Source organism: Pseudomonas sp. YJ42 (genome assembly GCF_047225135.1).
Lineage (GTDB): Bacteria > Pseudomonadota > Gammaproteobacteria > Pseudomonadales > Pseudomonadaceae > Stutzerimonas > Stutzerimonas stutzeri_E.
In genome coordinates, this window is sequence record NZ_CP178378.1 from 2823121 (window position 1) to 2878709 (window position 55589).

At 62.9% G+C, this 55589-nt stretch carries 54 protein-coding genes (2 of these 54 only partly in view); 22 read left to right on the top strand and 32 right to left on the bottom strand.

Going from position 1 to position 55589, the window contains the following annotated elements; translation table 11 throughout:
• Positions 1-602, top strand: partial view of a zinc ABC transporter permease subunit ZnuB gene (gene znuB / locus ACL0K2_RS12970; protein ID WP_045160076.1) — the 3' portion only. Its footprint begins 187 nt before the window's first position; the window shows 602 of its 789 coding nt (coding positions 188-789); its start codon lies beyond the left edge, outside the window; it ends in the stop codon at positions 600-602.
• A gap of 77 nt (positions 603-679) precedes the next feature.
• Positions 680-1180 (top strand): YgjP-like metallopeptidase domain-containing protein, encoded by a 501-nt coding sequence (locus ACL0K2_RS12975; RefSeq protein ID WP_413042786.1) that lies wholly within the window; start codon positions 680-682, stop codon positions 1178-1180.
• Positions 1181-1273: 93 nt separating this feature from the next.
• Here ACL0K2_RS12975 and katE read toward each other — a convergent pair whose 3' ends face one another.
• Positions 1274-3469 carry a catalase HPII gene (gene katE / locus ACL0K2_RS12980; protein ID WP_413042787.1) on the bottom strand — a complete coding sequence of 732 codons (2196 nt, stop codon included), beginning with the start codon at positions 3467-3469 and terminating at the stop codon, positions 1274-1276.
• 78 nt (positions 3470-3547) lie between these two features.
• On the opposite strand from katE, the gene ACL0K2_RS12985 reads away from it, so the two are divergent.
• From ACL0K2_RS12985 to ACL0K2_RS13015, 7 genes are all read left to right on the top strand, one after another.
• Positions 3548-3694, top strand: coding sequence for a hypothetical protein (locus tag ACL0K2_RS12985; RefSeq protein ID WP_413042788.1), 147 nt, complete (start codon positions 3548-3550; stop codon positions 3692-3694).
• Positions 3691-4713, top strand: a complete 1023-nt coding sequence (locus ACL0K2_RS12990) for a methionine ABC transporter ATP-binding protein (RefSeq protein ID WP_045160073.1) — start codon at positions 3691-3693, stop codon at positions 4711-4713. Before ACL0K2_RS12985 ends, ACL0K2_RS12990 begins: the two co-directional genes overlap by 4 nt.
• Complete coding sequence (locus tag ACL0K2_RS12995) at positions 4713-5378, top strand: methionine ABC transporter permease (protein WP_045160072.1); 666 nt, start codon at positions 4713-4715, stop codon at positions 5376-5378. Before ACL0K2_RS12990 ends, ACL0K2_RS12995 begins: the two co-directional genes overlap by 1 nt.
• Positions 5379-5447: 69 nt before the next feature.
• Positions 5448-6221 (top strand): MetQ/NlpA family ABC transporter substrate-binding protein, encoded by a 774-nt coding sequence (locus ACL0K2_RS13000; RefSeq protein WP_413042789.1) that lies wholly within the window; start codon positions 5448-5450, stop codon positions 6219-6221.
• Between the two features lie 295 nt (positions 6222-6516).
• Positions 6517-7242 carry a hypothetical protein gene (locus ACL0K2_RS13005; RefSeq protein WP_413042790.1) on the top strand — a complete coding sequence of 242 codons (726 nt, stop codon included), beginning with the start codon at positions 6517-6519 and terminating at the stop codon, positions 7240-7242.
• Positions 7243-7248: 6 nt separating this feature from the next.
• Positions 7249-7983, top strand: a complete 735-nt coding sequence (locus tag ACL0K2_RS13010) for a hypothetical protein (protein WP_413042791.1) — start codon at positions 7249-7251, stop codon at positions 7981-7983.
• Positions 7984-7989: 6 nt separating this feature from the next.
• Complete coding sequence (locus tag ACL0K2_RS13015) at positions 7990-10158, top strand: lipase family protein (RefSeq protein ID WP_413042792.1); 2169 nt, start codon at positions 7990-7992, stop codon at positions 10156-10158.
• A gap of 399 nt (positions 10159-10557) precedes the next feature.
• Here ACL0K2_RS13015 and ACL0K2_RS13020 read toward each other — a convergent pair whose 3' ends face one another.
• Genes ACL0K2_RS13020 through ACL0K2_RS13040 form a run of 5 tightly spaced genes read right to left on the bottom strand, consistent with a single transcriptional unit; the run spans position 10558 to position 14582 of the window.
• Positions 10558-11193 carry an SCO family protein gene (locus tag ACL0K2_RS13020; protein WP_045164429.1) on the bottom strand — a complete coding sequence of 212 codons (636 nt, stop codon included), beginning with the start codon at positions 11191-11193 and terminating at the stop codon, positions 10558-10560.
• A 51-nt stretch (positions 11194-11244) separates the two neighbouring features.
• On the bottom strand, positions 11245-12144 hold the full coding sequence (gene cyoE / locus ACL0K2_RS13025) for a heme o synthase (RefSeq protein ID WP_413042793.1): 900 nt from the start codon (positions 12142-12144) through the stop codon (positions 11245-11247).
• Positions 12145-12160: 16 nt separating this feature from the next.
• Positions 12161-13231 carry a COX15/CtaA family protein gene (locus tag ACL0K2_RS13030; RefSeq protein ID WP_413042794.1) on the bottom strand — a complete coding sequence of 357 codons (1071 nt, stop codon included), beginning with the start codon at positions 13229-13231 and terminating at the stop codon, positions 12161-12163.
• Between the two features lie 56 nt (positions 13232-13287).
• A complete protein-coding gene (locus tag ACL0K2_RS13035; protein ID WP_413044467.1) occupies positions 13288-13869 on the bottom strand; it encodes a hypothetical protein in 582 nt (193 codons plus the stop codon).
• 5 nt (positions 13870-13874) lie between these two features.
• Entirely contained in the window at positions 13875-14582 is a 708-nt protein-coding gene (locus ACL0K2_RS13040; RefSeq protein WP_239612252.1) for an SURF1 family protein, read from the bottom strand.
• A gap of 70 nt (positions 14583-14652) precedes the next feature.
• Between ACL0K2_RS13040 and ACL0K2_RS13045 the strand changes: the two genes are divergently transcribed.
• Positions 14653-14853, top strand: coding sequence for a twin transmembrane helix small protein (locus ACL0K2_RS13045; protein WP_045164425.1), 201 nt, complete (start codon positions 14653-14655; stop codon positions 14851-14853).
• A 57-nt stretch (positions 14854-14910) separates the two neighbouring features.
• Here ACL0K2_RS13045 and ACL0K2_RS13050 read toward each other — a convergent pair whose 3' ends face one another.
• The 8 genes from ACL0K2_RS13050 to ACL0K2_RS13085 all read right to left on the bottom strand — a co-directional run bounded on the left by ACL0K2_RS13050 (position 14911) and on the right by ACL0K2_RS13085 (position 23608).
• Entirely contained in the window at positions 14911-15810 is a 900-nt protein-coding gene (locus ACL0K2_RS13050) for a cytochrome c oxidase subunit 3 (protein WP_413042795.1), read from the bottom strand.
• Complete coding sequence (locus ACL0K2_RS13055; protein WP_045164423.1) at positions 15807-16388, bottom strand: cytochrome c oxidase assembly protein; 582 nt, start codon at positions 16386-16388, stop codon at positions 15807-15809. The genes ACL0K2_RS13050 and ACL0K2_RS13055 overlap by 4 nt, the downstream gene beginning before the upstream one ends.
• Positions 16389-16619: 231 nt before the next feature.
• On the bottom strand, positions 16620-18248 hold the full coding sequence (ctaD, locus tag ACL0K2_RS13060; protein ID WP_045164422.1) for a cytochrome c oxidase subunit I: 1629 nt from the start codon (positions 18246-18248) through the stop codon (positions 16620-16622).
• A gap of 12 nt (positions 18249-18260) precedes the next feature.
• The gene (gene coxB / locus ACL0K2_RS13065) at positions 18261-19394 is read right to left on the bottom strand and encodes a cytochrome c oxidase subunit II (protein ID WP_045164421.1); all 1134 of its coding nucleotides are present in this window, start codon (positions 19392-19394) and stop codon (positions 18261-18263) included.
• Between the two features lie 209 nt (positions 19395-19603).
• Entirely contained in the window at positions 19604-19867 is a 264-nt protein-coding gene (locus ACL0K2_RS13070) for a hypothetical protein (protein ID WP_080890681.1), read from the bottom strand.
• Between the two features lie 109 nt (positions 19868-19976).
• Positions 19977-21515: a SulP family inorganic anion transporter gene (locus ACL0K2_RS13075; RefSeq protein WP_413042796.1), complete on the bottom strand. Its 1539-nt coding sequence runs from the start codon at positions 21513-21515 to the stop codon at positions 19977-19979.
• An 89-nt stretch (positions 21516-21604) separates the two neighbouring features.
• Positions 21605-22336 (bottom strand): carbonic anhydrase, encoded by a 732-nt coding sequence (locus ACL0K2_RS13080; RefSeq protein ID WP_045164418.1) that lies wholly within the window; start codon positions 22334-22336, stop codon positions 21605-21607.
• A 207-nt stretch (positions 22337-22543) separates the two neighbouring features.
• A complete protein-coding gene (locus ACL0K2_RS13085; protein ID WP_045164417.1) occupies positions 22544-23608 on the bottom strand; it encodes a PA0069 family radical SAM protein in 1065 nt (354 codons plus the stop codon).
• 168 nt (positions 23609-23776) lie between these two features.
• Between ACL0K2_RS13085 and ACL0K2_RS13090 the strand changes: the two genes are divergently transcribed.
• Positions 23777-24856: an acyltransferase family protein gene (locus ACL0K2_RS13090; RefSeq protein ID WP_045164416.1), complete on the top strand. Its 1080-nt coding sequence runs from the start codon at positions 23777-23779 to the stop codon at positions 24854-24856.
• A gap of 74 nt (positions 24857-24930) precedes the next feature.
• Here the strand turns inward: ACL0K2_RS13090 and ACL0K2_RS13095 are convergent, their stop codons facing one another.
• The 4 genes from ACL0K2_RS13095 to ACL0K2_RS13110 form a co-directional block, all read right to left on the bottom strand.
• Complete coding sequence (locus ACL0K2_RS13095; protein ID WP_413042797.1) at positions 24931-25695, bottom strand: DUF3658 domain-containing protein; 765 nt, start codon at positions 25693-25695, stop codon at positions 24931-24933.
• A 17-nt stretch (positions 25696-25712) separates the two neighbouring features.
• Entirely contained in the window at positions 25713-25991 is a 279-nt protein-coding gene (locus ACL0K2_RS13100; protein WP_045164414.1) for a YheV family putative zinc ribbon protein, read from the bottom strand.
• Complete coding sequence (gene prlC / locus ACL0K2_RS13105; protein WP_413042798.1) at positions 25988-28066, bottom strand: oligopeptidase A; 2079 nt, start codon at positions 28064-28066, stop codon at positions 25988-25990. Before prlC ends, ACL0K2_RS13100 begins: the two co-directional genes overlap by 4 nt.
• 102 nt (positions 28067-28168) lie before the next feature.
• Entirely contained in the window at positions 28169-29158 is a 990-nt protein-coding gene (locus tag ACL0K2_RS13110) for a bile acid:sodium symporter family protein (RefSeq protein WP_045164413.1), read from the bottom strand.
• Between the two features lie 84 nt (positions 29159-29242).
• Here ACL0K2_RS13110 and ACL0K2_RS13115 point away from each other — a divergent pair, with 84 nt between their 5' ends.
• Both ACL0K2_RS13115 and ACL0K2_RS13120 read left to right on the top strand, forming a co-directional pair.
• Positions 29243-30067 (top strand): helix-turn-helix domain-containing protein, encoded by an 825-nt coding sequence (locus ACL0K2_RS13115; protein WP_413042799.1) that lies wholly within the window; start codon positions 29243-29245, stop codon positions 30065-30067.
• Between the two features lie 37 nt (positions 30068-30104).
• Positions 30105-30647 carry a gamma carbonic anhydrase family protein gene (locus ACL0K2_RS13120; protein ID WP_239612193.1) on the top strand — a complete coding sequence of 181 codons (543 nt, stop codon included), beginning with the start codon at positions 30105-30107 and terminating at the stop codon, positions 30645-30647.
• A gap of 41 nt (positions 30648-30688) precedes the next feature.
• Here the strand turns inward: ACL0K2_RS13120 and ACL0K2_RS13125 are convergent, their stop codons facing one another.
• The gene (locus ACL0K2_RS13125) at positions 30689-31447 is read right to left on the bottom strand and encodes an SDR family NAD(P)-dependent oxidoreductase (protein ID WP_045164410.1); all 759 of its coding nucleotides are present in this window, start codon (positions 31445-31447) and stop codon (positions 30689-30691) included.
• Between the two features lie 115 nt (positions 31448-31562).
• Between ACL0K2_RS13125 and ACL0K2_RS13130 the strand changes: the two genes are divergently transcribed.
• Together ACL0K2_RS13130 and ACL0K2_RS13135 are read left to right on the top strand one after the other, a co-directional pair.
• On the top strand, positions 31563-32501 hold the full coding sequence (locus ACL0K2_RS13130) for a LysR family transcriptional regulator (RefSeq protein ID WP_413042800.1): 939 nt from the start codon (positions 31563-31565) through the stop codon (positions 32499-32501).
• Positions 32502-32574: 73 nt separating this feature from the next.
• A complete protein-coding gene (locus ACL0K2_RS13135; protein WP_239612190.1) occupies positions 32575-33219 on the top strand; it encodes an HAD family hydrolase in 645 nt (214 codons plus the stop codon).
• On the opposite strand, the gene ACL0K2_RS13140 is transcribed toward ACL0K2_RS13135, so the two are convergent.
• Positions 33216-35159, bottom strand: a complete 1944-nt coding sequence (locus ACL0K2_RS13140) for an alkaline phosphatase D family protein (protein ID WP_413042801.1) — start codon at positions 35157-35159, stop codon at positions 33216-33218. The two genes, ACL0K2_RS13135 and ACL0K2_RS13140, sit on opposite strands and share 4 nt — an antisense overlap.
• 410 nt (positions 35160-35569) lie before the next feature.
• Between ACL0K2_RS13140 and ACL0K2_RS13145 the strand changes: the two genes are divergently transcribed.
• Positions 35570-36013 carry an REP-associated tyrosine transposase gene (locus ACL0K2_RS13145; protein WP_239612188.1) on the top strand — a complete coding sequence of 148 codons (444 nt, stop codon included), beginning with the start codon at positions 35570-35572 and terminating at the stop codon, positions 36011-36013.
• A 236-nt stretch (positions 36014-36249) separates the two neighbouring features.
• Here the strand turns inward: ACL0K2_RS13145 and ACL0K2_RS13150 are convergent, their stop codons facing one another.
• The 3 genes from ACL0K2_RS13150 to ACL0K2_RS13160 all read right to left on the bottom strand — a co-directional run bounded on the left by ACL0K2_RS13150 (position 36250) and on the right by ACL0K2_RS13160 (position 39470).
• Positions 36250-36972 carry a ferritin-like domain-containing protein gene (locus ACL0K2_RS13150; protein ID WP_045164405.1) on the bottom strand — a complete coding sequence of 241 codons (723 nt, stop codon included), beginning with the start codon at positions 36970-36972 and terminating at the stop codon, positions 36250-36252.
• Positions 36973-36983: 11 nt separating this feature from the next.
• Entirely contained in the window at positions 36984-38159 is a 1176-nt protein-coding gene (locus ACL0K2_RS13155; RefSeq protein WP_045164404.1) for a hypothetical protein, read from the bottom strand.
• A 252-nt stretch (positions 38160-38411) separates the two neighbouring features.
• A complete protein-coding gene (locus ACL0K2_RS13160) occupies positions 38412-39470 on the bottom strand; it encodes an aminopeptidase (protein WP_413044468.1) in 1059 nt (352 codons plus the stop codon).
• A gap of 136 nt (positions 39471-39606) precedes the next feature.
• On the opposite strand from ACL0K2_RS13160, the gene ACL0K2_RS13165 reads away from it, so the two are divergent.
• The 4 genes from ACL0K2_RS13165 to ACL0K2_RS13180 all read left to right on the top strand — a co-directional run bounded on the left by ACL0K2_RS13165 (position 39607) and on the right by ACL0K2_RS13180 (position 43786).
• On the top strand, positions 39607-40032 hold the full coding sequence (locus ACL0K2_RS13165) for a hypothetical protein (protein ID WP_413042802.1): 426 nt from the start codon (positions 39607-39609) through the stop codon (positions 40030-40032).
• A 111-nt stretch (positions 40033-40143) separates the two neighbouring features.
• The gene (locus ACL0K2_RS13170) at positions 40144-40554 is read left to right on the top strand and encodes a hypothetical protein (RefSeq protein WP_045164402.1); all 411 of its coding nucleotides are present in this window, start codon (positions 40144-40146) and stop codon (positions 40552-40554) included.
• Positions 40555-40592: 38 nt separating this feature from the next.
• Positions 40593-41588: an LLM class flavin-dependent oxidoreductase gene (locus ACL0K2_RS13175; protein WP_045164401.1), complete on the top strand. Its 996-nt coding sequence runs from the start codon at positions 40593-40595 to the stop codon at positions 41586-41588.
• A gap of 836 nt (positions 41589-42424) precedes the next feature.
• Positions 42425-43786, top strand: a complete 1362-nt coding sequence (locus ACL0K2_RS13180) for a cation:proton antiporter (protein ID WP_045160031.1) — start codon at positions 42425-42427, stop codon at positions 43784-43786.
• A 59-nt stretch (positions 43787-43845) separates the two neighbouring features.
• Here the strand turns inward: ACL0K2_RS13180 and ACL0K2_RS13185 are convergent, their stop codons facing one another.
• The 6 genes from ACL0K2_RS13185 to ACL0K2_RS13210 all read right to left on the bottom strand — a co-directional run bounded on the left by ACL0K2_RS13185 (position 43846) and on the right by ACL0K2_RS13210 (position 50010).
• Entirely contained in the window at positions 43846-44061 is a 216-nt protein-coding gene (locus ACL0K2_RS13185) for a dodecin (protein ID WP_045160030.1), read from the bottom strand.
• A 350-nt stretch (positions 44062-44411) separates the two neighbouring features.
• Positions 44412-44630 carry a KTSC domain-containing protein gene (locus ACL0K2_RS13190; RefSeq protein ID WP_045160029.1) on the bottom strand — a complete coding sequence of 73 codons (219 nt, stop codon included), beginning with the start codon at positions 44628-44630 and terminating at the stop codon, positions 44412-44414.
• Positions 44627-46432, bottom strand: coding sequence for an ABC transporter ATP-binding protein (locus tag ACL0K2_RS13195; RefSeq protein ID WP_045160028.1), 1806 nt, complete (start codon positions 46430-46432; stop codon positions 44627-44629). Before ACL0K2_RS13195 ends, ACL0K2_RS13190 begins: the two co-directional genes overlap by 4 nt.
• The gene (locus ACL0K2_RS13200; RefSeq protein WP_045160027.1) at positions 46429-47583 is read right to left on the bottom strand and encodes a beta-glucosidase; all 1155 of its coding nucleotides are present in this window, start codon (positions 47581-47583) and stop codon (positions 46429-46431) included. Before ACL0K2_RS13200 ends, ACL0K2_RS13195 begins: the two co-directional genes overlap by 4 nt.
• A gap of 13 nt (positions 47584-47596) precedes the next feature.
• A complete protein-coding gene (glf, locus tag ACL0K2_RS13205) occupies positions 47597-48838 on the bottom strand; it encodes a UDP-galactopyranose mutase (RefSeq protein WP_045160026.1) in 1242 nt (413 codons plus the stop codon).
• Positions 48826-50010 (bottom strand): glycosyltransferase family 1 protein, encoded by a 1185-nt coding sequence (locus tag ACL0K2_RS13210; protein WP_045160025.1) that lies wholly within the window; start codon positions 50008-50010, stop codon positions 48826-48828. The genes glf and ACL0K2_RS13210 overlap by 13 nt, the downstream gene beginning before the upstream one ends.
• Before the next feature lie 416 nt (positions 50011-50426).
• Between ACL0K2_RS13210 and galE the strand changes: the two genes are divergently transcribed.
• On the top strand, positions 50427-51491 hold the full coding sequence (galE, locus tag ACL0K2_RS13215; RefSeq protein WP_045160024.1) for a UDP-glucose 4-epimerase GalE: 1065 nt from the start codon (positions 50427-50429) through the stop codon (positions 51489-51491).
• Between the two features lie 27 nt (positions 51492-51518).
• Here the strand turns inward: galE and ACL0K2_RS13220 are convergent, their stop codons facing one another.
• From ACL0K2_RS13220 to ACL0K2_RS13230, 3 genes are all read right to left on the bottom strand, one after another.
• Positions 51519-52910, bottom strand: a complete 1392-nt coding sequence (locus ACL0K2_RS13220) for a S8 family peptidase (protein ID WP_045160023.1) — start codon at positions 52908-52910, stop codon at positions 51519-51521.
• Positions 52911-53190: 280 nt separating this feature from the next.
• A complete protein-coding gene (locus ACL0K2_RS13225) occupies positions 53191-54075 on the bottom strand; it encodes a LysR family transcriptional regulator (protein WP_413042803.1) in 885 nt (294 codons plus the stop codon).
• Positions 54076-54148: 73 nt separating this feature from the next.
• Complete coding sequence (locus tag ACL0K2_RS13230) at positions 54149-54646, bottom strand: DUF3060 domain-containing protein (protein ID WP_045160021.1); 498 nt, start codon at positions 54644-54646, stop codon at positions 54149-54151.
• Between the two features lie 237 nt (positions 54647-54883).
• Between ACL0K2_RS13230 and trpB the strand changes: the two genes are divergently transcribed.
• Positions 54884-55589 carry the 5' portion of a tryptophan synthase subunit beta gene (gene trpB, locus ACL0K2_RS13235; protein ID WP_045160039.1) on the top strand. Its footprint extends 506 nt past the window's final position, so 706 of the gene's 1212 nt are visible here — the first part of the coding sequence; the start codon lies at positions 54884-54886; its stop codon lies beyond the right edge, outside the window.

The window sequence follows — 55589 nt, forward strand, 5'->3', positions numbered from 1 at the left end:
GCTGCGTGCTCCTGGCGGTTCTGCTGGTCACCCTGCAGCAGCGTCAGCCGCTGGCGTCGGACACGCTGCTGGGCATCCTCGCGCACAGCACCCTATCCCTCGGGCTCGTATCGCTGAGCTTCATGCAGGACGTGCGCATCGACCTGATGGGCTATCTGTTCGGCGACCTGCTGGCGGTTGGCCCAACGGATCTGGCCTGGATCGCCGGCGGCAGCGCGTTGGTGCTGCTGGCGCTGATCCCGTTGTGGCGACCATTGCTGGCGGTGACCGTGCATGAAGAACTGGCAAAAGTGGAAGGGCTGCCGGTAGCGGCCATACGGATGGCGCTGATGCTGCTGATCGCCATGGTGATCGCCGTGGCGATGAAGATCGTCGGCGTGCTGTTGATCACTTCGCTGTTGATCATTCCGGCCGCGGCGGCCCAGCGCCACGCCCGCACACCGGAGCAGATGGCCCTGGGCGCGAGTCTGATCGGCCTGCTCGCGGTCTGCATGGGTCTGTCGCTGTCATGGTACGAGGACACTCCGGCCGGACCGTCGATCGTGGTGTCGGCGGCGGCGCTGTTCCTGCTGAGCTTCGCCTGGCGGCGCCGCCCGGGTTAATCCATCTAATCGAGGGCGACCGCACAGTCCTCAACGGTTCCCGCCACACGACACTGACCACCGCTTACGGCACAGACATGAACCCCACCGCCTCCCTGCGATATCTGCAAGGCTATCCGGACGCCTTGCAACAACAGGTCCGTCAGTTGATCGCCGAAGGTCGGCTGGGGGATTACCTCGAAAGACGCTACCCGCAGCGCCATCAGGTGCAAAGCGACAAGGCGCTGTATGGCTACGTCCAGCAATTGCGCCAAACCCATCTGAAAAGCGCACCGGGTGTCGACAAGGTGCTCTATGACAATCGCCTGGACCTGACGCACCGCGCCCTCGGCCTGCATACCGCGGTATCGCGGGTTCAGGGCGGCAAACTCAAGGCGAAGAAGGAGATCCGTGTTGCCGCGTTGTTCAAGGAAGCGGCACCGGAGTTCCTACAGATGATCGTCGTCCATGAGCTGGCGCACCTGCGCGAAAGCGACCACAACCGAGCTTTCTACAAGCTCTGCGAACACATGATGCCCGGCTACGCACAGACCGAATTCGATCTGCGCTGTTACCTGCATTGGCGTGAGCTTTCCTAGCCGGACGCCTTCGCCCGTTGACCTGAACGACAGGCATAAGGAAGCCCGGCACTCGTCGCTACACGAGTGCCGGGCCGTTCTGTCGAATGACGCTTACGCCGGCACTTGCTCTGCCAGCGGCTCGCGCGCCCAGATCCGATGTTGCGCCAAGGCTTGGGCGAACGCGCTGAACACAGTGCCGACATCTCCATCGTCACCACTCACCAGACCAGCGTCTTCCGGCAGATTCAGCGCCGCCAGCAACTGCCGGGCATCGCCCAGTACCGCGATCGGCTTGAGGTGCTTGTAGGCTTCGAGCAGGTAATGCTTGGCCACGCCGGACTTGGCCATGGCCTGCACGCTCTGCGCACCGCCAGGAATAAACACCGCATCGAAGGCGATCGAGGGCATGCCATCCATCGCCGCGTCGGGCGTGAGCATCTTTCCATCGGCGGTCTTCACCGGCGCGGGTGACGGGCCGATCAGCTTGGCCAGCGCGCCCTCGTCCGCCAGCTTCTTCTTGAACGCCTCGATAGCCTTGCCGTCCACGCCGTTGGCGATGAGGATGGCCACCTTGCGCGACTTGATGTTGCCCGACAGGTGATTGGTCAGGCTCAGCGCCGGCGAGCTGGCCGGTGTCGGCTGCTTGAGGCTCACGGTTGGCGCAGACGGCGGCGTCACGCCGATGTTCTCGGCAACCCGGCGCGCCAGCTCAAGATCGATGTTGGCAAGAATCTCATTGACCTGGCGCTCGCGAATGAACACCCGCTCGACCTTGCCCAGCTCGAAACTGTAGGCCCCGATGATGTGCTCCTTCTCCGGCGCACTCATGCTGTTCCAGAACAACGTGGCCTGGGAGAAGTGATCACCGAAAGACGGGCTGCGCACGCGCACCTTGTGCCCTTCCATGCGCTCGGGGTAGCTCTCGAATCCGCCGCCGCTGGCCGCCGGCGGCGTTTCCTTCGGCCAGCCGCTGTCGATGGAGTTGGGCTCGTAGTTGGCGCGGCCCTTATTGATGGTCTGCCGATGGAAAGCATCGCGCTGGTTGTTGTGCACCGGCGCAATCGAACGGTTGATCGGGATCTCGTGGAAGTTCGGCCCGCCGAGGCGCAGCAGCTGGGTGTCGGTGTAGGAAAACAGCCGGCCCTGCAGCAGCGGATCATTGGTGAAGTCGATGCCGGGCACGATGTGGCCGATATGAAACGCCGCCTGCTCGGTCTCGGCAAAGAAGTTGTCCGGGTTGCGGTTGAGGGTCATCTTGCCGAGCTTTTGCACCGGCACCAGCTCCTCGGGAATGATCTTAGTCGGATCGAGCAGGTCGAAATCGAATTTGTGCTCGTCGGCCTCTTCAACCACCTGCACGCCCAGCTCCCATTCGAAGTAGTCGCCCATCTCGATGGATTCCCACATGTCGCGGCGGTTGAAGTCCGGATCCTTGCCGGCCAGCTTCAGGGTTTCGTCCCAGATCAGCGAGTAAGCGCCGGCCACCGGCTTCCAGTGGAACTTGACGAAGCGACTGGTGCCCTCGGCATTGATCAGACGGAAAGTGTGCACGCCAAACCCTTCCATCGCCCGATAGCTGCGTGGGATGGCACGGTCGGACATGGTCCACAGCACCATATGCGCCGATTCGGGCGTCAGCGAGACGAAATCCCAAAAGTTGTCGTGGGCCGACTGGCCCTGCGGAATCTCGTTGTGCGGCTCGGGTTTGACCGCATGCACGAAGTCGGGAAACTTGATCGCGTCCTGGATGAAGAACACCGGCATGTTGTTGCCGACCAGATCGAAGTTGCCTTCATCGGTGTAGAACTTAGTGGCAAAACCACGCACATCGCGCACGGTGTCGGCCGACCCGCGCGAGCCCTGCACGGTAGAGAAACGCACGAACACCGGTGTCTCTTTCCCCTTGCCGGCGAGGAAGGAGGCCTTGGTCAGCGCGCTGTGGTCGTCGTAGCTGACGAATACGCCATGCGCCGCGGCCCCGCGAGCATGGACGATTCGCTCGGGAATGCGCTCGTGATCGAAGTGCGTCAGCTTCTCGCGCATGATGAAGTCTTCGAGCAGCGATGGACCTCGCTCCCCTGCCCTCAGGGTGTTCTGATTGTCGGCGATCTTCACGCCCTGATTGGTTGTCAGCGCTTCGCCGGTGGCGTCGCTGCGGGATGCGCCAAGGTCGTCGAGCTTGGCGTTGTGATTCTGGCGATCGACGGTATCGCTACCGGCCAGTTCGCTGTGCTTTGGATCTTTCTTGTCCGTCATCATGGGCCTCGGTCGAGCGATAGGGACTAATCCGCGAAGGAACCTGGCCATGCTGATGGTGGCCTGATACCTGCTCCGATTCACGGGCGTACCGGTTAGTGACCTACTTGACCCGCTCAAGGTTGCGTCATGCGGCGTTTCGATGTGCTTATCGGGGTGCTGGCGGGTCTCAATGTCTGCAGGTTCGCTACGCCGCAGCACCGCAAACGCGTAGAATGCACGCCTTTCGCCGACTATCCCGGCACTGACGACCGCACCCACAAGGTTCGCCCGTGATCGAATTTCACCAAGTCCATAAAACTTACCGGAGCACCAACGGCCGCGGCGCCAGCCGCGAGATCCCTGCGCTCAAGCCGACCCAGTTGGAAATCGGTGCCGGGGAAGTGTTCGGCCTGATCGGCCATTCCGGCGCCGGCAAGAGCACCCTGTTGCGCCTGATCAATCGCCTGGAAGAGCCCTCCGGCGGCCGCATCCTGGTCAGTGGGGAAGACGTCACCGCACTGGATGCCGACGGCCTGCGACGCTTCCGCCAGCGCGTCGGCATGATCTTCCAGCACTTCAACCTGCTGATGTCCAAGACGGTGGCCGACAACGTCGCCATGCCGCTGCGCCTGGCCGGCATTCGCTCGCGCAGCGAGATCGACGCCCGCGTCGCCGCCCTGCTCGACCGCGTCGGCCTGAAAGACCATGCGCGCAAATATCCGGCCCAGCTCTCCGGCGGACAGAAGCAGCGCGTCGGTATCGCCCGCGCGCTGGCCACCGAGCCGGACATCCTGCTCTGCGACGAGGCCACCAGCGCGCTGGATCCGCAGACCACCGCCTCGGTGCTGCAGCTGTTGGCGGAGATCAACCGCGAGCTGAAGCTGACCATTGTGCTGATCACGCATGAGATGGACGTGATCCGCCGTGTCTGTGACCGCGTCGCGGTGATGGATGGCGGCGAAATCGTCGAGCAGGGGCCGGTCACCGAGGTATTCCTGCACCCCCGACACCCCACCACCCAGCGTTTCGTGCTGGAAGACGAGGCGGTCGACGAAGGTGAGCAACGAGACGATTTCGCTCACGTACCCGGCCGTATCCTGCGCCTGACGTTCCAAGGCGATGCGACCTACAAGCCGTTGCTAGGCACCGTCGCGCGGGAAACCGGGGTCGACTTCAGCATCCTTTCGGGGCGCATCGACCGCATCAAGGACACGCCCTATGGCCAGCTGACCCTGGCCCTGGTCGGCGGCGACATGGCTGCCGCGCTGGATCGCCTGGATGCCGCAGACGTGCATGTGGAGGTATTGCGCTGATGGATGCTCTACTGGCAAACGTCGACTGGTATGAGATCTGGCTGGCCACGCTGGACACCCTGCTGATGCTCGGCGGCTCGCTGCTCTTCACCATTCTGCTGGGCCTGCCGCTGGGCGTGTTGCTGTTCCTCGCCGGCCCGCGGCAACTGTTCGAGAACGGTCCGCTGTATGCCTTCCTCTCGTTCGTGGTCAACGTGCTGCGCTCGCTGCCGTTCATCATTCTGCTGATCGTGATGATCCCCTTCACGGTGCTGATCACCGGTACGTCGCTGGGTGTCGCTGGCGCGATCCCGCCGCTGGTGGTGGGCGCAGCGCCGTTCTTCGCACGGTTGGTGGAGACGGCCCTGCGCGAAGTCGATCGCGGCATCATCGAGGCGACACAGGCGATGGGCGCCACCACCCGGCAAATCATCTTCAGCGCATTGCTGCCCGAGGCTCGTCCCGGCATCATCGCCGCCATTACCGTGACGGCCATTACCCTGGTCTCCTACACCGCGATGGCCGGCGTGGTCGGCGCCGGCGGGCTCGGCGATTTGGCCATCCGCTTCGGCTATCAGCGCTTCCAGACCGACGTCATGGTGGTCACCGTAGTGCTGCTATTGGTGCTGGTGCAGGTGCTGCAGAGCGTTGGCGACAAGCTGGTCACGCATTTTTCCCGTAAATAGTTGCCCTAGATAACCTATGTTCAACCACAGATGCCGGCCCCCGCGCGCCGCATCGAAAAGGAGTCTTCCATGAAAAAACTGCTTGCCGCCTTTGCCGCTGTCGCGGCCTTCTCCGCCCAGGCTGCCGACGAGCTGAACGTTGCCGCAACCGCCGTCCCGCACGCGGAGATCCTCGAATTCGTCAAACCCCAGCTGGCCGAGCAGGGCGTCGATCTGAAAGTGAAGGTATTCACTGACTACGTGCAGCCGAACATCCAGGTGGCCGAGAAACGTCTGGACGCCAACTTCTTTCAGCACCAGCCGTACCTCGATGAATTCAACAAGGGCAAGGGCACCGAGCTGGTCAGCGTCGCTGGCGTACACATCGAACCCTTCGGCGCCTATTCGAGTAAGCTAAAGTCCCTCGACGAGCTGCCCAGTGGCGCGACCGTGGTGATTCCCAACGACGCCACCAACGGCGGCCGTGCGTTGCTGCTGCTGGCCAAGGCCGGCGTGATCACCCTGAAGGAAGGTGCCGGCATTACCGCCACGCCAAAGGACATCGCCGAGAACCCGAAGAACATCAAGATTCGCGAACTGGAAGCCGCGACCCTGCCGCGCGTGCTGACCCAGGTCGACCTGGCGCTGATCAACACCAACTACGCGCTGGAAGCCAAGCTGAACCCCACCGAAGACGCCCTGTTCATCGAAGGCAGCGACTCGCCCTACGTGAACATCCTGGTCGCCCGTCCGGACAACAAGGACAGCGCCGCCATGCAGAAGCTGGCCCAGGCCCTGCACAGCGACGAGGTCAAGCAGTTCATCAACGAGAAGTACCAGGGTGCCGTAGTTCCAGCGTTCTGATCGCCTGTGAGCTAACCCAACGAACCCCGCCCTGTGCGGGGTTTTTTATGCGCGGCCCACCGCACAAAAAAGCAGCCAGGGCATAGCGAGCAACCTTTAAGTGAATTGATTCATGTCGCGGACCGCCTGCTGTTGAGCCGACCGGCCCAGTGCGTCAGTCTTCAGCGGCGAACTACCTCCATGGACGGAACCAACATGCACACGCAAGCGACCCAGATTTACCTCGCCATCAAGGGGATCAAACAGCCCTACCTCTTCGACATCCAGCTGACCCAACTCTAGGGAGTTAAACAGGATGCGAAATATCCTCGCTCAACGGTTCAGCGTTTGCTTGCTCGCGACAGCACTGAGCGCCTGCAGCTCGATGGCCACGCTCACTGGTGACAGTTTTACCTTTGAAGGCCAGCTACCGGCCAACTTCTCCATGCGAGCCCAGGCGCATTACGGCGTCGCCAACGACTGTAAGGGTCGTAGCCAGGCGCGTTCGTTCGAGAGTGGCTTTCAGAGTACATCTCAGCAGTATCGCTTCAGCATTCCCGTCAGCTACCGCGACGGCCTCTGCGAAATGCAGCTGGCCCGGGTCGGGCTGTACATCCATGGTCGCTACGGCGACAAGGAATGGCAACGCACCTATGACAATGGCGGCTTGGTGCTGGTCGATACACTGCCGCAAGGCGCGCCTGCTTTTGATAGCGATGGCCACCTGAGCAAGACGGCGGAATGCACGTGGCTGTTTCAGGTCAGCAAGCTCTACCTTGAGCTATCGAAACTGCTGAGTTGCAAAGGAGCAGGCGCTCATCTGGTGCGTGACGAGTTGCCGGGCAAGACGGTTCGGCTGGATATTCAGGCCAGTCCCGAGGAGAGACCCTACTACGACGACACCTGGGTACGACTTCCTCAAGGATGGAAACCATGCTTGCCGAAAGAAGGTGGGTGGATACGCTGCCAGACCCCTCCAGTGTTTCAGACCTTCAAAATGAACGGGCAGGAATGCACCGTCTATCCTAATTGCAAGGAGTGACCAGGGATGCGAACTGCCCTTGGCCGTCTACTCGGTCTCATCATGCTCGCGACCGTACTTAGCGCCTGCGGCTCGATGGCCTCGCTCACCGCTGACAGCTTTACCTTCGAAGGGCAGCTACCCGCTGACTTCTCCATGCGTGCCCAAGCGCATTACGGCGTCGCCAACGACTGTAAGGGTCGCAGCCAGGCACGCTCATTCGAGAGCGGCTTTCGGAGCACATCTCAGCAGTATCGCTTCAGCATTCCCGTCAGCTACCGCGACGGCCTCTGCGAAATGCGTTTGGCCCGTGTTGGGCTGTACATCCATGGTCGCTACGGCGACAAGGAATGGCAACGCACCTATGACAATGGCGGCTTGGTGCTGATCGAGACATTGCCGCAAGGCGCGCCTGCTTTTGATAGCGATGGCCACCTGAGCAAGACGGCGGAATGCACATGGCTTTTTCAACTCAGCAAGGCCCACGCACGAAGAGGCCAGATCAGCAAACTTCTAAGCTGCAAGGGGGCGGGCGCTTATCTGTTGCGTGACGAATTGCCGGGCAAGACGGTTCGGCTGGATATTCAGGCCAGTCCCGAGGAGAGACCCTACTACGACGACACCTGGGTACGACTTCCTCAAGGGTGGAAACCATGCTTGCCGAAAGAAGGTGGGTGGATACGCTGCCAGACCCCTCCTGTATTTCAGATTTTCAAAATGAATGGACAGGAATGCACCGTCTATCCCAACTGCAAGGAATGATCAAGGATGAACGACATGAGCAAAGCGGGAAACTCGATAATACTGGGATGCCCCCAACGAACGGACTGGATCAGCTTTCGCCTGGTTGACGAACATGGTGACGGAAAGCCTTACGCTGGACTGAGCTATACGCTGCACGACAGTCAGGGCCAACAGTATCCAGGCGCACTGGATGACGAAGGCTTTGCTTACATAGAGGGAATCTGCTGTGGCCCTGCCGTTCTCGACTTAGCAAGTTTGGCCGATGGCAGCCTCGACCCATGGCATGAAAAATTAATTCTTCGAGACTCCTTCAAGATACCTCTGACCAACTTGCAGACCGCTGCAGAGCAGTCCCCGGCGGGCCCCCGCCGATCTGATGGCCGTACCTATCTGGCAGAAGAGCGCGCCGTACTGGAAAGCGCTCACCTTCTACGCGTAGAAGTCAGCGATCTGGTCGAGGCCAAGGGGCATCTACCCGATCCTGATCCTACTTGGCAGCCAAAGCCTTCCGCCATGCTCAAGCACAACGCTGGGCAGGCTGCCGAATGCGTCGGCATCGCATTAACGCCCAATTGTCATCACGTGCTTGAGGTCAAAGCGCTACGCGCCTACAGCCCGCTGCTCTCACGCGACAAGGCCTTTTGCGCGATCAATGCCTACCATTTGGCGGTCATGAGCACCTTTGTGTATGCGCCGTTCGGCGAACCGAAGCAGCCGGATGGTGCTTATGCCTCCAGCCCGCCCCCCTATAATCGTAGCGGGAGCATTGGGCATGTGCTGCGCGAGCAACTGGCCCGATTGGTAAAAGCGAACTCGTTCGATAGTGCCCGCTACGAGCTGCTGTATGAAGAGGTGCCCTACTCCAAAAGGCTCGAGATCATGCCTTATGACCCAGCTCGCTATCAGGCTGAGGCCACCAAAGGCTGGGCGAATCCCGAGGACGTGCATTTTCTCTACGATGAACAGACGGATTCCCAGGCCTTCATCGTCCATAACGACAAACTCATGCTCATATCGGTGCGGGGCACACTGGGAACGCCAGACATATTGCGAGATCTTGACGCCCGCCAGGTCCCTTACGCTGAAGGCACCGGCCAAGCCCACCGAGGATTTTATGACTCGTTCCAGGCCGTCAAGGTTTTCGTTCAGCGCTATATGGAAGCCTTCTACACTGGTGAGCAGACCCTAATCATTTGTGGGCACAGTCTCGGCGGCGCCGTTGCATTGCTCTTAGCGGAGTGGATCAGAACTCTCCCATCACAACCGCAGTTGATGCTGTACACCTTCGGCGCCCCACGCGCCGGCGACCGAGCCTTTGTACAAAGTGCCCAGGGGCTTGTCCATCACCGCCTCGTCAATCACAACGACCCTATCCCCGCCGTCCCCTTCACCTGGCTGGATGCCGAGTGGAAGCTGGCCAGCGCCGGTACCGTGGTGCTGTTCAGCTCACCCTTGCTGGGTGTAACGCTGCTCCTGGGCGGGTTGCTCAATCTGCAGGGCGACCCATACGAGCACCATGGTCAACAACGCCACTTCGTGCCCCGCAAGCCCAACGGTGGCAGCGAAGCCTCCATACTCTGGCAACCCGACTGCGCCTTGATCGACGAACAGGCCTGTGCGCGTTATGCCGGTGCGATTGATCTGCTGGACGACATGCCAAAGCGAATGGCCTTCATCGAACAGGCTTTCGCCGGCGCAGAGCATTCCTCCGACAGTGGCTACAGCCGTGCCATGCTCACCACGCTGCTGCGCTGGCATGCAAGCGTTGAGGAGCGGGAAGGTGTCTTGTTTACGCCCGGTGAGATCCACGACATCGATATGTTGATCCAGATGGCCGAAGCCGAGCTGAATAGTTGGCAGCCGCGAGATTTTATGGAGTTTCGCCGGGCAGTGAGAGTGCGCCATGACTCTCGCTTCTATAACAAGTCTGATTTGGAGCTCCGCCAGATGTACGACGCTGGCATCGCCCTGGCACGCTCCCTTAGCAGGCAACAAAGAGCAGCGCTGGGGCGCGCGAAAGTACGGCTACTAAACGAGGCGGGTAGACGCCTGACCGCGACCAACGTGTTCGGCGACTTGATTGATCGGGACGACTTGCCCAACTTGGTAGCGCAATGGCGAGCATTGGACCAAAACCAACGGGCTGAAAAGCTGGCCAAGATAAAAAAGCCTCTAGCTCGTCAGTACGCCTGACAGCCTTCTCCCGCTCGCTCGCGTGAACAGCCAACGCGCCGGAGAAGGCGCTGGCTGGCCGCAGGTACGGGCTCGAAGGCGGCCTGCACGGAACCGGACGCAATCGCCACCGCGGCACAGAGCGCGGCGCCGCTGAATACGCGATTAGCCCCGGATCGGACAGCACTTGCGAAACAATCCCTGAGCCAGCACCGTGCCCGAAACGAGGCCGAGCAGCGTGCGCGGCAGGCGCATCGGGACGTTTCGGTAAGGGCCTGTTATGAAGAAGGCTGCGGACAAGCCCGCTTCGGCGGGCAACCACAACCGCGCAGACGAAAGACAAGCGCGTGTCATCTGGGCCGGAGGATCGGCTGGCGCAACCAGAGCGCAAGACGCCGTTAAGCCTGGCCGAGCCGATGGTCAGCTGCCCTGCCCGATCAACGCCGGCAACTGCTCGGCAAGCTTCTCGGTGCGCATCGGCGCGCGAATGAACCCGCGCAAACGGCCGTCGGGGCCGATCAGGGCGAGGTTGCCGCCATGGTCGACGGTGTAATCCTTCTTCGAAGTGTCCCCCGGAATAAAGGGCACGCCCGCCGCGTTGGCGAGCGTCTGGATATCATCCAGCGGTCCCGTCAGCCCAATGAAGCCGGCGCCGAAATAATCCAGGTATTTCTTCAGCTGCTCGGGCGTGTCGCGCGCCGGATCGACGCTGACCAGGATCGGCTGTAGCCGCTGATTCACGTCGTCCGGCAGCTTACCGCGCAGCTGACGCAATTCGGCGAGCGTGGCCGGACAGATATCGGGGCAGAAGGTATAGCCGAAGAACAGCAGGTTCCAGCGCCCTTCGAGCTGCTCCATCGAAACCGCTTCGCCATCCTGGTTGGTCAGGGCGATGTCGGGCATGTCGCGACCCTGGGGAAGCATGACGATACCCGCATCGAGCAGCGCGGCGGAGTCGAGCTGGCGCTCGGTGCTGAGCACCTTGTAAACCGTCAGGCCTATAACCAGCGCGACCAGTGCAACGAGAATGAAAACGGTTTTCTGAATGCGGGTCATGGAATTCCTGTGAGGGCTGAGTCAGGCCTGCGAGATGCTCTACACCGGCCTCTAGATATTCAGCAGCAGATAATGATCAACCAGCAGCGCGATGAACAGCGCAAACAGGTACCAGATGCTGAATTTGAACGTCTTAATGGCCGCATGAGGGCGGCTCTCACGATAGAGCACGATGGCCCAGAACAGGAAGCGCGCACCCAGCAGCACCGCCGCTGCCAGGTACAGCGGACCACTCATGTGTATGGCGAACGGCATGAAGCTCACCGCCAGCAGCACGGCGGTATAGAGCAGGATATGCACCTTGGTGTAGTGCTCGCCGTGAGTCACCGGCAGCATCGGTACATTGACCTTGGCGTATTCCGCCTTGCGGTGAATCGCCAGCGCCCAAAAGTGAGGCGGCGTCCAGGCGAAGATGATCAGCACCAGCAACAGCGGCTCGGCGGTCACCTGGCCGGTCACCGCGACCCAACCGAGCAGTGGTGGTGCGGCGCCGGCCAGACCGCCAATGACGATGTTCTGCGGGGTCGCACGCTTGAGAAAGCCGGTGTAGATGACGGCATAGCCGATCAGCGATGCCAGCGTCAGCCAGGCTGCCAGCGCGTTGGTGAACACCAGCAACAGTGCCATCCCGGCGACGCTCAGCAACAACGCGAACAGCAGGGCCGCGGCAGGCGATACCCGGCCTTCGGCCAGTGGCCTTTTGTGGGTGCGCGCCATCACCGAGTCGATGCGCCGATCCACCACATGGTTGACTGCCGCCGCGCCACCGGCGCAGAGCGCGATGCCGAGATTGCCGAACACCAGCACTGTCCAGGGCACGCCTGCGCGCGTGGCGAGAAACATGCCCACCAAGGAGGTGATGAGCATCAGCAGCACCACCTTCGGCTTGGTCAGCTCGAGATAGTCGCGCCAGCTGACCTGGACGCCGCGTTCGCTGAGTAGAGTCGCCATGGGGTTCTCCTTGTGGTCAAGCGCGGGGTAGGTCGAGCCCACCCATCGAGTTCGAAACCGGATGCCGTTGGATCGCCGGCTCATGCGTCGCGACGGCGCTACGGCGACCCGGGAAGAGACGGTGATTGATCAGTACGGTAACCAGCAGCAGCAAGGCACCGCCGCCGTTGTGGGCGACGGCGACAGCCAACGGCAGATTGAGCAGGACATTGCTGATGCCCAGCCCGACCTGCAGTGCCAGGGTCGCCAGCAACAATGTGGCAAGACGTGAAAGTCCGTTGCGCCAGAGCTGCCAGCTGAGGATCAGCAACAGCAGCGTCACGGTCAGCGCGCCGAGACGATGGGTGAGATGAATGGCGGTACGCGCCTCGCCGTAGAGCATGCCGCCGAGGTAATTGGGGCCGATGTCGTGATGAGTCAGGTTGAAGGCATTGGCGAAATCCATCTCGGGCCACCACTCGCCGTGGCAGGTGGGGAAGTCAGTGCAGGCCACCGCAGCGTAGTTGCTGCTGACCCAGCCGCCCAGCGCGACCTGACCGATCACAGCCAGCAGGCCGAGCATCGCCAGTGCCCGGATCCGAGCCGGTATCGGCCCGGTTGCTGGTCGCCGTCCCGACAAACGCAAAGTCAGTAGGAACAACAGGCTCAAGGTGGTGAAGCCACCCAGTAAATGCGCAGTTACCACCTGGGGCCAGAGCTGCAGGGTCACCGTCCACATGCCGAAGGCAGCCTGGGTGATTACCACGGCCAACAGTAGCAGCGGCAGCTTGACCGGCTGACCCGGCTGTGAACGCCGCCGCAGCGCCTGCACGGCGAGCCCGAGGATTACCAGTCCCAGCGCGCCAGCGAAATAGCGATGCACCATCTCGTTCCACCCCTTGTGCACCTCAATCGGTGCATCCGGGAAGCGTAGCGCCGCCAGGCTCTGGGCTTGTTCGCTCATGGGTACCGCTAGAAATCCATAGCAGCCGGGCCAGTCCGGGCAGCCGAGGCCGGCGTGGGTCAGCCTCGTATAGGCACCGAGGAGAACCACCACCACGGCCAGCAGTGTGGCGACGAGGGCAAGACGGTATCCGGGTTTTGCCATCTGGTTCTCCTTGGGCGACCTCGTTGAGACTCCAGCGAGGCGGCCGAGTGCCTGGGTCAGCCGATCTGGGAGATTTTCAACAGGTGCTTGAGGTCATCGAGAATCGCCTTGCCGTTGGCCTTGGCGTCGTAGCGCAAGACCAGATTGCCGTGCGGATCGATGATCCACAGCTGCGGGCCGTCGGGTGCCTCCGGGTTGCCCGCATAAACCGTCGGGTCCAGCACATAACGCTGCAGCTGGGGGTATTCGCGCTGCAGACGCTGATCGTAGTCGGCGCTCAATGCCTGCCCGCTCGCCAGTGCATGGCCGGCACGGCCGGCCTCACGCGCCAGGCCAATGTTGATCTGCCGCGCCAGATAGACCAGCTGCTGGCAGTCTTCTGCGCACCCTTGCGGTGCGGTAACCAGCAGCTCCCAGCGTGGTTCGGGCGCCACTGGTACGGTCACGCCGAGCATCTCGCGCCCTTGGCCGGTGGCTACCAGCGCGCCGTCGTAGGTTCGGGTTTCGGGTATCCAGAAGCCGAACCGATACATCGCCGTTGCCAGCAGCATGGGCCCAATCACCACGGCCAGGATCAGTAGCAGTTGCACTCGCCCACGCCGGCGTTGGGGTTGTGCGGGATTGAAGGTCGGATTCATCGCGGTCACTGCTTGCTCCCTCGTGCCTGATGCACGCCGAAGTAAATAAATAACGCCAGCAGAGCTGCCGCCAGCGCAAACCATTGCACCGCGTACCCCAGGTGCTGCTGCGGCTGCATGCTGGTGATCGGCCAGTCTGCCCGGTACGCTGCCGGGCCGGGCTCAAGTCGCAACTCGTATTCAACGCCATCACGTCCGAGCAATTGCCACAGCGCTTCGACATCGACGTGATTGAGCAGCCTTGGCCAACCCTCGGCCATGCGCTCGTTTAACAAGAACGGCTTGCCAGAAGGTGCATAGACCCAGGCGGCCAGCTTCAATGGGCGATCCGGCGTATCGAACTTCGGCGGGATCCGCCGATCCGGCCAGGGTATCCAGCCGCGGTTCACTAGCACCCAGCGACCGCTTGGCTGATCCTGGAAGGGTTGCAACAGCTCGACACCAACCTGGCCGTCGCGGGTACGGCTGTCCAGCAGGAAACTGTGTTCGTCATCGAAACTGCCCTGCAAATGGATTCGACTGTAGGCGGGATCTTCGAATTGCTCGATCTGCTCGGGTCCGACCGGCGCCGCCTGCTGCCGCGCTTCCTGGCGAGCCAGCATGTCGCGCTTCTGTTCGCCGCGCTCCAGCTGCCAGAACCCCAGCCAGACCAGCAGCGGCAGCAGCGTCAGGACCAGCAAGGTCGGCAGCAGGCCGGGTTTGAACCCGCTCATGCCGCGCCCCACAGCGTATTGATACGGCTGGCTATACTGCACCCCCACTTCCCCTACTACGGACTCGCTCATGCTCAAGGCGGCGATCGTTCTGTTATTAGTAGCCACGCTGGTCAGTCTGTTCAGCGGTCTGTTCTTTCTGGTCAAGGACGAGGGTCGAACCTCCCGCCTGGTGACCGCATTGTTCGTTCGTGTCACCCTCTCTGCCCTGACGATCGCGCTGATCGCCTGGGGCTTCTATTCCGGGCAGCTGCATCCGGGTTTCGGCTAGCTCAGGTCCGTATGTAACGCCGCTGCGGTCGCTCCAGCCTTCAGCCGAGGCCGGCGTTCAAAGCACGTAGACGAAAATGAACAAGCCGATCCAGACCACGTCCACGAAGTGCCAGTACCAGGCAGCCGCCTCGAAGCCGAAGTGCTGTTCCGGCGTGAAGTGACCGCGGAAGCTGCGCACCAGCATGATCGACAGGATGATCGCGCCAATGGTCACGTGGGCGCCGTGAAAGCCCGTGAGCATGAAGAAGGTCGCGCCGTAGATACCCGAGCCAAGCGTCAGCCCCAACTCGGTATAGGCGTGAATGTATTCCTCTATCTGCAGGGCCAGAAACGAGGCGCCCAGCAGCACGGTCAATCCCAGTCCGAGCTTGAGGTGTTTGCGGTTTCCTTTGCGCAACGCATGGTGCGCCCAGGTCAGCGTGAAACTCGAGGTCACGAGCAGGATGGTGTTGATCAGCGGCAGTCCGAAGGCACCAATAGTGCCTTCAGGCGCCGGATAAAGCTTGGGATCGGGGTTGTTCAGCAGTGGCCAGGTATATTCGAAGTTGGGCCACAGCATATTGCTCACGCCCTTGTCGCCCTCGCCACCGAGCCAGGGGCCGACCCAGTAGCGGATGTAGAACAGCACACCGAAAAACGCGAGAAAGAACATGACTTCGGAAAAGATGAACCAGCTCATGCCCCAGCGGAACGAACGATCCATCTGCGCACTATAGAGCCCGGCTCGGCCTTCGCGGACGACCGCGCCGAACCAGCCGAACATCATGTAGGCAATCAGCAACGCGCCCACGAAGAAAATCAGTGGGCCGTTCGATTCGGCGCGATCGGCCTTGAGGTCGTTGAACCAGGTGCCGAGACCAAAGACCGTGGTCAGCAGTGCGACCGTGGCGATTATGGGCCACTTGCTCTGGGCGGGAACGTAGTAATTCTCGTGCGTGGTGGTCTGTTGGCTCATTGCAGACTCTCCTTGGCCGCCACCACGGACGCCTGATCAACGACGGCGACGGGAGGTTGGCGAGACGTGATATCGAACAGGGTGTAGGCGAGCGTCAGATGACGCACGTCTGCGGGCAAATCACGATCGACAATGAAACGCACCGGCATTTCGATGCGCTCACCAGGCTGCAGCACCTGCTGGGTAAAACAGAAACATTCGGTCTTATGGAAATATGCCGCCGCCTTCGACGGCGAAACACTCGGCACGGCCTGTGCCGTCATTGGCTTGTCGGTGGGGTTGTAAGCGACGAAGCGCATTTCTCGGGTGGCGCCGGGGTTGACGGCGATCTGATCGGCCATCGGCCGGAATTCCCATACCATTCCCGACGCGTTGGTGGCGAGAAACTGCACCCGTACCTCGCGCGCCTCGTCGGTGGTCTGCGTGCCTCCGTAGGCACCTGCCGTCTTGCCGTTGATTCCGAAAGCCTTGCACATGACGTCGTAGATCGGCACCAGCGCAAAACCGAAGGCGAACATCACGACGACCACCAACAGTAGCCGGCGGACAAGTCGGGCGGTGGGCAGAGAATCGCTCATCGCGTCCTCCTCACACAGGAGCGTTCAACGCGCAACGCAAGCTTCGGCTTGGTGCTGTTGCGCGGGTGGGCTGAAGCCCACCCTACGAAGCAGCCAGCGCCCCGCATCACCTCAGCCGGGGAGGGCTTCAGCCAACCTTCATGGCCGCCCTCGTTTCCGATATCACAGGCGCACCCCGTCGTGGCCAACCCTTGGCCAGCCGCCGACCTGAAGCCGCCAAGGGCGGCAACGCTATTCATGCTTGGGCCCCGTGCGGTGCTCATGGAGTTCTTCCATGCTCGGCGGAACGCTGAAGGTGTGATAGGGCGCCGGGGACGGCACACTCCATTCCAGACCATCGGCTCCATCCCAGGGCTTGGCCGCGGCAGCCGGGCCACCGCGAATGCACTTGATGACGATGAATAGGAACAGCAGCTGAGTCGCCCCGAACATGAAGGCACCGATGCTCGACACCATGTTGAAGTTGGCGAACATCATGTTGTAGTCCGGAATGCGTCGCGGCATGCCGGCCAGCCCCACGAAGTGCATCGGGAAGAACGCCAGGTTCATGCCGATGAAGCTCATCCAGAAGTGCAGTTTGGCCAGTGTCTCGTCGTACATATGCCCGGTCCACTTGGGCAGCCAGTAATAAGCCGAAGCAAAGATGCCGAATATCGCACCGGGTACCAGCACGTAGTGGAAGTGCGCCACCACGAAGTAGGTGTCGTGGTACTGGAAGTCCGCCGGCGCGATGGCCAGCATCAGGCCAGAAAAACCGCCAATGGTGAACAGGATGACGAAGGCCACGGCGAACAGCATCGGGGCCTCGAAGGTCAGCGAGCCACGCCACATGGTGGATACCCAGTTGAACACCTTCACCCCGGTTGGCACCGCGATCAGCATGGTGGCGTACATGAAGAACAGCTCGCCAACCACCGGAATGCCGACGGTGAACATATGGTGCGACCAGACGATGAACGACAGAAAGGCGATGGCGCCGGTGGCGTAGACCATCGAGGTATAGCCGAACAGCGGCTTGCGGCTGAAGGCGGGAATGATCGAGCTGACGGCGCCGAACGCCGGCAGGATCATGATGTACACCTCGGGATGGCCGAAGAACCAGAACACATGTTGGAACAGCACCGGATCGCCGCCTCCGGCCGCGCTGAAGAAGCTGGTGCCGAAGTGGATGTCCATCAGCATCATCGTCACCACGCCGGCTAGCACCGGCATCACCGCGATCAGCAGGAAGGCGGTGATCAGCCACGTCCAGACGAACAGCGGCATTTTCATCAGGGTCATGCCGGGTGCGCGTAGGTTGAGGATGGTGGCGACCACGTTGATCGCGCCCATGATCGAGCTGATGCCCATCAGGTGAATGGCGAAGATGAAGAAGGTCACCGACTCCGGCGCGTAGGTCGTCGACAGCGGCGCGTAGAACGTCCAGCCGAAGTTGGGTCCGCCGCCCTCCATGAACAGAGTCGAAATAAGCAGGCCGAAGGCCGCCGGCAGCAGCCAGAAGCTGAAGTTGTTCATCCGCGGCAGCGCCATGTCCGGCGCGCCGATCATCAAGGGGATCATCCAGTTGGCCAATCCGACGAACGCCGGCATCACCGCGCCGAAGACCATGATCAGGCCGTGCATGGTGGTCATCTGGTTGAAGAATTCCGGCTGCACGATCTGCAGCCCCGGCTGGAACAACTCGGCGCGGATAACCATCGCCATCGAACCGCCCAGCAGGAAGGCGCAGAAGCTGAACCACAGGTACATCGAACCGATGTCCTTGTGGTTGGTGGTCAGCACCCAGCGCATGAGCCCCTTGGCCGGGCCGTGGTGATGGTCATGCCCAGCATGACCATGATCGTCGATCACTGCACTCATCACCTGATCCTCTTACTGGGTGGCTTCTTCGGCCTGTTTGAAGACGAGCACGTCTTTCGGCGTGACCATGTCGCCCTTGTTGTTGCCCCACGCATTGCGCTCGTAGGTCACCACCGCGGCAATGTCGACCTCGGACAGCTGCTTGCCGAAGGCGGCCATGGCGGTGCCCGGCTTGCCATTGACGACGATGCTGAGGTGGTCTTCGGCCTCGCCAGTGGCGATGGGCGAGCCCTTCAGCGCCGGGAACATCGGTGGCAGCCCCTCGCCTCCCGCCTGGTGGCAGGACGCACAGTTGGTCTGGTAAACCTTCTCACCGCGGGTCACCAGCTCTTCGAGCGTCCATTCCTTGCTGGTCAGCTCGGCGAGCTTGGCGGCTTCCGCCTTCTTCTCGCCGAGCCAGGCGGCGTAGTCTTCCGGTGACTTCACCTCCACGACAACCGGCATGAAGCCATGGTCCTTGCCGCACAGCTCAGTGCATTGGCCGCGGTAGATGCCCGGTTTATCGATACGGGTCCAGGACTCGTTGATGAAGCCGGGAATGGCATCCTTTTTCACTGCCAGATCCGGTACCCACCAGGAGTGAATGACGTCCGCTGCGGTGATCAGGAAGCGCACCTTGGCGCCCGTCGGAATCACCAGCGGCTCGTCCACCTCCAGTAGGTAATGCTCGCCTTTGGGCTCGAGATTGTTGATCTGATCGCGCGGCGTGGTGAGGTTGCTGAAGTACTCGACATCCTCGCCCAGGTACTTGTAGTGCCACTTCCACTGATAGCCGGTGATCTGGATATCGACATCCGACTCGGACGCGTCGTAGATGTGGATAAGGGTGCGGGTTGCCGGAACTGCCATCCCGACGAGGATCAACAATGGAATGATGGTCCAGAGCACCTCGACCCGAGTGTTCTCGTGAAAATGCGCCGACTCCAGCCGCTTGGAACGGCGGTGAGCGAGCATCGACCAGAACATGGCGGCGAACACCAGCACGCCGATGATTACGCAGATCCAGAAGATCGTCATGTGCAAATCGAACACGGAACGACTGACTTCCGTGGCACCGGAGCGCATATTCACGTCCCAGGCCGCCTGGGCCTGGCCGAATAGCGACCACAGCCCAATCCCCATCCAGACTCGTGGATGTCGCGACATTGCGGGTTCCCCTTATGGTTCTTGTTATCCCGCCGACTGCTGTTCGTCCGGTTGCCAAAGCGAGCCACGCTCACCTCGACCGCCTGACTACACGCTGATCTGGCTCCCCCCAATTCCTGGGCACCAACCCTCGCTTTGCACGCACAGTCGGATTCAATCGGTACGCTTACGATCGGAGTATAGACAGCGATGCCGGACTGGCAATTTCGTCAGCTACTCGCGTTGGCCTGCGCTGCTCGGGGCTGATCATTCTTCTTCACACCACGGACATTCATCAGTGCCAGGCATACCTGCAACGTGATCAGCGCCCAGGCCTGGGCATGCCATCCCCAGATGATCCAGAGCAGGTTGCTCAGCAGAAAACACCAGAAACCGACCATCCGGCGCCCCGGCTTCAGCGAGCCGATCAGCCAGGCGGCGAGCACCGTGACCACCATTGCCGGCCATTGCAGCAGATCGAGAAACACGTCCAACTCAGTCCTCCAGAACGAACAGCAGCGCATCGGGGCTGCCGATGCGCTGCAATCAGAGAACGCGTCCCACGCGCGCCCTTGTTAGAGAATGAGGGCTTCGCCGTACGGATTAGTTCCCCTTGGCCGCACCGGCGAGATGCGCCGCCTGTCGGCGCCGCCCCTCCACCCGCCGCGTAAGCGCACGTGGCTCGATGACCAGCCGGCCGCCCTTGGCCTGGTTCGAGCGGTGCCACTCCTCCAGCAGCTCCATGCAGGCGTGGTCGATATAGCGCAGGTGCTCCATCGGCACGTAGAGCCAGGCGTCCTGAGGCACACCTTCCAGCGCTCGCGCCAACTGTGGCACCTTGAGGAAGGTCGCCGCACCCTGCATGCGCAACTCGACCCGAGGCCCGTCCTGCACCACATTGATCCTCAACCGTGAGGCCTGCCAGGCCAGCTGCGCCAAGGTCAGCGCGAAGCCCACCAGCACGCCGGTCAGCAGGTCGACAGCGACGATGGACAGCGCGGTGACGACGTAGATCAGCATGGCCATGCGGCCGTAGCGACCCAGTTGGCGCAACGCCTTGAGGTCGATCAGCTTGAGACCGGTGTAGACCAGCACGCCGGCCAGACTCGCTACGGGAATACGCTCCAGCAACGCCGCAAGCAGGACCACGGCCGCCAGCAGCCAGACAGCATGCAACATGGCCGACAGCCGGGTGCGGGCGCCGGCCTGGACGTTGGCCGAGCTGCGCACGATCACGCCGGTCATCGGCAGCGCACCGAGCACACCGCAGAGCATGTTGCCTATGCCTTGGGCTGACAGCTCGCGATCGAAATCGGCCCGCGGCCCTTGGTGCATGCGATCGACCGCGGCCGCCGACAGCAAGGTTTCGGCACTGGCGATAAATGCGACGGCCAAGGCCGCGACCAGTAGACCAGGATCAGCGAAGGCCAGCAGATCGGCCGGGCGCAGCCAGCTGATCGCATCGGAGAGGTTTTCTGGCACTTCGATGCGGCGGACGTCGAGCCCCACCCACAAGCCCACCAGCGTCGCCGCCGCGACACCCAGCAGCGCGCCGGGCAGCAAGCGCAGCCGTTGCGGCCGGAGCCGGTCCCACAGCCACATGCAGGCGATGGTCAGCAGTCCGAGGGATGCTGCAATCAGGCCGTCACCGTTGCCGGCAAACGGCAGGGCTGACCACAGCGCGGCCGGAAAGGCGCTGAGGTTGCCCAGCCCCGAGGCTTCCGGCTGCGCATCCATCATCACATGCAGCTGCGATAGCACGATAAGGATGCCGATGCCGGCCAGCATCCCATAGACCACCGCCGGCGCGGTGACCCGGAACCAACAGCCCAGCTTCAGTCGGCCCGCGAGCAATTGAATCGCGCCGGCCAACAGCAGGATCGGACCGAGCATGGCAGCGCCGTACTGCTGCACCAGTTCGAACACCAGCACCGTGAGACCGGCGGCCGGGCCGCTGACCTGTAGCGGCGCACCGGAGAGCCAGCCCACCACCAGCCCGCCGATGATGCCGGTGACGACGCCTTTGGCGGGCGGCATACCCGATGCGATGGCGATGCCCATGCACAGGGGCAACGCCACCAGAAAAACCACCACCGACGCCATGAGATCGCGTGGCAGGGTCGCTTTGATCGTTTCATTCATCCAGAGATTCCTCGAACACGCCGCGACGCCGACAGCGTCGCGTGTGGTGATAGCTGATGCGTTCGGCCGGCGTGACTCGCCGGCGTCTTTCAGGCCTGCAGGTAGCGCGGAGCAGGAGTCGCCACCGGCGAAGGCCCGTCGCCATCGAGCGGCGCGAAACGGCCCTGGTTGGCGTCATAGGCGAGGATTTCACTGGTCTCGATGCAATAGACCCAGCCGTGAATCGACAGCTGGCCACCCGCGAGCCGGGAAGCCACCGAAGGATGGGTGCGCAAGTGGTCGAGCTGGGCCACGACGTTCTCTTCGGTGAGCACGCCCAAAGCATCACCGGCGGTGCAGTTGCAGTTCTCTTCCACCAGGCTGCGCGCCACTTCGCAGTGCCGGAGCCAGGCTTTGACAGTGGGCATCCGCTGCAAGCCGCCGGGGTTGAGCACCGCCTTCATCGCACCGCAATCGGAATGCCCGCAGACGATGATGTGCTGCACGTTCAGCGCCATCACCGCATACTCGATGGCGCTCGATACACCGCCGTTCATCTGGCCGTACGGCGGCACCACATTACCGACGTTGCGGGTAACGAACAGGTCGCCCGGCGAACTCTGGGTGATCAGCTCCGGGACAATGCGCGAGTCGGCGCAGGTGATGAACATGGCGCGCGGCTGCTGGGCCTTGGCCAGGCGGGCGAACAGAGCCTGCTGCTCGGGATAGACCTCGGTACGGAAGCGGCGAAAGCCATCGACGAGATGAGCGAACGACTCGTCAGCGCTTTCGCCGCGTGCAGGTAATTTGGTGGACTCGGTGCGAGCGGTGGGTTCACGCATGGGCTGGTCTCCAGATACAGGGCAAAGACGTGCCAGGGTCACGAGACCGGCCTGCGGCCAGCGTGACTGACTGGTCACATTTGTATGGAGGCTAGCCAGCGAGACTTAACTGAAACTGAACGAGCCGCTCTAGAACGAGCCTTTGCGACGAACTGACCAATCGCTAAATGATGGCACCGCCGTACCGCTTCGCACGGCCGAGATCCTTCAGAGCAGTGACATCTGCGAACCCGGCACGGCGAAACGGCTGCAGTCGAGGCCATAGTTCTGATCTCGGCGGTTGTAACCCAACCGCTTGCAGGCCAGCTGGAAACGCTGAGCAAGCAACTGTGCGAACTGCCCCTCGCCGCGCATGCGACTGCCGAAACGACTGTCGTAATCCTTGCCGCCGCGCGACTGGCGCACCAGACTCATGACGTGAGCGGCACGCTGCGGGAAATGCTCCTGCAACCACTCGTCGAACAGCGTCGCCACCTCATGCGGCAGGCGCAGCAGCACGTAGCCAGCCGAACGCGCGCCCGCTTGCCGCGCCGCCTCCAGAAGCCGTTCGAGCTCCATGTCGTTGATCATAGGGATCATTGGCGCGCACATCACACTCACCGGCACGCCGGCCTCATGCAGCGTGCGCAGCGCCCGCAAACGCGCCGAAGGCGAGGCGGCGCGCGGTTCCATGATGCGCTTGAGCTCGTCATCCAGGGTGGTCAGGCTGACCGAGACGCTGACCAGCTTCTGCTCGGCCAGCGGCACCAGCAGATCGAGATCACGCAACACCAGCGAGCCCTTGGTGATGATGTGCACCGGATGTTTAAAGCGCAGCAGGATTTCCAGTGCCTGGCGCGTCAGCCGCTGCTCGCGCTCCAATGGTTGATAGGCATCGGTGTTGACTCCCAGCGCGATGGGCTGCGGCACGTAGCCGGGCTTGCTCAATTCCTGTTCGAGACGCTCAGCGAGGTTGGTCTTGGCGATCAGGCGGGTTTCGAAATCGATTCCCGGCGACAGATCCCAATAGGCGTGGCTGGGCCGTGCGAAGCAGTAGATGCAGCCGTGTTCGCAACCACGATAGGGATTGACCGAACGATCGAAACCGACATCCGGCGACTGATTGCGTGTGATCACGCTCTTCGCCGTCTCGCCGCGCACCTCGGTGGCACGGGTCTGAGGCACATCCTGTTCCCAGCCGTCGTCGTAGACCTCGCTGCGAGTCGGGGCGAACCGGTTGTCCGGATTGATTGCGGTGCCACGGCCGCGAGGTGTCGTTGACGTAGCGCGCATAGCGACCTCTAAAACACTGTTCATGCATACAGTACACAATATCAGCCAGTGCGAGGCATGCCAACGGTCGGAAAAAAACGAATCGGCTGGGAATTATTTCCAGTCAGCTGTGCCAAACACGCCACAGCTGAAACCTCGGCTGCTTCTGGTATCGACAAGGAGGTGCAGATGCCCGCCCACCCAAGCACCCGCTTTGCGCGCGAAAACAATTTCGATTTCCTGAGATTCTTTGCCGCCACCCTCGTCTTGCTCGTTCACAGCTATCCGCTGACCGGGCGCCGCCCCGATGAACCCATCGAATTGCTGACCGGCTACGAGAACGGTGGCGAATTCGCCGTCGCGGTCTTCTTCGTCATCAGCGGCTACCTGATCACCTCTTCCTGGATCAACAGCAGCAGCGCGAAAAGCTTCCTGATCAAGCGCGCACTGCGGGTTTTCCCGGCCTTGATATTGGCTGTTCTGCTGTCGGCATTCATCATCGGCCCGCTGGTAACCGATCACCCCTTGAGCAGCTATTTCTCGTCTCCCGCCACCTGGACGTACCTGCAGAATATCCTGCTCGTCACACGCTTCGAACTGCCGGGCGTGTTCAGCCAGAACATCTACCCGAACGTGGTGAACGGCTCGCTATGGACGCTGCCGCTCGAAGTGATGATGTATTTAGGTGTGCTGATCTTGGGGCTGACCGGACTGTTGCAACGCAGGCTGATCTTCCTGCCCATCGCCGGCCTCGCCGTGGGCCATTTCTGGCTGTTGGAAAGGCTCGGCATCGAGTCATTCTTCATCAACAACATCTTCAAACTGGGCCTGCTGTACTACACCGGCGCCGCTATTTTCCTCTACCGCGATGCATTGCCCTGGCGCGGCTGGGTTGCTGCGGTGTTGGTCGTGGCGCTGGCGCTGACCTTTCATACCGCCGCCGGCCCCTACGTTTACGTAATCGCACTGCCCTATCTGGTGATCTACCTCGCCTATGCGCCGATTCCCCTGATTTCCCGGTTCGGCAAGTACGGCGATTTCTCCTATGGCATGTATATCTATGCCTTCCCCTTCCAGCAGCTCACCGTTTACCTGCTCGGTCACGAGATTGGCGTGTTCTGGCTGACGGCCATCAGCCTCGCGCCGACCCTGCTCCTGGCAATCCTGTCCTGGCACCTGATCGAGGCGCCGGCGATGAAGCTCAAGCAGCGCTTTTCGCGTGTGCCACAAGCTGGCCTGGTGATACCCGAGCCCCAAGACCCAGCCTGATCAGAACACAGCTATCGAATCGCGCCCGGTGCAGCGGCCTGGCTTGGCCGCGCACCGTTCCACCCACCTAGGGTTCAGGGTGTGCAGCGAACCTGTACGCTGGAATAGTCCGCAGCGGCGCTATCGCTCAGCTCGATGGCGCCACGCTGGGCCAGCTCTCGAGCCCGCCAATAGAGGAACAGATCGGTCGCGAAGAAGCCGTCGCAGTGGCGCATGACCTCGGCCATGGCTCGGGCCAGGGGCATCTCGTCATGGCTGCAGGCGGCGATCAGTTCGCGATCGATTCGCTGATGGTCTTCGCCGACGAAACGCCCGTTCGTCCAGCGACGTATCGCTGCACTTTCCTGCACGGCAGCGCGCCATTGACTGGCGAGCTCGGCCATCCTCTGCGGTTCGACGGCGCGAGGCTGATACAGCGCGGCCAAAGCATCCGGCGCGTGCATGGACACTGCCTTGCGCGCGTCGACGCGGCTATCACCGGTGCCGCACGCGACTTCCCGCAATGGCAACGCCGAACCTTCCAGCGCCGCCGCCACACGGGCCAGCAGCAGTTGCTCGGACGCGCTGTCGCCATGCCAGACCGTCACCGGTCGCGACTGACCGGCCAGCCCCGCCAGCCACTGGGCATCGGCCGCGACACCGGTAAAATCCGGACGCGGCGCCAGGCCAATCGGCCAGACACCTTCCCAGAACGCCACGCGTTTCGCGCAAGGCGGGGACTCGATGTCGGCAAGCGGCCCGACGGCCAGGTCGTCGCGCAATACGCGGAGTTCGTCACCGTCACCCAGGAGCGGGCGGACGCTGTCGGCGGCGAGATCGCCACAGGTGATATGCCACATGGCGATTCTCCAATCTGTCAGTCGGGTTTTTTCTTGAGCTTCGGGTTGGGGAAGAACTGTACCGCCTGGACCTGCGGATCGGCCGGCTTCGGTTTGCCCTGGTTGACCCGCGTGCCCAGTTCCGACGGCACGGATTGGCCCTGGGCATTGAGGGTGTCGGCGTAACCGCATTCAACGCACTCGCGATGGGGCACGCCATCGACGTCCCACATCTTGATACTGTCAGTGGCGCTGCACGCCGGGCATACGGCGCCAGCGATGAAGCGTTTGGTGGTCACCTTGGGGCTGTCGCTCATGCCACCTCCTCGCTCAGGCCAAGATGGCGCAGCAGCGCGTCGGTAGATGGCTCGCGACCGCGGAAATCGACGAACAGCACCATCGGTTCCTGCGAGCCGCCGCGCGCCAGGATCGCCTCGCGGAAGGCACGCCCGGTATCGGGGTTGAACACACCCTCTTCCTCGAAGCGCGAAAAGGCGTCGGAGGACAACACCTCAGCCCACTTGTAGCTGTAGTAACCGGCCGCGTAACCGCCGGAGAAAATGTGCGCAAAGCTGTTGGGGAAGCGGTTGCTGGCCGGCGGACGCATCACCGAGACTTCATCGCGGATGCTTTCCAGCACCTCGAGCACGCTGCGGCCGTCGCCGTGAGTGGCGTGCAATTCGAAATCGAACAGCGAGAATTCCAGCTGACGCACCATCACCAGGCCGGACTGGAAATTCTTCGCCGCCAACATCTGGTCCAACTTGTCCTGCGGCAAGCGCTCGCCGGTCTGATAGTGACCGGAGATCAGCGCCAGGCCTTCGGGCTCCCAGCACCAGTTCTCCATGAACTGGCTGGGCAGCTCCACCGCATCCCAGGCCACGCCATTAATGCCCGACGCGCCGGCATGCTCGACCTGAGTCAGTAGGTGATGCAGGCCGTGGCCGAACTCGTGAAACAGCGTAGTGACTTCATCGTGAGTCAGTAGCGCCGGGCGTTCGCCCACTGGCGGGGTGAAGTTGCAGACCAGATTGGCCACGGGCGTCTGCAACGTGCCCAGGCAGGTACGGCGCTTGTCGCGCGCGCCATCCATCCAGGCACCGCCACGCTTGTTCGGCCGCGCATAGAGGTCGAAGAAGAAGCGTCCTACGTGCTCGCCTTTTTCGCGAATTTCGAACAGGCGAACGTCCGGATGCCAACTATCGAAGTCTTCCAGCTCGTGGATCTCGATGCCGTACAGGCGCTTGACGATGGCGAAAAGGCCGGACAGCACCTTATCCACCGGGAAGTAGGCACGCAGTTCTTCCTGGCTCAGGCTGTAGCGCGCCTGGCGCAGCTTCTCGCCGAAGTAGTTGACGTCCCAGCTCTGAAGATCAGCGACACCCTGCTCGGCGGCGAAGGCTCGCAGTTCCTTGAGGTCACGCTCTGCGAACGGCTTGCTGCGGGTGGCCAGATCGCGCAGGAAGCCCAGCACCTGATCGGTGCTTTCGGCCATCTTGGTGGCCAACGACAGTTCCGCGTAGTTGCCGAAGCCCAGCAGCTGGGCCAGTTCCTGGCGCAGGTCGAGGATCTGCTCCATCACCGGGCCGTTATCGAACTGACCGGCATTCGGCCCCTGATCGGAGGCACGGGTGGAATAGGCGACATAGACTTCTTCGCGCAGCGCACGGTTGTCGGCGTACGTCATCACCGCGTAGTAGCTGGGGAATTCCAGGCTGATCAACCAGCCATCCAGCTCCTTGGCCTTGGCCGCTTCGGCCATCTGCGCCTTGGACGAATCGGTGATGCCGGCCAGCAAGCTTTCGTCGGTGACGTGCTTGGTCCAGGCCTGGGTGGCGTCGAGCAGCTGGTTGGAAAAAGTGCTGCCCAGCTCGGCGAGCTTCATGCGGATCGCGCCGAAGCGTTGCTGCTCGGCCGGCGGCAGGTCAATGCCAGACAGGCGAAAATCACGCAGCGCATGTTCGAGAATGGTCTTCTGCGCCACGTCGAAGCCGTCGGCCTCAGGGCTGATCGACAACGCCTGATAGGCGGCGAACAGATCGGGATTCTGCCCGAGCTCGGTGGCGTAAGCGGACAGCTTCGGCAGGCAGGCCTCATAGGCACTACGCAGTTCCGGGTTGTTGCGCACTGCATTGAGATGGCTGACCGGGCCCCAGGCACGGCTGAGGCGTTCGTTCATTTCGTCCAGGCCCACCACCAGGGTGGACCAGTCGAGGCTTTCGGCAGGGCGGCTGAGCAGTTCCTGCAGGGCGACCCGGTTGTCGCCGAGGATGGTATCCACCGCCGGCTCGACGTGCTCCGGGCGAATCTCCGAATAGGGCGGCAGGTCGAAATCCCGAAGCAGCGGATTGGTATCGGTCACGGCAGTTGCCCCTTGTGAATAAATGATCATCGACGCATGTTAAAGACAAACGTGCGTCTGCGCAGCCTGGTAACGAACCGATAGAGCCGCTCTATCCCGGCCGAACAGGCGCCGTCCCACCATGCGCACCTGCTATTGGACCGCCGCCTGCTCGGGCAATTCGGGGCGCCGCGCGTAACGCTGGGCAAGCACCGCACAGACCATCAGCTGAATCTGATGGAAGATCATCAACGGCAGGATGATCATCCCCACCGCGTTGGTGGCGAACAGCACCTGCGCCATGGGCACGCCAGTGGCGAGGCTCTTCTTCGAACCGGCGAAGATAATAGTGATGCGATCTTCTAGATTGAAGCCCAGCCGCTTGGCGAGAAATTGCGTCAGCCACAGCACGATGGCCAGCAACAGGCAGCACGCCAGCACCAGCCCCAGCAGGTGGGTAAGCGGCACAAGCTGCCAGAGCCCCTCGACCACCGCGCCGCTGAAAGCGACATAGATCACCAGTAGGATCGAGCCTTGGTCGACACTCTTCAGCCAGCTCTTGTTGCGCGTCACCCAGGCGCCGATCCAGCGCCGCGCGATCTGGCCGGCGACGAAGGGCACCAGCAACTGCATGACGATCTTGCCGATGGAGTCCAGCGTCGAACCGGCCTCACCTTCGACGCCCATCAGCAGCAGCACCAGCACCGGCGTCAGGAAGATACCGATCAGGCTGGACGCGGCCGCGCTGCAGATCGCTGCGGGAATGTTGCCACGTGCCAGCGAGGTGAAGGCGATAGCCGACTGCACCGTTGCCGGCAGGGCGCAGAGGTAGAGCATGCCCAGGTACAGCTCGGTGCCGACCAGCGGCGTCAATACCGGCTTGAGCGCCAGCCCCAGCAGCGGAAACAGCACGAAGGTACAGGCGAATACCAACAAATGCAGGCGCCAATGGCCCGCGCCGGCGAGGATCGCTTCACGCGACAGCTTGGCACCGTGCATGAAGAACAGCAGCGCGATCGCCAACGTGGTCAACCACTCGAAGAACACCGCGCCGCGTCCTTCGCAGGGAAACACCGTGGCGATCGCCATGACCGCGAGCAGGGCGAGGGTGAAGTTATCGAACAGCATGCGGAGCTTGGCCATCTTTGGATTCCTTGGGTCTTGCGGACGACGGGAATGGACCTTAACGTGGGCGCCAGCTTCCGACTAACGCCAAGCAGGCATGAAATGTCTTCAAACGGACATATCCCCACCGTGATGGCGCGCCTCAGCGAACTCAAACACCTGCCGCGCCCCGTCTATGGGCAGCTGGATTCGCCACCGAACCTCAAGCTCGGCTATCGCCACAGCCATCCCTGGGTGCAGCTGTCCCATGCGGTCGAAGGGGTACTCGAGGTGCGCACCGACATGGGCCGTTTCATCGCGCCGCCGCTGCGCGCGGTGTGGATTCCGGCCGGGATCGCTCATCAGGTGTTCTGCGCGCCGGACACCTGTATCCGCAGCCTGTACATCGACCGCAGCGTGGCGGGCGAGGCGCCGGAGCATTGCCGCGTGCTGCAGGTGAGCCCGCTGCTGCGCGAGCTGATCCGCCATTTCAGCACCCTGCCCGAAGCCTACGCCGAAGAGGGTGCAGACGGACGCCTGGTGCAGGTGCTGCTGGATCAACTGGGGTGTGCACCGGAAGTCGAACTGGTACTGCCGCTACCGGCCGAGCCGCGTCTGCAGCGACTGTGCAAGAGCCTGCAGGCGCAGCCGGAATCGCAGGAAGGTCTGGCCGACTGGAGCCGGACGCTGGGCGTTTCGGAACGAACCCTGAGCCGCTTGTTCCTGCGCGAAACCGGGCTGACCTTCCGCGCTTGGCGCCAGCGCTTGCGGCTGCTCAGCGCCTTACCGGCACTGGAGCGCGGCGAGCGGGTCACCGATGTGGCGCTGGGCTGTGGTTATGAATCGCTGTCGGCGTTCATCGCCGCCTTTCGTGAACAGTTCGGCGCCACACCGGGCGAATTCTTCCGTCCCGGCAGCAATGCCATCGAAGGTCGGATCTATCAGTGACCGGCCACCCTTCCACACGCGCCTACAGGAGCAACGCATGAGCATCCGAACCTACCAGGGACACACGCCGGCACTGGGCGAGCGAGTCTTCGTCGATCCCAGCGCCGTGCTGATCGGCGATATCGAGATCGGCGAGGACAGCTCCGTCTGGCCGCTGACCGTGATCCGCGGGGACATGCACCGCATCCGCATCGGTTCACGCAGCAGCATCCAGGACGGCAGCGTACTGCACATCACTCACGCCGGGCCCTACAACCCGGACGGCTATCCCCTGACCATCGGCGACGAAGTCACCGTCGGGCACAAGGTCACGTTGCACGGCTGCACCCTGGGCAGTCGCATCTTGGTGGGCATGGGTTCGATCGTGATGGATGGCGCGGTGGTGGAGGACGAAGTGATCATCGGCGCTGGCAGCCTGGTGCCGCCAGGCAAGACGCTGGAAAGCGGTTACCTCTACGTTGGCAGCCCGGCCAAGCAGGCGCGCCCGCTGACCGACAAGGAGCGCAGCTTCTTCAGTTACACCGCTGGCAATTACGTGAAGCTGAAGAACCAGCATCTGGCAGAGGGCGTTGGTATCTGACAGGCGAGCCGGTGCGCGGTGCACCGGCTCGCCTGGCTGCGTCAGAGGAACATTCCGCCCGATGCCTCGATGCGCTGACCGGTGATCCAACGCCCCCCCTCACCGAGCAACGCGGCCACGGCCAGGCCGATGTCGTCCGGTTGACCGACGCGCCCGAGCGCCGTGTTGCTGGCGACGAAGGCGTTCAGGTCAGCGTTGTCCCGCACCGCACCGCCGCCAAAGTCGGTTTCGATCGCACCGGGGGCGAGCACGTTGACGCGGATGCCGCGCGCGCCGAGCTCACGGGCCTGGTAGCGGGTCAGCACCTCGATACCGCCCTTCATGGTGGCGTAGGCCGCATAGCCCGGCAGCGCGAAACGGGCCAGGCCGCTGGAGACGTTGAGGATGCGCCCGCCATCGGCGATCAGGGGCAACAGGCTCTGGGTCAGGAAGAACGGCCCTTTCAGGTGCAGGTTCACCAGCAGGTCGAACTGCGCCTCGCTGGTCTCGGCAAAGCTGGCGTGCTCGCCGACACCGGCGTTGTTCACCAGAAAATCGATGTCCTGCCGACCAAAACGTTCGGGCAGCGCCGCGCGCAACTGCTCGGTGAAACCGGCAAAGCTGGCGCTGTCGCTCACATCCAGTTGCAGCATCAGGGCGCGCGCACCGAGGCCGTCGATCTCGTCGGCTACCGCTTGTGCTTCGGCGACCTTGCTGTGGTAGGTGCCAATCACGTCGACGCCTTCGGCAGCCAGATGCAATGCCGCGCTGCGGCCGAGTCCGCGGCTGGCGCCGGTGATCAGGGCGATTTTGCCTTTCATGATGAGTCTCCCGTCTGGTAAATGACGGGGCCACTGTATTTGTCAGCTGGCGTCGGATAAATCAGTTAGGCCTGGATAAACTATTCGCTTAATCCGACCAATCTGGAAGCCGCCGATGAACCTGCTCGATCTGTTGCGCACCTTTGTCCGGGTCTATGAGCTGGCCAGCTTCACCGGCGCGGCCGATAGCCTCGGCCTGCCCCGCTCCACCGTTTCCGAACAGATCCGCGCCCTGGAACAACGGCTCGGCGCGCGCCTCTTGCAACGCACCACACGGCGGGTTCAACCGACCCAGGATGGTCAGCTGCTGTATGAACGCTGCCGCGACATGCTCGATCAGGTCGAGGAGGTCGAGGGGCTGTTTCGCGAAGCCAGCACGCTCAAGGGCCGCCTGCGAATCGACCTACCAGTCGCTCTGGCGCGCAACCTGGTGATGCCCCGTCTGGGCGAGTTTCTCGACCGGCACCCGGCCCTGGAAATCGAAGTCAGCGCCACCGACCGGCTGGTGGATCTGGTGCGTGAGGGCTTCGATTGCGTGCTGCGCATCGGCGAAGTCGCCGACTCGGGTCTGATCGCGCGCCGGCTCGGCCGCTATCCGCTGGTCAACTGCGCGAGTCCCGCCTATTTGCGCACCCACGGCATCCCGCAGACCCTGGCAGACCTCGTCCATCACCGACTGGTGCACTACGTCTCGGTGCTCGGCGCGCGCTCCTCCGGCTTCGAATATCTGCAAGACGGCAAGCCGATGTGCCTGCCGATGCAGGGCCGGGTGACGGTGAACAACAGCGACGGCTACAAACAGGCCTGTCTCGACGGCTTTGGCCTGATTCAGGTACCGCTCGCCGGCGTCCGCGAAGCGCTCGATCGCGGCGAGCTGCAACTGGTGCTACCCGATCACGTGCCGGCACCGATGAGCGCATCGCTGCTGTATGCCCACCGGCGCAATCTGCCGCGACGGGTACAAGCATTCATGGACTGGCTCGGCGGGTTGATCGAAGAGGACATCAACGCCGCGCACGCGCTCGCCCGTCGGTTGCAGGTCGCGGCACGCTGAATCGACCCGGGTTTGCCCGATCGGCGCCCGGTACGGGACAATTGGCAGCCATCCAGCCGAGCGAGCCGCTGCCATGCACCAGTCCACCCTCCTCTTCGACCTCGACGGCACCCTCACCGACCCGCGCGAAGGCATCACCCGTTCGATCCAACATGCGCTGGCGCAGCTGGGGATCGACGAGCCGGACCTGGCCAAGCTCGAGCCCTTCATCGGGCCGCCGCTGCTGCAGGCGTTCATGGAGTTCTACGGCTTCGACGAGGCGCGCGCCTGGGAAGCGGTGGGGCATTACCGCGAGCGCTTCAAGACGGTCGGTCTGTACGAGAATTTGCTGTTCGACGGCGTGCTGGAGCTGCTCGAACACCTGCGCGGTCAAGGCCGGACGCTCTATGTCGCGACGTCGAAACCCTCGGTCTTCGCCCGCGAAATCGCCCGGCATTTCGCCTTCGATCACCATTTCAAGGTCATCTACGGCAGCGAACTGGACGGCACCCGCACCAACAAGGTCGAACTGCTTGCCCACCTGATCGCCGAAGAACGGCTCGATCCAGAGCAGACACTCATGATCGGCGACCGCAAGCACGACCTGATCGGCGCTCACAGCAATGGGATGAAGGCGGCGGCGGTGGGTTACGGCTTTGGCAGCCATGCCGAGCTCATGGCGCAATCACCCGCGTATTACTACGCCACGCTGCCGGAACTGCGCGCAGCGTTCGGCTAGGGCCTCTGGTCGCGCTCGGGTGCAAAGGTAACCGGCGGCGAGCCATCGGCGTTGAGCTGCTCGACCCGCGACGGCCGGCCTTCGGCATCCAGCCGCACGCGCCCGATCCCCGCACCGTTCCACAGCCGCTCGCCGGACTGGCTGCGGCTCGGCAGCCAGGGCTCGACGCGCACGCGACGACGCTTGGTGAACCAGTTCAGCGGCGAGCGCGGTGAGTAAAGCCAGCGGTTGAGCCGATCGAACAGATCCAGCAGCCGTCGCGGAAATTCGTTCTTCACGCCGCTGCTGGTGATCTGCCAGAGCCTGGGGCCCTCAGCTCGGCCGCGAACGTGCACCTGATAGGCGAAGGAATAGTGCACGTCGCCGGACAGGATCACGTAGTTTCCCGGCGTGCGGGTATGGCGAAAGATGTTGAGCATGACCTGCGCCGCGCCGCGGTGGGCCATCCAGTTTTCCGCGTCGACCAGCAGCGACAGTCCAGCCCAGCTGAACACGCGCTGCACGGTCTCGATCAGCTTGACGCCGAACATCGGCGCCGGCGAAACGATGATCACCGAACGATGATCGAGCAGTTCCTGCTGAAAATCGGTCAGCGCCTCCCAGTCCATCAAGCCCGAAGGTCTGCTCAGGTTACGCTCGCTGCGCCAGCGTCGAGTACGTGTGTCGAGCACCACCAATGCTGGGTCGCTGGGCAGCACATAGCCCCAGTCGCCGCGCTGCAGCACCTCATCCACCACCTGATCGTGCAGGCCGCAATCGAGTCGCCCATCTTCGCCGCTGGCCAGCAACGCCTCGACCGCGTCCAATGAAGTGACACAGGCATCAGGATCGTTGCCCCACGCCTGGCAAAGCAGATAGCCGAGCAGTGCGTTGCCGATGATGCGCCGCGAAAAGGGATGGCCGTAGGCGGTCTGCTCCCAGCGCGCACTGAGATTCCAGTCGTCGGTGATGTCATGGTCATCGAAGATCATCAACGACGGCAGATGCGCCAATGCCCGCGCGACTTCTGGCAAGCCCGCTCGGAAGCCTTCGATGCAGTGCGCCTCGTTGGACCAGCGCTCGGCCAGATCTGCATCCAGCGGTGGCGTGTGTAGCTCGATCAGCCCCCACGGCAGCGGCGACCAGACCAGCAGGTACATGGCCAGGACCTCGCCCAGCGAGACCAGGTGATTGTGTGCGCTGGAGGTGGTGAACACCGGCTTTTCCACGCCGCCGAAGAAGCGTTCGCGCAGCGCCTCGTTGGACTTGAACGCCGGCAGCAGCTGCTCGCGTCGGTAGTAGGTGGCCGGATGCGCCATCAGCTCATCACTGTCGGCGACAACCGCACCTTCCAGGCATTCGCCATACAGGCCAAGACGGTGGATCAGCGCGTGGATGGCCACCAGGGTCGGCCCGGCGACATCGTCGGCGTAGATCTGGTCGCCGGTCATCAACAACGCGGCGGGCCACCGCTCGGGCGTCTGGCGCGCATCGGCGATCAGCGCATCGACCGTTACCAGCCCGTCCGCAGCCGGATGGTGCGGTTTGCGGCAGGACCCGTGCAATAGGTCGTCATAGCGTGACCGCACGACGAAGGCCGGGCGACTCGCGCCCGCATGGAGCAGGTGCGGCGCCCATTCGGCAATGCCCTGTTCGGCCCCCTGGTGGCTGATCAACAGGTCGTACTCGATCAACCGATCGACCGGCAGCGGCGTATCCAGCTGGAGATCTATCAGGTGCAACCAGGCCCAGGTGCCAATACGCAGCAGGCGACAGGCCTCGCCTTCCACCGCCAGCGAACGCGGCGTTTCACCCTCGGGCTGCAAGATCAGGCGCAACGACAGCGGCTCGCTGGCCACCAGCCAGAGCACTAGCCGCCTTGCTTGCACCCTGCGCAACATGGGCCCGGCGAGCACGGCGGGCAAAGGCGAAGCGTTGGCAGGTGGCGCGCGGTCGTTCATGCATCACTCGTGGATGTCGGGTCAGGGATCTGAGTGTAACCAACCTTGCGGGTTCGCCTGCGCCTGCCACGATTAAGGAAATGACGGAGCCTGATCACCTCATCCCAAGCCTGTTCGCGGTCGAGACCGCTCTCACAAGAAGTTCGCTGCACCTGTGGGAACGGTCTCGACCGCGGTTTTTTTCACCCAATCTTGCCGACCCGCTAGCGGCTGATGGGAGCGCTGACGGCCTTCACCCTGATGCACAAAGTAACAACAGCGTCCGACCAACACGCTGCTGCCTGCCCGCCCTTCGCGGTCGAAACCACTCCTACGAAATCCGCTACACCTCTGGGATCGGTCTTGACCGCGAATGACGCAATTTGGTCAGCTATCCCGACACCTGTCTTTACCTCGGCAAAGGATTGCCCATGTACTGTTCGAACCGCTTGCGCGCGGGGCGCCACTTCCAACGTGGCCAACTTTATCTGCTCACCACAACCACATCAGACCGCCACCAAGTCTTCAGCGACGTCGCGCTTGGCAGGCTGGTGGTCGCGGAATTCAAGGCGGCGCACATGGATGGTTGGGTGAATTCATTGGCCTGGGTGGTAATGCCAGATCATTTTCACTGGCTGATCGAGCTGGGCGACAGCTCGCTTGAGCAGTTGATGCGCAGGATAAAAACCAACAGCGCGCGTGGCATCAATCGCCGGCGCAATACATCGGGCCCGCTCTGGCAAGCGGGCTATCACGACCGGGCGTTGCGCGGGGAAGACGATCTGCAGGCCGTCGCTCGCTATGTAGTTCCGCTACGGGCGCGACTGGTCAAACGCCTGGGCGACTACCCCTTGTGGGATGCTGTTTGGCTTTGAAGAGCTCGCGGTCGAGACCGCTCCCACAAAACTATTGCACCCCGTACAGCAGTCTTGACCTCTTACAACGAAGGCTTGCACCCCGTAGGAGCGGTCTTGACCGCGAGCCTTTGCGCTTCGGTTCAATTCCGCCATGCAATGAATCCCAGCTCAGCGCCACCGCCATGTGTCCGACGGCTATGTCATAAAAAAAGACGCGCCCGAGGGCGCGCCAAAGCTTTGAAACGCACGCGTATCTATTTGATCTGGCCGATCAGGTCCCGGCGGATCAGCGTCTTGATCTTGACCAGATGGTCGTCCTCCTGGTCTTTCGCCTTCTGGAAACCCTTGGCGATGTTCGGATGACCACCCGCTTCGGCCAGCTCGATCAGCAGTTCCCAGGCGGCATTGTCCTCGAGCTCGGCGGTCAGCAAGGCGCCCAACCCCTGGGCGAGATTGGTGCGCGGATCGGTCAGCACCTGCATCACGCCCATCGACTTGACCGCGGCGACATCCGCGCAGGGGGTCTGCGCGGTGGGGTCGGCGCCCAGTGTCTCGATCGCCTCCGCCACCATGTTCATATGCTCGAACTCTTCGTCGCGGATGTGCTGAAGCACCGCCACCAAATCCGATTCCGCCGTATCCAGAGCCTTGGCTTTGGCAATCATCGCGTCGTACAGGCGCACGCCGCTGCGCTCGAAGGCCAGACGCTCGCCGAGCTTGTCGACCAGCAATTCCGGGCTCTTACCCAACGCCATATCGAAGGTGGACTTGAGCATGCCCTTGGCCGAGCCGGGGACCGGGACCGAGCCAATGCGGTCAGCCTCCTCGGCGCGGCTCGCACGTTCAAGCATGATGCCCTTGGAGTCGCCTGGTACGTCCGGATGGATTTCGTTGACGGCGTCGAGCAGGAGCTTGGTGTCCTTCGGGGACATCTGTACGCCGGTGACGTTGGAGCCTAATTTCGCTGCAGTTGCCATGCTGATTCTCCTCAAGAAACCTTGCGCATACGCATGAGTTCGCCACCCGGCGCCCACTGATAACCCGCCGAAACGATGTTCGAGGCGATGCCTTCGCTATTGAGCTGAGCGCGATAATCCAGTGAGTTCTGCGGTTCCTGGCTCTTGTCGACGTACTGGGTGCCGCTGGTGCGCAGGTTGACCTCGGCGGCCAGCACCTGGCGAACGAATTCGCGCTGGCTCTTGAACTCGATCATCTTCGGCAACGGGCCGCCGAGGATTTCCGCCGGGTCGCGGCGCTCGATGTTCTTGAAGTGCTCGCAGGCCAGGTTCAGGTGGCCCAGTTCGTAGTCGAGGAAGCGCTCCCAGATGGCCTTGATCCGCGGGTTGGTTTCCTGCTCGGCGCAGCTGGCGTAGGCATAGACTTCCATGGCTTCGTGGACCAGCCATTTTTCCATGAAGGATTCCTGCGGATCGGCCAGCGAGCCGTACTGGGTCACGTGCTGTTCTTCCACCGAGGCAATTTCGGCGTAGAGCTGACGCGCCAGCGGGTCGGCGAACAGCGGGCCGATGTTCATGTAGTAATCGTGGGTCTGAAACTCGGCTGCAGTGATCAGCGCGCAATGAATCTTGGTAATCAGCGCGGCCTGCTCCTTCTCGTAGCTGTCGCGCAGGTCATTATCGGGATGGCGGTGATGCTCGGAAGTCTGCCGACCCGGCACGATATCGGTGTAGCCCTGCAGGATGTTGTTGGCATCCTTGCCTTCGAGGCGGTCGAGCATCGCCGAGTAGCGGTACAGGTGATCGAAGTCCTCCAGCAAGCCGAAGCGGTAGGTCTGCGCCTGATAAGGGTCGGGCTCGGTCTGGGCCACAGCGGCGGTCACCTCGATGGCGACTTGCTCATAGGCCACGGTGGTTTCCAGCGGTGAGTGGTCGGCGGAGATCAGCCAGTTGACCATGGTGGCCTGGTGCTGCTCGACTCGACGGATCTCCGCGAGCGGCCCGCGCAGTTGGCCGGTGATGCGCGCGATGCCATGCTTGATGCGTAGCGCGTCGGTCTCCACCCCGTTCATCAGGATGATCCGCACGCGAGTGAAGGCATCGTCGTCGAGCTTGCTGATCGGCTTGCCCGCCATTTCCTTCCAGGTGAATTTCTGTTTGTCGAGCGGCGTGCCCTTGTTGTCGAGGATGCCGGTTAGGTTATCCATGGAGCCTCCGTTTATACGGCTTTTTTCTTGGTAGTCGTGCTTGCACGCACGGCTCAATCACGGGTCAGCGAATGCTGACGGCCTGAAAAATGGACGGAGGCAAGCGCGAAAGAATTCCGCCCCAATAGGGGCGAAAATGCGAGAAAACGACAAGCGGCGGCGGCTAATTCCTTTAAACGCGCAGGGGTCTGTCGCAACGGGAAAAGCCCCGACGCCTTGCCCCTCAAGGCTTTAAACGAAGCGGCAGGGCGTTCAGCGAAGCGCCTCCAGAAGCGCCACCCGTTCGTCGGCTGGCAGGCGCCCCAAAGCCTCGACCCGCGCATGAAAACGCAGCCAATCCCCGCCAGCCTGCTCGAACAGCGCCGCGAACGCCGGCACCCAGCGATCGTAGAGGCCGAACGGCAACAGGCTGGCGTTGTTCAGCGGTTGGGCCATCCAGCGGTCGAAGCGATCGTCGCCGTTCCAGCGATCATCGCGCAGGTGACGGTAAGCCTGGCGCAAGCGCACGAACTCTTCCGCCTTGGCGGCACGCATGGCCGCCTCGCTCAGCTCGGAGGCGTACAGTTCGGCCAGGCGTTCGCGGGTCGCGAGCATCAATTGGCTGAACTCGGCATAACGGCGTCGCGCCGTCTCGTTCGGTGGAGGCAGGCCGCGGCTAACGCGCCACTGACGCAGCCCTTCACGCTCGACGAACGACGCGTAGGACTCGTTGAAGGCCGTGTCGCCCGCGACGTAGAGCCGCTGATGCGCCAGCTCGTGAAAGAGCAACCCGGCCAGCCGTTCATCGTCCCAACGCAGCATCGAGCTGAGCAACGGGTCGTCGAACCAGCCCAGGGTCGAGTAGGCCTGCACACCCGTCACCAGCGTGTCGTAGCCCTCGGCCTGGAGCCGTGCCGCCGCGCCCCGTGCCCGACCCGGCTGGTAATACCCGCGATAGGCCATGCAACCGGCGATCGGAAAACAGTGGGTCAGGGGCGCCACCGAAAACGCCTCGGCGGCGAACAGATTCCACACCACATAGGGTCGCTGAATGTCGGCATAGACCCGGTAACTTTCGTTGTCCGGCAATCCCAGCGCCTGGCTGGCGAAGCGTCTGGCCTGCAGTGCGAGGCCCAGACGCTGGCGCAGCTGGGGGTCGCGTTGCGGATCGTCGACGATGCCGGCGATGGGCTCGCGCAGGCGCAGCAGCTCCAGCTGGCCGACCGCCAGCTGCCCGTAATAGGTGCTGCAGCCATTCAGACCAACGGCCAACAGCAGCGGAACCCAAAGCCCGTTGCGATTGTCGATTAGGGCGGTTTTCAGCTTCGAAATGAACAAACGCTACTCGTACTGAGAAGACCACACGGTCGGTGCGCTGAGCCTACAACGACATCGAAGCCCACCCAACCACCGAAGGCGCCGTGCCCTTGCAGCCAGGCCGCCGAGCCAGCGGATCGGAGATCTATCCATGCGAATTCTGTTGTCTGCTCTTGTGCTGTCCACCCTTGGCGGCTGCGCCCTGTGGATGCCCCAGCCGGACCCGAACCAGGCTTGGATCGAGCTGGCCCCACGCGACGAAACCGAATTGAAGGCGATCGCCGTGGACCAACGGCCGCTGGACGATCATCGCTACTTCCAGGTGGCCCCCGGCAGCCATCAGCTAGGCATGCGCTATCGCTTCGAAGTGGGCGCAGCCGATATCGGCCGCGACAGCCAAGCGCTGGAGCGCAACTGCCACCTGACCCTGGAATACGACAGCTTCGATGCGGGTGCACGTTACCGCCTGGTCGCCGGTGGTTACGGCTTCCGTCCTTGGGCTCGGCTTTACGACCAGCATGATCAGCTACTGGCCAAGGCGACCGAACGCGGCTGCGGCGGTGTCGCCAGTCGCTGAGCCGCCGGCGCGAAACCGTCATGACGCGTTGAAAAAGCGTCGCGACTGGATCAGGCTCAGCAGGCAACCGCCAGCAACGAGCTGACTCTGCGGTTGCCCGGAGGAATATCCATGCGTCTGCCATTTGCCCTGCTGCTGGCCGCCGGCCTGTCCGGTTGCGCCGGTCCGCTGCCCAAGCCTGATCCCCAGATGGCCTGGGTCGAGATGAGCGCCCAACCCAGCGATATATTCATGTCCGACCGCCTGGACGACAAACGCACACCCGACGGCCGTTATTTCCAGGTCGGCCCCGGCGCGCATGAACTCGAAGCGCGTTACGAATTCGAAATCAGCAGTGGCGGACTGGGCGAGTTCGGCGAAACCCAATACCTGCGCTGTACCATGGTCATCCGCTATGACGACTTCCAACCCGGCCGGCGCTACCTGTTCCAGGCGCGCTCGCTGGGCTTCACGCCGCAGGGCTGGCTGTACGACGAACAACGCAACGTCCTGGCGCGCGCCGAAGCCGAACACTGCTACTGAGTCGCGCTGCGACCCATCCGTCAGCATAGAGGTAGACGATGTCCCGTATCGAACACACCCGTTTTTCCACCCTCGACCTGGCGCCGATCCGCGATGACGGCGACGCCGGGCTCGCCCTGCGCAACTCGCTGGCCCTCGCGCAGCATGTCGAAAAGCTCGGCTTCGAGCGTTTCTGGGTCGCTGAACACCACAACATGGATGGCATCGCCAGCGCCGCCACCTCGGTATTGATCGGCTATCTGGCTTCCGGTACCACGCGGATTCGCCTGGGCGCCGGCGGGGTGATGCTGCCCAACCATGCGCCGCTGGTGATCGCCGAACAGTTCGGCACGCTGGATGCGCTCTATCCCGGGCGCATCGAACTGGGCCTCGGCCGCGCGCCGGGTGCCGATCAGTACACTGCCCACGCGCTGCGCCGCGACCGCATGGGCAGTGCCGATGATTTCCCGGCCGATGTCGAGGAGCTGCAGCGGCTGCTCGGCCCGCGTCAGCCCAATCAACGAGTGATCGCCATGCCCGGGGTCGGCAGCAACGTGCCGATCTGGCTGCTCGGCTCCAGTCTGTTCAGCGCCCAGCTGGCCGCGGCCAAGGGCTTGCCCTATGCCTTCGCCTCGCATTTCGCGCCGCGCTACGTGCACGAGGCGATTCGCCTGTACCGCGAGAACTTCCGTCCCTCAGAGGTGCTGGAGAAACCCTACGTGATGCTCGGCGTGCCGCTGATGACTGCCGATACCGACGAGCAGGCCGAATACCTGGCGACCACTGCTTACCAGCGCATCCTCGCGCTGATCCGTGGCCAAAGCCTGGTTCTGGTGCCGCCGGTGCAGAGCATGCAAGGCAAGTGGCTGCCGCACGAGCAGGACGCGGTGGGCAGCTTCCTCGGTATGGCATTGATCGGCGGACCGGAGAAGATTCGCGCACGGCTGGAGACCCTGCTGGAGCAGACCCAAGCCGACGAGCTGATCTTCACCTGCGACTTCTACGAAACCGCCGACCGCCACCACGCCTTCGACATCCTCGCAGGGCTGCGCTGAGCCCGCAAAGACTGAGCAAACACAAAGCGGGGGCCTCGCACTGAACCGCTTCAGTGCGAGGCGCGACCCGCGGCGAATGCAGGTCGCAGGCCTGCCAAGGCCCAAAAGCTTCGTCCCGAGGGCGGGCCTCCCACAAGAGCCAAAAAGCCAAAGAGCTCAAAGAGCCAGAAGCCCAATCCTGCACAAAGCCGCTCCAGTGGGAGGCGCGACCCGCGGCGACTGCAGGCCGCAGGCCTGCCAAGGCCCAAAAAGCTTCGTCCCGAGGGCGGGCCTCCCACAAGAGCAAAAAAGCCAAAAAAGCCAAAGAGCTCAAGAGCTCAAAGAGCCAGAAGCCAAACCCCTGCACAAAGCCGCTCCAGTGGGAGGCGCGACCCGCGGCGAATGCAGGCCGCAGGCCTGCCAAGGCCCAAAAAGCTTCGTCCCGAGGGCGGGCCTCCCACAAGAGCAAAAAAGCCAAAAAGCCAAAGAGCTCAAGAGCTCAAAGAGCCAGAAGCCAAACCCCTGCACAAAGCCGCTCCAGTGGGAGGCGCGACCCGCGGCGAATGCAGGTCGCAGGCCTGCCAAGACCCAAAAGCTTCGTCCCGAGGGCGGGCCTCCCACAAGAGCAAAAAAGCCAAAAAAGCCAAAGAGCTCAAGAGCTCAAAGAGCCAGAAGCCAAGCCCAAGCCCAAGCCCAAGCCCAAGCCCAAGCCCAAGCCCAAAGCCTAAAGCCTTGACTGAACCGCTCCAGTAGCAGGCGCACGCTGCGACGAACGCCGCTGAACCCCATCGAACCATCCCGATCGAACCACCAGTCATGCGCACTTCGGCGCGTCACGCTTGTTTGCGGAAGACTGAATGAATTTTCTCGAATGGATGGCCGTCCTCGGCGTCCTGTTGTTGATCCTCGCGCTGGCATCGGCGTATCTGCGCTGGCTGCCGGTTACCACCTCATTGATCTATCTCGGCTTCGGGCTGCTGATCGGGCAACTCGGCATCGGTTTGTGGGAGATGGATTTTCTGCTGATCGCCAACTGGATGGAGCACCTCACCGAGGTCGTGGTGCTGGTCTCGCTGTTCGTCAGTGGACTGAAATTACGTATGCCGCTGGGCCACCCGGCGTGGCGAAGCACCTATATCCTGGCCGGACCGGTGATGCTCGCCTGCATTGCCGGTGTCGCGCTGGTCTGTCACTACCTGATGGGGCTGAGCTGGGGGCTGGCGGTGCTGACCGGCGCGATCCTGGCACCCACCGATCCGGTGCTGGCCAGCCTGGTGCAGGTCAACAACTCCCGCGACAGCGACCACGTGCGCTATGGCCTATCCGGCGAGGCCGGCTTCAACGACGGCACGGCGTTCCCCTTCGTGGTCTTCGGCCTGCTGCTGATCGAGCAAGAGACGCTGGCGCCGGGCTGGGTCGGCGAATGGGCATTGCATCGGCTGGTCTGGGCCGTTCCGGCCGGGCTGCTGTTCGGCTACATGCTGGGCAAGCTGATCGGCAAGCTGGCGATCTACCTGCGCACCCGCTACGTCGATACCTCAATGTCGCCCAACGACTCGCTGGCGCTGGCGCTGATCGCCCTCGCCTATGTCGGCGCCGAGCTGATAGGGGCTTGGGGGTTTCTCGCGGTGTTCGCCGCCGGGCTTGGCCTGCGGCGCGCCGAAGTCTCGGTGGCCAAACGATCCGAAACACCATCCGAAGAGCTGATCGCGCATGCGCTGCCGCATATGGTCGAAGGCGGTATGACGCCCCGAGAGCTGCCGTTGGAGAGCGATCGCATCGCCGAACCCAAGGTGGCGGCCGGAGTGATGATGGGCGATATCCTGACGTTTGGCGGGCAACTGGAGCGCAGCCTGGAAGTGCTGCTGGTGACCATGCTCGGCGTGCTGGTGTCGGTGCACTGGGATTGGCGCGCGGTACCTCTGGCGCTGGCGCTGTTCGTGCTGATACGGCCGTTGAGCGTGTGGTTGCTGATGCCGCGTCGTTACCTGGATCGCACCCAGCTGATGACCGTCGGCTGGTTCGGCATTCGTGGCATCGGCAGTCTCTATTACCTGAGCTACGCGGTGACCCATGGCCTGCTGCCGGACGAGGCCGACCAGGTCATTCGACTGGTGATCCCGGTAGTGGCGCTGAGCATCCTGATCCACGGGCTCAGCACCCAGCCCCTGTTGCGCCGTTACGAGCGCAATCGGAAGCAGACACCCAGCGGTGCCTGACGACACTCGTCAGGCGACACCGGGCAGGCGACTGCAGCCGCTGCCGGTGATCTGAACGATCAGCTGTCGGCGAGGCGGAAGCCTATCTTCATCGTGACCTGATAGTGGCCGACCTTGCCGTTCTCGACATGGCCGCGGATTTCGCCGACTTCGAACCATTCGACATTGCGCAGCGTCTTGCTGGCCTCGGCGATGCCGTTCTGAATTGCGTCGTCCACGCTGGTGCGTGAGGAACCGACGATCTCAATCTTCTTGTAGGTGTGGTGATCCGACATTAGATAATTCCCCTTTGCAAACTGAGGAGCCTCCGCTCGGTATGACGCGTCCTGTCTATCTGAGGCCCGCACAGCGACATGGAAGTTCAGCGAGACGGCCGCGTTTTGCCGAATCGGGTGTCACGAAGCGTTTCGTAGGGTGGATAACGCGAAGCTTATCCGCCATTCACCACCTCGCCGCAATGGTCGAGACAGCGGAGTTACCCAGGCGCCGCGTGGAAAATGCTTCGCAGTTTTCCACCCTACGTCGCCCGGCACACCGCAACGATCGGGTGGTGGGCTGAAGCGGAGCCACCCAGCGCGCCCTACTCGGGGGCACGTCACTGGGCCAGGGCACGGTGAACGGCCTGCTATGACTCGATGCGTCGATAGCGGTAGTGCTGCGGTTTGAACACCTGGTTGAAATAGCGGCCCATCGAATCGGCCTCGAGCAGGGCCTGCACCACCTCGGCCGGCACCTGTTCGTAGCGGTAGACCGAGCCATTATGGAACTCTACTTCCAGTAGTTGCTCGTCCGGGTCATAGCCCAGCGAGCGCAGGCTGCGTGAGGTCACCGCGACCCTTTTCATCGGGCCGGGTCGGGCTGCGGCTTGAAGCCTTCGGCCTGCATGCGCCACAGCGCGTCGAACTCACCGCCGCGCCTGCGCAGCTCATGCGGCGCGCCGTCCTCGACGATGCATCCATCGCGCAGCACGATGATCCGGTCGAAGCTCGACAAGGTCGACAGCCGGTGCGCCACCGCCACCACGGTGCGGTTGTGCACCAGATCGTTGAGTGCAACCTGGATTTCGGCTTCGGACTGGGTATCGAGCGCCGACGTGGCCTCGTCGAGGATCAGGATCGGCGCGTTCTTGAGAAACGCCCGGGCGATGCCGAGACGCTGACGCTGGCCGCCGGAGAGCATCACGCCACGCTCGCCTACCAGTGTGTCGTAGCCTTGCGGCAGTTCGCGGATGAAGGCGTCGCAGAAGGCGCTGCGCGCCGCCTCGACCACTTCCTCGTCGGTCGCAGTGGGGCGACCATAACGAATGTTTTCACGGATGCTGCGGTTGAACAGCGCGGTTTCCTGCGGCACCACTGCGATGCGCTCGCGCAGGCTGTCCTGGCTGACGCTGCGGATGTCCTGCCCGTCGATCAGGATACGTCCTTCCTGCACGTCGTCCAGGCGCTGGATCAGGCTGATCAGGGTCGACTTGCCGGCCCCGGAAGAACCCACCACCCCGACCTTCTGCCCGGCAGGAATATGCAGATCGAGATGGCGGAACACGCTGCCGCGGTCCGGATATCCGAAGCTGACATCCTTGAAGGTGATATCGCCCTCGGCGAGCAACAGCTGCGCGTCGCTGTCGGTCAGGCCGTGCGGCTGGACGATGATGCGCAGGGTGTCGTCGATGGCGCCGATCTGCTGCGTGGTGTCCACCAGTGCCAGGGCCAGGTCGCGCGAGCCATGCAGGATGCGGAACGTCAGCGCGCTGACCAGCACCACGTCGCCGGCGGTCACCGAGCCGGCGATCCACAGATTGATCGCCCAGACCAACATGCCGCCGGCCATCACCGACAGACAGATGTCATGCATCACCCGCGCCTTCTCCAGGTACATCCAGCTGCGGCGTTGGGCACGTGCTTCGTAACCGATTTCCTGGGCCAGCCGTTCGGCCTCGCGGTCACGGGCGGAGAAAGCCTTGATGGTCCAGACATTGGAGACCGCATCCACCAGCTCGCCGCCGACCCGGGCCGATTGTGCGGCGAAGCGCTGGTGCTTGGTGCGGCCACGGATGCCGAAACCGGTAATCAGCGCGGCGACGATAGCGACGAATAGGATCAGCGCCACCGCCATGCGCACATCGACGGTCAACAGCACCACCACCGCACCGAGAAAATCAACGATGGGCGGCACGATCTTCCATGCCAATCCCCCGTAGATGGCGCCAGCCGCTTGACCCACCGCGGAAATGCGATTGCCCAGCGAACCGGCGAAGTGCTCGGTGAAGTAGCGCATCGGATGGCCGGTCAGGTGCTTGAACAGGTCGACGCGCAGGTCAACCACGCTGGCCACCACGGTGCGGCAACCGAGCCAGCCGCCGAGACGCCAGAAGACGTTTTCAATGACGATCAGGCCGATGAACAACCCCAGTGGGAACCAGACGTTGGCGGCGCCCCGGTCCGAGCTGCCCTGGGCCATGGAATCCACCAGCAACTTCATGCCGTACTGCACCGCCACAGCGCAGGAGGCGGCACCGACAATCAGCGCCAGCAGGCCGCCAAAGTGCCAGGGTCGAGCACAGATGTAGTGCCAGAGAAAGGCTACCGGCCGGCTCGGTAGCGGCACCGCCTGCGGTTTCGCCTTGGGAGCCTGGGCCGGGGCGTTCATGACAGGGCTTCGGCCAGCGGCAAGTTGCTGTTGAACTGGCTGAACCGCAGTTGCTGCAGACGCAGCTCGTCGGCAAGGCCATCGTGCACGCGGCGGTTGCCGTTCTCATCGGGAAAGCCCAGCAGGCCGGTCGGGCAGTGGCGCTCGTCGGTCCAGCCGGGGTAATCCAGCACCGGATACAGGCAGATCCCTTCGATCGGCACCCCACGCTGCATGGCCAGTCCGGCCTGCTCGCTGACGTAGCGTAGCCAGTCGCCGCGCACGTCGCCTTCGGCGCCGGTTTCGGCGATCAGCAGAGGACGCTTATAGCGCTGCCAGATCTCATTGAGGATGCCTTTGAAGGGCCGATAGTCCGGATTATCCCGTTCGATGGTGCGCCCATCGCCGTGGTACCACTGGTTGTCGCAGTAGTAGTTGACGCCCAGCACGTCGAGGTATTCCGGGGCGCCGCCCAGGCCGGGCCAGGCCTCGCCGCAGAGCATGTCCCAGGCTTCGAATTGCGACTGCCGGTAGCGTTCGGCGTCGCGCTGCGGTCCGGGCCGGTCGTTGGGCGAAACCACATGGATGGCCGGGTCGACCTGGACGAAGCGCGCCCGCGGCTCGACCTCGCGGATCGCCTGCATCGCAGCGATGGTGGCGCGCACCAGCTGATGCTTGAGCTCGAAACCGCGCTCGCGGGCCATCGGGTTGAAATACGCCTGATCGCCACCGGCCCAGGCCCAGAACGAGATTTCGTTGAGCGGGGCATAGAACGGCACGGCATCGGTTTCATCCTTGATCAGCTGCGCTGCCGCCGCCGCGTAGCGGGCAAAGCGCTCGACGAACTGCGGGCGCCAGATGTCGATGTCGTCCGGCCAACCGTAGTGGCACAGGTCCCAGATCACCTGGGTGCCCTGGCGCTGGGCCGCCTGCAGCATCGGCAAAAAACTCGACCAGTCATATTGGCCCGGCGTGCGTTCGATCAGGTGCCAGCGCAACCCGTCGCGCACACTGTGCAGCCCATGTCGATGCAACACGGCGTAATCGTGCGCGGCCCAGCGATCATGGCCGGTGGCAGCGAGCAGATCGAGCCGCCGACCGTCGCTGCGGCGATGGTTGGAACATTCGAAACCACCCATGAAGAAACTTTTGAACAACGTCGGCTGATGCATCTTCGGCCTCGTCTCAGGGGGCTTGTTCAGCCAGTGACTGGCTGTGTTCGGCGTTTTCAGCGCGCTCGGGACCACGCTCGGCTTCCTCGATACGCTTGTACAGCGCCAGCGCCTGCCCAACCACCTGATCCATGTTGTAGTACTTGTAGGTCCCCAGCCGGCCGACGAAGGTCACGCCCGGCGTCTCGTCGGCGAGCTTCTGGTAGCGTTTGTACAGTTCGGCATTTTCCGGACGCGGGATCGGGTAGTAGGGATCACCCTCGGCCGAGGGGTACTCGTAGGTGATGCTGGTCTTCGGGTGCACTTGGCCGGTTAGGTGTTTGTATTCGCTGATGCGCGTATAGGGCACGTCTTCGCTCGGGTAGTTGACCGTACCGACCGCCTGGAACCGCTCCTGATCTAGCTGCTTATGCTCGAACTTCAGCGACCGGTAGGGCAACTTGCCAAAACGGTAGTCGAAGTATTCATCGATGGGGCCGCAGAAAATCAGGTGGTCGTGCTGCACCTCGTCGCAGATCTCCCGGTAGTCGGTATTGATCATCACCTTGATGTTCGGATGCGCGAGCATCTTCTCGAACATCTTGGTGTAGCCGTACTTGGGCATCTGCTGGAAGGTGTCGGTGAAATAGCGGTCATCGGTGTTGGTGCGCGTGGGGATGCGCGAGGTGACCGACTTGTCCAGCTGCGACGGGTCCAGCCCCCACTGCTTGCGGGTATAGCCGCGGAAGAACTTCTGGTACAGCTCACGGCCGATGCCGTTGATCACCACGTCTTCGCTGGTCTGGATGTCTTCGACCGGCTCAGCACGGCCGGCGAGAAAGTCCGCTGCTTCCTGCTCGGTGGTCATGTTCAACCCGTAGAGCTTGTTCAGCGTGGTCATGTTGATCGGGATCGGTACTTCCTGACCGTCCACCTGCGCCAGCACACGGTGCTCGTAGGGGCGCCACTCGGTGAATCGTGACAGGTAATCGACGATGCGCTGAGCGTTGGTGTGGAAGATGTGAGGGCCGTAGCGGTGGATCAGCACGCCGGCTTCGTCGTAATGGTCATAGGCGTTGCCGCCAATGTGCGGGCGTCGGTCGACCACCAGCACACGCTTGTTCAGCCCGGCCGCCAGGCGCTCGGCCAGCACGCTGCCGGCGAAACCGGCGCCGACGATGAGGTAGTCGAAGCCGCGCCGGTGACCGCCAGGGTGGTCGCTGGCGCCACCGCCTGCGTGCTCGGGGTTGCTGTCTCGCAGGCTTACATCGCGCATTGCATCTTCTCCTTCATCAGAGCCCAGGTGTGGTCCCAGGACATGTCGCCGAGAATCTCGTCAGCGGTTTTCAACAAACGGTCGCGGTCCTGGCTATCGGCCAGGGCTTTGTCCACCGCTTCGATAAATGCCTCGGGACTATCGGCAATGTGAACGATCTCGGTATCGCCGTAGGTGCGCACCACGTCCTTGATCGGCGTGGACACCACCGGGCAGCCACCAGCGAGGTATTCCGGAGTCTTGGTCGGGCTGATGAAGCGCGTCGATTCGTTCATCGCGAAGGGCATGATCGCCACGTCCCAGCCGGACAGGTACCTGGGCAACTCGTCGTACGTCTTGCCGCCCAGGTAGTGGATGTTGTCGCGCTGCGGCAGGTCGGTCGGGTCGATCTTGACCACCGGGCCGACTAGCACGAACTGCCAATCGGGGCGCTTCTCGGCGACCTCGGCCACCAGTTCGATATCGAAACGCTCGTCGATCACGCCGTAGAAGCCGAGGCGCGGATGCGGAATCTCGGCCTGGTCGTCGGGGTCGGCCTGGGTTCGCCGCGCCTCGGCGAAGTGCGCCACGTCGACGCTACTGGGAAAGGCGAAGGCATTGTCGTGCAGCTCGCGCTTGGCTTCCCAGATGCTGTAACCGCCGGTGAAGACCAGATCGGCACGCTCGAGCAATTCCCGCTCGCGCTGCACCAGTTCCGGCGGCGCGCCACGAAACGCCGACAGCTCGTCCATGCAATCGTAGACGGTGAGTTTGGGCTTCAAATGGCTGGCATAGCCCAACGCCATCGGCGTGTAGTACCAGAGCATCAGTTCGTTGACGCCGAGCTTGCCCAGGTAGCCATCGAGCAAGTCGCGCTGCACGCGTAGCGCCACTTCACCCTCGCAGCCTTGCGGCAAGCGGGGAATGAGCACCTGTACGCCATTTTCCTCGGGACGCACTTCCAACCATGGCTGGGCGTCCTCGGTGGGGATCGGTTCTTCGAAGAACAAAACGTTGAAATCTCGCGCGAACCGCGACATCAGATGCTGTGGACGCTGGTAGACGAAGCTCCAGCGCAGATGCGAAAGACACAGCAGGGTCGGAACCAGCTCATCGAAAACGACTTCGGGCGGCGTCTGCTGCTTGTCGGGGGATTTTCCAATCTCGTATTGGTAAGGGCCGGCCCAGCTCATGGCTACCTCTTGCTGATGGCGAAGTCCTCCAGAGTCCCTTCTGCCGCATCGCGTAGGCCCGCGCAGCCTGCGCAGGCAACAGGAAAGGGGCTCGCTGCGGCGTGAACGATTTGTGCAACGCCAAGCGCAACCCGCCGGCTATGGACGACATAGGGCAAGTCAAGGTTCCCCATGCCGCCGCTGGGAGGTCGGTCATCGGCTGACCGTCGGGGTTTTGGAACTTGGTCGCGCTTCCCCCCGTCCCTATCACAGGACGCCTGATTTGCCCCGGTATCGGCGCTATGTGCTTCAGCCGTGAGAAGCACCGCCCGTTTCGCCGAACCCAACCCTGGAGATGCATGCAGCGGCCGCGCTCATACGGCCAGCCGCGCATCCTCCGTGCGCGTCGAATAATTTTCGGTATGCGAGGTAGACACATGATTCTGGTAACGGGAGGAGCTGGTTACATCGGGTCTCATACAGTGCTGGAGCTGCTCCTGGCGGGCCACGAGGTGCTGGTTCTGGACAACCTTTGCAACAGTTCCAAGGTCGCTCTGGAGCGGGTCGAAGCCCTCGCCGGTCGCCAGGTCCAGTTCATCAAGGGCGACGTGCGCAATCGCTCGCTGCTCAATGCCCTGTTCGCTTCCTATCCGGTGAGCGCGGTGCTGCACTTCGCCGGGCTCAAGGCCGTGGGCGAAAGCGTGCGCGAACCACTGCGCTATTACGAGACCAATGTCAGCGGCAGCATCGCGCTGTGCCAGGCCATGGCCGAAGCCGGCATTTTCAAGCTGGTATTCAGCTCGTCGGCGACCGTTTATGGCGACTCCCCGCGGATGCCGATCACCGAAGACTGCCCGACCGGCTTGCCGACCAATCCCTACGGCCAGTCCAAACTGATGGCCGAGAACGTGCTCAAGGGGCTCGCCGAGTCCGATCCGCGCTGGTCGATCGCCCTGCTGCGCTACTTCAACCCCATCGGTGCGCATGAGTCCGGGCTGATCGGTGAAGACCCCGACGGCATTCCCAACAATCTGCTGCCCTACATGCTCCAAGTGGCAGTCGGTAGGCGAAAGCAACTGAACGTCTACGGCGCCGACTATCCGACCCCGGACGGTACCGGCGTGCGTGACTACATCCATGTGGTCGATCTGGCCAAAGGGCACTTGAAGGCGCTGGATCGCCTGAACCTGGTGCACGGCGTGTGCGTCTGGAACCTCGGTACCGGTCGTGGCTACTCGGTACGACAGATGATCACCGCATTCGAGGAGGTCATCGGCCGGCCGCTGCCGCATATGTTCAGGGCGCGCCGTCCGGGCGACATCGCCCAATGCTGGTCGGACCCGACCAAGGCCCGTGAGGAACTCGGCTGGCAGGCGGAAAAGGACCTGCTGACCATGCTCACCGACGCCTGGCGCTGGCAGAGCCGCAACCCGCAGGGCTATGCGGCGGAAAAAACCCCCGCAAAAGACGGCGAAGCAGCGCAAACCGCGCTGGCCAGCTGAGCGGGTTGGCCGGCAGCCGCCAACGCTTTACGGCGTGGTGCAGGTCAGTTCGCGACGGATCTTCGATACGTCCAGCCGGCGATTCTGCTGAACCACGCCGGTGAGCTGCGGATCACGCACCGCCAGTCGCAACAACGCCTCGCGGATCTTCGCGCTGGTGGCGCAGGGATTCAGCGAGGCATACAGCGCCGCTGCGCCGGTCACATGGGGCGTCGCCATGGACGTCCCGCTCATGTAGGCGTAACCCGCGGTACCGGTCGCGGTCGGCACCGTCGATAGAATATCGACGCCGGGTGCGGCGATATGCACGCTGTTGGCGCCGAAGTTGGAGAAATATGCGCGCTGCCCGGTTTGATCGATGGCAGCCACCACGATCACGTTCGGCAGCTTGTAGCTGGCCGGGTAGCTGGGCGTGGTGTCGAGGTTGAGCCCGTTGTTGCCCGCCGCGACGACGAACAGGATGTTGGCGTTTCCGGCCGCACGGATCGCATCGTATAGCGCCTGCGAATACCCGCCGCCGCCCCACGAATTGTTGGTGGCGACCAGATTGATCTTCTTCGCGAGCTTCAGCTGTGTCAGGTAATTGATCGCCTTCACCGCATCTGCCGTGGTGCCGCCATTGGCGCCAAGAAACTTCGCGGTGATGTATTTGGCCGTTGGGCAGACACCGAACACGCCGGCGCCGTTGTTCGCCACCGCCGCGAGGGTTCCCGCCACGTGGGTGCCGTGATCGTCGGCGGGCCCGTCAAATATGCTGGCGTTGTTGGCGGCAAAATCCCAGCCGAGAATATCGTCGACCAGGCCATTGCCGTCGTTGTCGAGCCGGTCAGCGCGACTGCCCTCGCCCGGGTTGATCCATACGTTGGGGCGCAGGTCGCCATGGGTCGCCATCACGCCTTCATCGACGATGCCGACATACACCTTTTTGGAGCACAACGCCCCAGCGTTCCAGGCCGCCAACGCACCGCTGCCGTAGGGATGGGCCGGCGAGGTGGTCGCGCCCTGCAACCCCCAGAGCATGCCGAGCCCTGGATCGTTGGGGTTGGCAACCTGGGTATGGTAGACCCAGTTGGGTTCGACGAAATCCACCGAAGGATCCGCCGAGAGCCGGGCGATGAGTGCAGCGTCGACCTTCTTGCCCTTGCCCAGCTTCGCGTGGACCAGATCCCCTTTGGCGTCCTTGCGGGCCATCTTGTCGAGCAGCTTCTGCGCGGCCTTGGCGCCTTGCTTGGTCAGCACGGCGCTCTTGGCCACGTCCGACACGCCGGACTTGAATTGCACCAGCAGCTCGCCCTGGACGAAAGGCCTGCCCGCCTTGAGCGACGCCGCCGCTGTGGAGTCGGGTTTTGCCGCGACCTGCTCCGCCCCGGTAGCCAGCAGCGCACACAAAAAAATGCCGACACGCCGTTTCATGACCATCACTGTTCTCCTTGAACGACTGCAGATAGCCCGCGCCAGATCGCCAGGCATTCCCCGAACGGGTATTGGCGAATGTATCGGCAAGGTCAGTAGCGTTTTAGCGACGCCGGACGAACGACGCGCCGTTGGTCGGCAAGCAGTACGGCGGGCCGAGTTACCGCCATCAGGCTCATCGGTGAGCGGGAGCCCATCCAGCCCCTGGCATCACAGGGTGGGCCTGGTTGCGTTCCGCTTCAGCCCACCGCAAACAACGCGAACGGATTGCCCGTGGTCTGGCACGTCAATCCAGTTGCTGCCGCAGCCATTCCGCCAGCATTTGCGCGCGGCGATCCGGGCGCCGGGACGGCACCCAGAGCGACAGCATGGCGGGAGTCTCGATGAAGCCCCAGGGCGCCCGCAAACGCCCCTGACGCAGGTCATCGACGACCAGCTGTTGCGGAGCTATGGCGACGCCAAGACCGGCCAACGCCGCTTCCAGCAGAAAATACAGATGCTCGAAGCCCTGTCCCATCTGCAGCCGGGCCGGGTCCAGGCCATTACCAATGGCCCAGGTCGGCCAAGCTTGTGGACGCGAAGCGGTGTACAGCAATGGCTCGCCAAGCAACTCACGCGGGCGCGCCTGACTCAGGGTGGCGAAACGCGGATGGTGTGGGCTCAGCACCGGTCCGATGCGTTCGACGGCCAGTTCGTGGACCTGCATGTCTGCCGGCCAGGGCGGCTCGGCGAACCAGAGCGTGGCATCCAGCCCAGCACGCCGCGGGTCCAGCTCGCCCTCGCTGGCCGACAGCTGCAGATGCAGGCCCGGAAGATCACGGTTCAGGCGATCCAGACGCGGAATGAACCAGCGCGCCAGCAGGCTGCCGGGGCAACCAAGGACGAACGGCTGTTCGGTTGCCCCGCGCCGCAGTTCGGAACAGGTGCCGCGCAGGCGCTCGAAGGCATCGGAGGCGGCATCGCGCAGACGCACACCGGCATCGGTTAGCTTGACCCCTCGGCCGTCCTTGTCGAACAGGCTGACCCCTAGCTCCTCTTCGAGCACACGAATCTGCCGGCTGATGGCACCATGCGTCACGTGCAGCTCCTCCCCGGCGCGGCTGACGCTTTGCAGACGGGCGGCGGCCTCGAAGGCGCGCAAGGCATTGAGCGGTGGCAGGTCGCGGCTCATGGGAGAGGTGATTTTTCCTGACGAGTCAGGCGCATCTAATCACGTTCCAGTCGAACCGCCAACCGGCGCATGGCTACTGGCGCTGGATGCGGTGCTCGCCGCCGCTGGTCTCGACCGTTGGATCGTCTCCGCGCCAGGTGACCTGCTGGCCAATACCGTTGACCTCCAGATGCACCGGCCCATGCAGATCGAGCGTGAGTATATTGCTGCCGCCATATAGCACGACCGAGGCCGGTTGCTCGCCGTCGCCTTGCACCTGAGCCGTAATCCGGTGATCGGCACCACTCACGTCCAGGCTCCCGACCCGCTCGGCTTCGATCTGATTTTCCCCGCCTGTCACCTCCAAGTTGGCGACATTGCCGACGGTCACCACCTGATCCGATCCGTGCACCTCGACTCTGCCGCAATCACCACTCAGACGAAAGCGATTGGCATTGCCGGTGATGGCCACATCCTGCCCCTTGCACCTCACGTCACGTGAGTTGCCGATGCCATCGAGTGCCAGTGTCTCGGCCTGAGCCGTCGTCGCCAGCGCCGCGCATAGCGCACCCATCGCCATTAGTTTTTGCATTCGAACGTCTTCCTGTAAGACGGAGCCCCTGCCGCTGCGCTTGGGACCGATACGTCGGCGCCGAGTTCTGCGCCGCTGACAACAGCGTGCGGCATCACCGCCACCGCCTGGATTATTGGTGAGTTTTATTGACAGGTTACGACGATCTAATCGCTTTTCCCTGAACGGGTGGGAGATACAATGGGCGCCATCAACCACTCGCCCTGCCAGCCAAGCGCTGTCGACAAGGAGCACGCCATGACCTCATTGCGCAACGGCCCTGACGCCAAGGGCCTGTTCGGCCACTTCGGCGGTCAGTACGTCGCCGAAACCCTGATGCCGCTCATCCACGAGCTGGCCGCCGAATACGAAAAAGCCAAGCAGGATCCCGAGTTCGCCAAGGAACTCGCCTACTTCCAGCGTGACTATGTCGGCCGGCCTTCCCCGTTGTATTTCGCCGAACGCCTAACCGAGTTTTGCGGCGGCGCGAAGATCTACCTCAAGCGCGAAGAGCTCAACCACACCGGCGCGCATAAGATCAACAACTGCATCGGCCAGATCCTGCTGGCCAAGCGCATGGGCAAACAGCGCATCATCGCCGAGACCGGCGCAGGCATGCACGGCGTGGCCACCGCCACCGTCGCCGCGCGCTTCGGCATGCAGTGCGTGATCTACATGGGCACCACCGACATCGACCGCCAGCAGGCCAACGTCTTCCGCATGAAGCTCTTGGGCGCCGAGGTGATTCCGGTCACTGCCGGCACCGGCACCCTGAAAGACGCGATGAACGAAGCCCTGCGCGACTGGGTGACCAACGTCCACAACACCTTCTACCTGATCGGCACCGTGGCCGGCCCGCATCCCTATCCGGCCATGGTCCGCGATTTCCAGGCCGTGATCGGCAAGGAAACCCGCGACCAGATGGCGGCCCAGGAAGGTCGCCTGCCCGACTCGCTGGTCGCCT

What these genes read in the sequence shown, in the direction of transcription:
- ACL0K2_RS13180 (WP_045160031.1), top strand. Translation starts at nt 42,425, where the DNA reads ATGAATTTTCTCGAATGGATGGCCGTCCTCGGCGTCCTGTTGTTGATC.
- ACL0K2_RS13120 (WP_239612193.1), top strand. Translation starts at nt 30,105, where the DNA reads ATGAGCATCCGAACCTACCAGGGACACACGCCGGCACTGGGCGAGCGA.
- ACL0K2_RS13000 (WP_413042789.1), top strand. Translation starts at nt 5,448, where the DNA reads ATGAAAAAACTGCTTGCCGCCTTTGCCGCTGTCGCGGCCTTCTCCGCC.
- ACL0K2_RS13190 (WP_045160029.1), bottom strand. Translation starts at nt 44,630, where the DNA reads ATGAAAAGGGTCGCGGTGACCTCACGCAGCCTGCGCTCGCTGGGCTAT.
- ACL0K2_RS13075 (WP_413042796.1), bottom strand. Translation starts at nt 21,515, where the DNA reads ATGAATGAAACGATCAAAGCGACCCTGCCACGCGATCTCATGGCGTCG.
- ACL0K2_RS13010 (WP_413042791.1), top strand. Translation starts at nt 7,249, where the DNA reads ATGCGAACTGCCCTTGGCCGTCTACTCGGTCTCATCATGCTCGCGACC.
- ACL0K2_RS12975 (WP_413042786.1), top strand. Translation starts at nt 680, where the DNA reads ATGAACCCCACCGCCTCCCTGCGATATCTGCAAGGCTATCCGGACGCC.
- prlC (WP_413042798.1), bottom strand. Translation starts at nt 28,066, where the DNA reads ATGATCATTTATTCACAAGGGGCAACTGCCGTGACCGATACCAATCCG.
- coxB (WP_045164421.1), bottom strand. Translation starts at nt 19,394, where the DNA reads ATGTCGCGACATCCACGAGTCTGGATGGGGATTGGGCTGTGGTCGCTA.
- cyoE (WP_413042793.1), bottom strand. Translation starts at nt 12,144, where the DNA reads ATGGCGACTCTACTCAGCGAACGCGGCGTCCAGGTCAGCTGGCGCGAC.
- ACL0K2_RS13220 (WP_045160023.1), bottom strand. Translation starts at nt 52,910, where the DNA reads ATGGTCATGAAACGGCGTGTCGGCATTTTTTTGTGTGCGCTGCTGGCT.
- ACL0K2_RS13020 (WP_045164429.1), bottom strand. Translation starts at nt 11,193, where the DNA reads ATGACCCGCATTCAGAAAACCGTTTTCATTCTCGTTGCACTGGTCGCG.
- ACL0K2_RS13035 (WP_413044467.1), bottom strand. Translation starts at nt 13,869, where the DNA reads ATGAATCCGACCTTCAATCCCGCACAACCCCAACGCCGGCGTGGGCGA.
- ACL0K2_RS13100 (WP_045164414.1), bottom strand. Translation starts at nt 25,991, where the DNA reads ATGAGCGACAGCCCCAAGGTGACCACCAAACGCTTCATCGCTGGCGCC.
- ACL0K2_RS13145 (WP_239612188.1), top strand. Translation starts at nt 35,570, where the DNA reads ATGTACTGTTCGAACCGCTTGCGCGCGGGGCGCCACTTCCAACGTGGC.
- galE (WP_045160024.1), top strand. Translation starts at nt 50,427, where the DNA reads ATGATTCTGGTAACGGGAGGAGCTGGTTACATCGGGTCTCATACAGTG.
- ACL0K2_RS13155 (WP_045164404.1), bottom strand. Translation starts at nt 38,159, where the DNA reads ATGGATAACCTAACCGGCATCCTCGACAACAAGGGCACGCCGCTCGAC.
- ACL0K2_RS13040 (WP_239612252.1), bottom strand. Translation starts at nt 14,582, where the DNA reads ATGAGCGGGTTCAAACCCGGCCTGCTGCCGACCTTGCTGGTCCTGACG.
- ACL0K2_RS12985 (WP_413042788.1), top strand. Translation starts at nt 3,548, where the DNA reads ATGCGGCGTTTCGATGTGCTTATCGGGGTGCTGGCGGGTCTCAATGTC.
- ACL0K2_RS13090 (WP_045164416.1), top strand. Translation starts at nt 23,777, where the DNA reads ATGCCCGCCCACCCAAGCACCCGCTTTGCGCGCGAAAACAATTTCGAT.
- ACL0K2_RS13175 (WP_045164401.1), top strand. Translation starts at nt 40,593, where the DNA reads ATGTCCCGTATCGAACACACCCGTTTTTCCACCCTCGACCTGGCGCCG.
- ACL0K2_RS13005 (WP_413042790.1), top strand. Translation starts at nt 6,517, where the DNA reads ATGCGAAATATCCTCGCTCAACGGTTCAGCGTTTGCTTGCTCGCGACA.
- ACL0K2_RS13210 (WP_045160025.1), bottom strand. Translation starts at nt 50,010, where the DNA reads ATGAGCTGGGCCGGCCCTTACCAATACGAGATTGGAAAATCCCCCGAC.
- ACL0K2_RS13185 (WP_045160030.1), bottom strand. Translation starts at nt 44,061, where the DNA reads ATGTCGGATCACCACACCTACAAGAAGATTGAGATCGTCGGTTCCTCA.
- ACL0K2_RS13125 (WP_045164410.1), bottom strand. Translation starts at nt 31,447, where the DNA reads ATGAAAGGCAAAATCGCCCTGATCACCGGCGCCAGCCGCGGACTCGGC.
- ACL0K2_RS13195 (WP_045160028.1), bottom strand. Translation starts at nt 46,432, where the DNA reads ATGAACGCCCCGGCCCAGGCTCCCAAGGCGAAACCGCAGGCGGTGCCG.
- ACL0K2_RS13050 (WP_413042795.1), bottom strand. Translation starts at nt 15,810, where the DNA reads ATGAGCCAACAGACCACCACGCACGAGAATTACTACGTTCCCGCCCAG.
- ACL0K2_RS13045 (WP_045164425.1), top strand. Translation starts at nt 14,653, where the DNA reads ATGCTCAAGGCGGCGATCGTTCTGTTATTAGTAGCCACGCTGGTCAGT.
- ACL0K2_RS13165 (WP_413042802.1), top strand. Translation starts at nt 39,607, where the DNA reads ATGCGAATTCTGTTGTCTGCTCTTGTGCTGTCCACCCTTGGCGGCTGC.
- ACL0K2_RS13200 (WP_045160027.1), bottom strand. Translation starts at nt 47,583, where the DNA reads ATGCATCAGCCGACGTTGTTCAAAAGTTTCTTCATGGGTGGTTTCGAA.
- ACL0K2_RS13115 (WP_413042799.1), top strand. Translation starts at nt 29,243, where the DNA reads ATGTCTTCAAACGGACATATCCCCACCGTGATGGCGCGCCTCAGCGAA.
- ACL0K2_RS13085 (WP_045164417.1), bottom strand. Translation starts at nt 23,608, where the DNA reads ATGCGCGCTACGTCAACGACACCTCGCGGCCGTGGCACCGCAATCAAT.
- ACL0K2_RS13110 (WP_045164413.1), bottom strand. Translation starts at nt 29,158, where the DNA reads ATGGCCAAGCTCCGCATGCTGTTCGATAACTTCACCCTCGCCCTGCTC.
- ACL0K2_RS13095 (WP_413042797.1), bottom strand. Translation starts at nt 25,695, where the DNA reads ATGTGGCATATCACCTGTGGCGATCTCGCCGCCGACAGCGTCCGCCCG.
- ACL0K2_RS13135 (WP_239612190.1), top strand. Translation starts at nt 32,575, where the DNA reads ATGCACCAGTCCACCCTCCTCTTCGACCTCGACGGCACCCTCACCGAC.
- ACL0K2_RS13170 (WP_045164402.1), top strand. Translation starts at nt 40,144, where the DNA reads ATGCGTCTGCCATTTGCCCTGCTGCTGGCCGCCGGCCTGTCCGGTTGC.
- ACL0K2_RS13055 (WP_045164423.1), bottom strand. Translation starts at nt 16,388, where the DNA reads ATGAGCGATTCTCTGCCCACCGCCCGACTTGTCCGCCGGCTACTGTTG.
- ACL0K2_RS13140 (WP_413042801.1), bottom strand. Translation starts at nt 35,159, where the DNA reads ATGAACGACCGCGCGCCACCTGCCAACGCTTCGCCTTTGCCCGCCGTG.
- ACL0K2_RS13015 (WP_413042792.1), top strand. Translation starts at nt 7,990, where the DNA reads ATGAACGACATGAGCAAAGCGGGAAACTCGATAATACTGGGATGCCCC.
- ACL0K2_RS12995 (WP_045160072.1), top strand. Translation starts at nt 4,713, where the DNA reads ATGGATGCTCTACTGGCAAACGTCGACTGGTATGAGATCTGGCTGGCC.
- ACL0K2_RS13030 (WP_413042794.1), bottom strand. Translation starts at nt 13,231, where the DNA reads ATGGCAAAACCCGGATACCGTCTTGCCCTCGTCGCCACACTGCTGGCC.
- ACL0K2_RS13080 (WP_045164418.1), bottom strand. Translation starts at nt 22,336, where the DNA reads ATGCGTGAACCCACCGCTCGCACCGAGTCCACCAAATTACCTGCACGC.
- ACL0K2_RS13225 (WP_413042803.1), bottom strand. Translation starts at nt 54,075, where the DNA reads ATGAGCCGCGACCTGCCACCGCTCAATGCCTTGCGCGCCTTCGAGGCC.
- ctaD (WP_045164422.1), bottom strand. Translation starts at nt 18,248, where the DNA reads ATGAGTGCAGTGATCGACGATCATGGTCATGCTGGGCATGACCATCAC.
- ACL0K2_RS13150 (WP_045164405.1), bottom strand. Translation starts at nt 36,972, where the DNA reads ATGGCAACTGCAGCGAAATTAGGCTCCAACGTCACCGGCGTACAGATG.
- ACL0K2_RS13230 (WP_045160021.1), bottom strand. Translation starts at nt 54,646, where the DNA reads ATGCAAAAACTAATGGCGATGGGTGCGCTATGCGCGGCGCTGGCGACG.
- katE (WP_413042787.1), bottom strand. Translation starts at nt 3,469, where the DNA reads ATGGCCAGGTTCCTTCGCGGATTAGTCCCTATCGCTCGACCGAGGCCC.
- ACL0K2_RS13130 (WP_413042800.1), top strand. Translation starts at nt 31,563, where the DNA reads ATGAACCTGCTCGATCTGTTGCGCACCTTTGTCCGGGTCTATGAGCTG.
- glf (WP_045160026.1), bottom strand. Translation starts at nt 48,838, where the DNA reads ATGCGCGATGTAAGCCTGCGAGACAGCAACCCCGAGCACGCAGGCGGT.